At 71.4% G+C, this 56,596-nt stretch carries 53 protein-coding genes, 1 tRNA gene and 1 riboswitch (2 of these 55 only partly in view); of the genes, 24 read left to right on the top strand and 30 right to left on the bottom strand.

Annotation, left to right across the window (positions count from 1 at the left end):
* Positions 1–583, bottom strand: partial view of a hypothetical protein gene (locus tag ITJ50_RS05120; protein WP_017888097.1) — the 5' portion only. It extends 47 nt beyond the left edge of the window; 583 of the gene's 630 nt are visible here — the first part of the coding sequence; it begins with the start codon at positions 581–583; its stop codon lies beyond the left edge, outside the window.
* Positions 584–710: 127 nt separating this feature from the next.
* On the opposite strand from ITJ50_RS05120, the gene ITJ50_RS05115 reads away from it, so the two are divergent.
* The 4 genes from ITJ50_RS05115 (at position 711) to ITJ50_RS05100 (ending at position 2,372) form a co-directional block, all read left to right on the top strand.
* Positions 711–872 (top strand): hypothetical protein, encoded by a 162-nt coding sequence (locus ITJ50_RS05115; protein WP_017888098.1) that lies wholly within the window; start codon positions 711–713, stop codon positions 870–872.
* Positions 873–925: 53 nt separating this feature from the next.
* Positions 926–1,001: transfer RNA gene (locus ITJ50_RS05110), tRNA-Lys, on the top strand.
* A gap of 37 nt (positions 1,002–1,038) precedes the next feature.
* On the top strand, positions 1,039–1,875 hold the full coding sequence (locus ITJ50_RS05105; RefSeq protein ID WP_194590031.1) for an SGNH/GDSL hydrolase family protein: 837 nt from the start codon (positions 1,039–1,041) through the stop codon (positions 1,873–1,875).
* A 176-nt stretch (positions 1,876–2,051) separates the two neighbouring features.
* A complete protein-coding gene (locus tag ITJ50_RS05100; RefSeq protein ID WP_027466636.1) occupies positions 2,052–2,372 on the top strand; it encodes a hypothetical protein in 321 nt (106 codons plus the stop codon).
* A gap of 88 nt (positions 2,373–2,460) precedes the next feature.
* Here the strand turns inward: ITJ50_RS05100 and ITJ50_RS05095 are convergent, their stop codons facing one another.
* Both ITJ50_RS05095 and ITJ50_RS05090 read right to left on the bottom strand, forming a co-directional pair.
* Positions 2,461–3,393 (bottom strand): aldose 1-epimerase family protein, encoded by a 933-nt coding sequence (locus ITJ50_RS05095; protein WP_042539257.1) that lies wholly within the window; start codon positions 3,391–3,393, stop codon positions 2,461–2,463.
* Complete coding sequence (locus ITJ50_RS05090; RefSeq protein ID WP_017888102.1) at positions 3,390–4,244, bottom strand: DeoR/GlpR family DNA-binding transcription regulator; 855 nt, start codon at positions 4,242–4,244, stop codon at positions 3,390–3,392. Before ITJ50_RS05090 ends, ITJ50_RS05095 begins: the two co-directional genes overlap by 4 nt.
* 64 nt (positions 4,245–4,308) lie before the next feature.
* On the opposite strand from ITJ50_RS05090, the gene galT reads away from it, so the two are divergent.
* A complete protein-coding gene (gene galT / locus ITJ50_RS05085) occupies positions 4,309–5,406 on the top strand; it encodes a galactose-1-phosphate uridylyltransferase (protein WP_071250247.1) in 1,098 nt (365 codons plus the stop codon).
* On the top strand, positions 5,403–6,542 hold the full coding sequence (gene galK, locus ITJ50_RS05080; RefSeq protein WP_194590030.1) for a galactokinase: 1,140 nt from the start codon (positions 5,403–5,405) through the stop codon (positions 6,540–6,542). The genes galT and galK overlap by 4 nt, the downstream gene beginning before the upstream one ends.
* A 165-nt stretch (positions 6,543–6,707) precedes the next feature.
* On the opposite strand, the gene ITJ50_RS05075 is transcribed toward galK, so the two are convergent.
* From ITJ50_RS05075 to glyA, 3 genes are all read right to left on the bottom strand, one after another.
* The gene (locus tag ITJ50_RS05075; protein ID WP_194590029.1) at positions 6,708–7,157 is read right to left on the bottom strand and encodes a hypothetical protein; all 450 of its coding nucleotides are present in this window, start codon (positions 7,155–7,157) and stop codon (positions 6,708–6,710) included.
* Between the two features lie 120 nt (positions 7,158–7,277).
* Positions 7,278–8,201 (bottom strand): tetrahydrofolate dehydrogenase/cyclohydrolase catalytic domain-containing protein, encoded by a 924-nt coding sequence (locus ITJ50_RS05070; protein ID WP_194590028.1) that lies wholly within the window; start codon positions 8,199–8,201, stop codon positions 7,278–7,280.
* A complete protein-coding gene (gene glyA, locus ITJ50_RS05065; RefSeq protein WP_194590108.1) occupies positions 8,198–9,475 on the bottom strand; it encodes a serine hydroxymethyltransferase in 1,278 nt (425 codons plus the stop codon). Before glyA ends, ITJ50_RS05070 begins: the two co-directional genes overlap by 4 nt.
* A 96-nt stretch (positions 9,476–9,571) precedes the next feature.
* Positions 9,572–9,656, bottom strand: a riboswitch (ZMP/ZTP riboswitch).
* A gap of 38 nt (positions 9,657–9,694) precedes the next feature.
* Between glyA and clpS the strand changes: the two genes are divergently transcribed.
* Positions 9,695–10,000: an ATP-dependent Clp protease adapter ClpS gene (gene clpS, locus ITJ50_RS05060; RefSeq protein ID WP_042539252.1), complete on the top strand. Its 306-nt coding sequence runs from the start codon at positions 9,695–9,697 to the stop codon at positions 9,998–10,000.
* Complete coding sequence (locus tag ITJ50_RS05055; RefSeq protein ID WP_194590027.1) at positions 9,997–10,470, top strand: DUF2017 family protein; 474 nt, start codon at positions 9,997–9,999, stop codon at positions 10,468–10,470. Before clpS ends, ITJ50_RS05055 begins: the two co-directional genes overlap by 4 nt.
* Positions 10,471–10,513: 43 nt before the next feature.
* Here ITJ50_RS05055 and ITJ50_RS05050 read toward each other — a convergent pair whose 3' ends face one another.
* Entirely contained in the window at positions 10,514–11,386 is an 873-nt protein-coding gene (locus ITJ50_RS05050; RefSeq protein WP_052481810.1) for an NAD(P)H-binding protein, read from the bottom strand.
* Between the two features lie 75 nt (positions 11,387–11,461).
* On the opposite strand from ITJ50_RS05050, the gene ITJ50_RS05045 reads away from it, so the two are divergent.
* From ITJ50_RS05045 to nagA, 5 genes are all read left to right on the top strand, one after another.
* Entirely contained in the window at positions 11,462–11,917 is a 456-nt protein-coding gene (locus ITJ50_RS05045; RefSeq protein ID WP_111032312.1) for a MarR family winged helix-turn-helix transcriptional regulator, read from the top strand.
* A gap of 137 nt (positions 11,918–12,054) precedes the next feature.
* The gene (locus tag ITJ50_RS05040; protein ID WP_194590026.1) at positions 12,055–12,267 is read left to right on the top strand and encodes a hypothetical protein; all 213 of its coding nucleotides are present in this window, start codon (positions 12,055–12,057) and stop codon (positions 12,265–12,267) included.
* 91 nt (positions 12,268–12,358) lie between these two features.
* Positions 12,359–13,219, top strand: a complete 861-nt coding sequence (gene purU, locus ITJ50_RS05035) for a formyltetrahydrofolate deformylase (protein ID WP_031260247.1) — start codon at positions 12,359–12,361, stop codon at positions 13,217–13,219.
* An 8-nt stretch (positions 13,220–13,227) separates the two neighbouring features.
* Positions 13,228–13,635, top strand: a complete 408-nt coding sequence (locus ITJ50_RS05030) for a YrdB family protein (protein WP_052481808.1) — start codon at positions 13,228–13,230, stop codon at positions 13,633–13,635.
* Positions 13,632–14,798: an N-acetylglucosamine-6-phosphate deacetylase gene (gene nagA, locus ITJ50_RS05025; RefSeq protein WP_042539248.1), complete on the top strand. Its 1,167-nt coding sequence runs from the start codon at positions 13,632–13,634 to the stop codon at positions 14,796–14,798. Before ITJ50_RS05030 ends, nagA begins: the two co-directional genes overlap by 4 nt.
* A 34-nt stretch (positions 14,799–14,832) precedes the next feature.
* Here the strand turns inward: nagA and ITJ50_RS05020 are convergent, their stop codons facing one another.
* The 3 genes from ITJ50_RS05020 to ITJ50_RS05010 form a co-directional block, all read right to left on the bottom strand.
* Positions 14,833–15,396 carry a hypothetical protein gene (locus tag ITJ50_RS05020; protein WP_259494409.1) on the bottom strand — a complete coding sequence of 188 codons (564 nt, stop codon included), beginning with the start codon at positions 15,394–15,396 and terminating at the stop codon, positions 14,833–14,835.
* Positions 15,380–17,251, bottom strand: coding sequence for an alpha/beta hydrolase (locus ITJ50_RS17770; RefSeq protein ID WP_194590025.1), 1,872 nt, complete (start codon positions 17,249–17,251; stop codon positions 15,380–15,382). Before ITJ50_RS17770 ends, ITJ50_RS05020 begins: the two co-directional genes overlap by 17 nt.
* A 342-nt stretch (positions 17,252–17,593) precedes the next feature.
* Positions 17,594–20,041 (bottom strand): GH92 family glycosyl hydrolase, encoded by a 2,448-nt coding sequence (locus tag ITJ50_RS05010; protein ID WP_323749886.1) that lies wholly within the window; start codon positions 20,039–20,041, stop codon positions 17,594–17,596.
* A gap of 145 nt (positions 20,042–20,186) precedes the next feature.
* Here ITJ50_RS05010 and ITJ50_RS05005 point away from each other — a divergent pair, with 145 nt between their 5' ends.
* Positions 20,187–21,362, top strand: coding sequence for a MalY/PatB family protein (locus ITJ50_RS05005; RefSeq protein ID WP_194590024.1), 1,176 nt, complete (start codon positions 20,187–20,189; stop codon positions 21,360–21,362).
* A gap of 184 nt (positions 21,363–21,546) precedes the next feature.
* Here the strand turns inward: ITJ50_RS05005 and nagB are convergent, their stop codons facing one another.
* Positions 21,547–22,332, bottom strand: coding sequence for a glucosamine-6-phosphate deaminase (gene nagB, locus ITJ50_RS05000; protein WP_140448517.1), 786 nt, complete (start codon positions 22,330–22,332; stop codon positions 21,547–21,549).
* Positions 22,333–22,392: 60 nt separating this feature from the next.
* On the opposite strand from nagB, the gene ITJ50_RS04995 reads away from it, so the two are divergent.
* Positions 22,393–22,872: an NUDIX hydrolase gene (locus ITJ50_RS04995; protein ID WP_017888122.1), complete on the top strand. Its 480-nt coding sequence runs from the start codon at positions 22,393–22,395 to the stop codon at positions 22,870–22,872.
* Positions 22,873–23,037: 165 nt separating this feature from the next.
* On the opposite strand, the gene ITJ50_RS04990 is transcribed toward ITJ50_RS04995, so the two are convergent.
* From ITJ50_RS04990 to ITJ50_RS04940, 11 genes are all read right to left on the bottom strand, one after another.
* A complete protein-coding gene (locus tag ITJ50_RS04990; RefSeq protein ID WP_017888123.1) occupies positions 23,038–24,108 on the bottom strand; it encodes an ABC transporter ATP-binding protein in 1,071 nt (356 codons plus the stop codon).
* Positions 24,105–25,019: an ABC transporter permease gene (locus ITJ50_RS04985; RefSeq protein WP_082509733.1), complete on the bottom strand. Its 915-nt coding sequence runs from the start codon at positions 25,017–25,019 to the stop codon at positions 24,105–24,107. The genes ITJ50_RS04990 and ITJ50_RS04985 overlap by 4 nt, the downstream gene beginning before the upstream one ends.
* Positions 25,016–25,981, bottom strand: a complete 966-nt coding sequence (locus ITJ50_RS04980) for an ABC transporter permease (RefSeq protein ID WP_228500946.1) — start codon at positions 25,979–25,981, stop codon at positions 25,016–25,018. Before ITJ50_RS04980 ends, ITJ50_RS04985 begins: the two co-directional genes overlap by 4 nt.
* 5 nt (positions 25,982–25,986) lie before the next feature.
* Complete coding sequence (locus tag ITJ50_RS04975; RefSeq protein WP_017888126.1) at positions 25,987–27,129, bottom strand: ABC transporter substrate-binding protein; 1,143 nt, start codon at positions 27,127–27,129, stop codon at positions 25,987–25,989.
* Between the two features lie 228 nt (positions 27,130–27,357).
* On the bottom strand, positions 27,358–28,221 hold the full coding sequence (locus ITJ50_RS04970; protein ID WP_056071897.1) for an NAD(P)H-hydrate dehydratase: 864 nt from the start codon (positions 28,219–28,221) through the stop codon (positions 27,358–27,360).
* Complete coding sequence (locus tag ITJ50_RS04965; RefSeq protein ID WP_017888128.1) at positions 28,211–28,951, bottom strand: histidine phosphatase family protein; 741 nt, start codon at positions 28,949–28,951, stop codon at positions 28,211–28,213. The genes ITJ50_RS04970 and ITJ50_RS04965 overlap by 11 nt, the downstream gene beginning before the upstream one ends.
* A gap of 385 nt (positions 28,952–29,336) precedes the next feature.
* Entirely contained in the window at positions 29,337–32,372 is a 3,036-nt protein-coding gene (locus ITJ50_RS04960; RefSeq protein ID WP_194590022.1) for an alpha-mannosidase, read from the bottom strand.
* Positions 32,373–32,476: 104 nt separating this feature from the next.
* Positions 32,477–33,370 carry a carbohydrate ABC transporter permease gene (locus ITJ50_RS04955; protein ID WP_371830315.1) on the bottom strand — a complete coding sequence of 298 codons (894 nt, stop codon included), beginning with the start codon at positions 33,368–33,370 and terminating at the stop codon, positions 32,477–32,479.
* Between the two features lie 5 nt (positions 33,371–33,375).
* Positions 33,376–34,326 (bottom strand): carbohydrate ABC transporter permease, encoded by a 951-nt coding sequence (locus ITJ50_RS04950; RefSeq protein ID WP_194590021.1) that lies wholly within the window; start codon positions 34,324–34,326, stop codon positions 33,376–33,378.
* Between the two features lie 108 nt (positions 34,327–34,434).
* Entirely contained in the window at positions 34,435–35,793 is a 1,359-nt protein-coding gene (locus tag ITJ50_RS04945; RefSeq protein WP_017888132.1) for an extracellular solute-binding protein, read from the bottom strand.
* Between the two features lie 201 nt (positions 35,794–35,994).
* Entirely contained in the window at positions 35,995–36,837 is an 843-nt protein-coding gene (locus ITJ50_RS04940) for a PhzF family phenazine biosynthesis protein (protein ID WP_194590020.1), read from the bottom strand.
* Positions 36,838–36,981: 144 nt separating this feature from the next.
* Between ITJ50_RS04940 and ITJ50_RS04935 the strand changes: the two genes are divergently transcribed.
* Positions 36,982–37,494 (top strand): hypothetical protein, encoded by a 513-nt coding sequence (locus tag ITJ50_RS04935; RefSeq protein ID WP_056071909.1) that lies wholly within the window; start codon positions 36,982–36,984, stop codon positions 37,492–37,494.
* Positions 37,495–37,656: 162 nt separating this feature from the next.
* Here the strand turns inward: ITJ50_RS04935 and ITJ50_RS04930 are convergent, their stop codons facing one another.
* From ITJ50_RS04930 to ITJ50_RS04915, 4 genes are all read right to left on the bottom strand, one after another.
* Entirely contained in the window at positions 37,657–40,065 is a 2,409-nt protein-coding gene (locus ITJ50_RS04930; protein ID WP_194590019.1) for a lamin tail domain-containing protein, read from the bottom strand.
* 266 nt (positions 40,066–40,331) lie between these two features.
* Positions 40,332–41,291: a hypothetical protein gene (locus tag ITJ50_RS04925; RefSeq protein ID WP_194590018.1), complete on the bottom strand. Its 960-nt coding sequence runs from the start codon at positions 41,289–41,291 to the stop codon at positions 40,332–40,334.
* A gap of 87 nt (positions 41,292–41,378) precedes the next feature.
* Positions 41,379–42,692: an ROK family transcriptional regulator gene (locus ITJ50_RS04920; protein WP_017888136.1), complete on the bottom strand. Its 1,314-nt coding sequence runs from the start codon at positions 42,690–42,692 to the stop codon at positions 41,379–41,381.
* Between the two features lie 43 nt (positions 42,693–42,735).
* The gene (locus ITJ50_RS04915) at positions 42,736–43,788 is read right to left on the bottom strand and encodes a LacI family DNA-binding transcriptional regulator (RefSeq protein WP_017888137.1); all 1,053 of its coding nucleotides are present in this window, start codon (positions 43,786–43,788) and stop codon (positions 42,736–42,738) included.
* A gap of 195 nt (positions 43,789–43,983) precedes the next feature.
* On the opposite strand from ITJ50_RS04915, the gene ITJ50_RS04910 reads away from it, so the two are divergent.
* From ITJ50_RS04910 to ITJ50_RS17285, 8 genes are all read left to right on the top strand, one after another.
* Positions 43,984–44,886: a polysaccharide deacetylase family protein gene (locus tag ITJ50_RS04910; protein ID WP_017888138.1), complete on the top strand. Its 903-nt coding sequence runs from the start codon at positions 43,984–43,986 to the stop codon at positions 44,884–44,886.
* Positions 44,886–45,260, top strand: a complete 375-nt coding sequence (locus tag ITJ50_RS04905) for a hypothetical protein (protein ID WP_017888139.1) — start codon at positions 44,886–44,888, stop codon at positions 45,258–45,260. The genes ITJ50_RS04910 and ITJ50_RS04905 overlap by 1 nt, the downstream gene beginning before the upstream one ends.
* Positions 45,257–46,303, top strand: coding sequence for an asparaginase (locus ITJ50_RS04900; protein ID WP_017888140.1), 1,047 nt, complete (start codon positions 45,257–45,259; stop codon positions 46,301–46,303). Before ITJ50_RS04905 ends, ITJ50_RS04900 begins: the two co-directional genes overlap by 4 nt.
* A gap of 82 nt (positions 46,304–46,385) precedes the next feature.
* Complete coding sequence (locus ITJ50_RS04895) at positions 46,386–47,735, top strand: MFS transporter (protein ID WP_017888141.1); 1,350 nt, start codon at positions 46,386–46,388, stop codon at positions 47,733–47,735.
* Positions 47,732–48,529: an SDR family NAD(P)-dependent oxidoreductase gene (locus ITJ50_RS04890; protein WP_228500948.1), complete on the top strand. Its 798-nt coding sequence runs from the start codon at positions 47,732–47,734 to the stop codon at positions 48,527–48,529. Before ITJ50_RS04895 ends, ITJ50_RS04890 begins: the two co-directional genes overlap by 4 nt.
* The gene (locus ITJ50_RS04885; protein ID WP_194590017.1) at positions 48,529–49,278 is read left to right on the top strand and encodes an SDR family NAD(P)-dependent oxidoreductase; all 750 of its coding nucleotides are present in this window, start codon (positions 48,529–48,531) and stop codon (positions 49,276–49,278) included. The genes ITJ50_RS04890 and ITJ50_RS04885 overlap by 1 nt, the downstream gene beginning before the upstream one ends.
* Positions 49,279–49,382: 104 nt before the next feature.
* Positions 49,383–49,838, top strand: coding sequence for a GNAT family N-acetyltransferase (locus tag ITJ50_RS17290; RefSeq protein ID WP_017888144.1), 456 nt, complete (start codon positions 49,383–49,385; stop codon positions 49,836–49,838).
* Between the two features lie 14 nt (positions 49,839–49,852).
* Positions 49,853–50,191 (top strand): MGMT family protein, encoded by a 339-nt coding sequence (locus tag ITJ50_RS17285; protein WP_017888145.1) that lies wholly within the window; start codon positions 49,853–49,855, stop codon positions 50,189–50,191.
* Positions 50,192–50,213: 22 nt separating this feature from the next.
* On the opposite strand, the gene ITJ50_RS04875 is transcribed toward ITJ50_RS17285, so the two are convergent.
* From ITJ50_RS04875 to purH, 4 genes are all read right to left on the bottom strand, one after another.
* Entirely contained in the window at positions 50,214–50,642 is a 429-nt protein-coding gene (locus ITJ50_RS04875) for a DUF805 domain-containing protein (protein WP_017888146.1), read from the bottom strand.
* A 37-nt stretch (positions 50,643–50,679) separates the two neighbouring features.
* Positions 50,680–52,479 carry an ABC transporter ATP-binding protein gene (locus tag ITJ50_RS04870; RefSeq protein WP_031260262.1) on the bottom strand — a complete coding sequence of 600 codons (1,800 nt, stop codon included), beginning with the start codon at positions 52,477–52,479 and terminating at the stop codon, positions 50,680–50,682.
* Between the two features lie 119 nt (positions 52,480–52,598).
* Entirely contained in the window at positions 52,599–54,407 is a 1,809-nt protein-coding gene (locus ITJ50_RS04865) for an ABC transporter ATP-binding protein (protein WP_017888148.1), read from the bottom strand.
* Positions 54,408–54,981: 574 nt separating this feature from the next.
* Positions 54,982–56,596, bottom strand: partial view of a bifunctional phosphoribosylaminoimidazolecarboxamide formyltransferase/IMP cyclohydrolase gene (purH, locus tag ITJ50_RS04860; protein WP_194590016.1) — the 3' portion only. Its footprint extends 20 nt past the window's final position; only the last 1,615 of its 1,635 coding nucleotides appear in the window; its start codon lies off the right edge, out of view; the stop codon is at positions 54,982–54,984.

Genomic DNA, 56,596 nt, shown 5'->3' with positions numbered 1-56,596 from the left:
CGGCCGCCAGCTCCGTCAGGCGGAGCGCCCGCGTCGTCAGCTCGCCCGCCCGCTCGGACGCGACCAGGTCGGACTCGTCCGCCACGGCGGTCGCACCGGCGGCGGTCAGGCGGCAGAACGATGCCCCGCGGTCCAGCGCCACCGCGAGGTCGCCCGTGTACAGGCCGTGCAGGATGCGGTCGGCGAGCGTCAGGATCTCGGCCGGGCCGGTCGGTTCCTCGGCACCCGCGACCGCCTGGTCGATCGTGCCGATCTGCGCCGTGCCCCGTTCGAACAGGTACGCGATCTCCTCCGGGTTCTGCCGGATGACGATGCGCACCAGGTAGACCCGCCAGAGCGCCCCCGGCAGAGTGTGCGCCCCCACCCGCGCCCACAGCTCCGCGATGGCGTCGATGCCGTGCACGTCGGTGTAGGTGACGAGCCGCTCGACCACGGCGGGGTCCGGGTCCTCACGCACACGGTGCAGCAGGGCGTTCGCGGTCTCGTGCGCGACACGGTTCACCAGCGCCGGGTCCTCACCGCCCTGGATGGCGGCGAACTCGGCGTCGGTGAAGTGGACAGGACGGTGGTGATCGCGAGGCACCGCAGCAGTGTAGGCGCGGCCGGTGACACGCCCGCGGCCCGTTCGCCGAGAACGCAACGACTGCGCCGCGCGTACCGTGTTGCGGCAGGGAGGCGCTCCTCCCTGCACGTGAAGGAGAGGATCTTCCATGAACGCCCTGCTCATCATCCTGGCTGTGATCGCAGTCATCCTGCTGTTCGTCGGCGGGTTCGCCGCGAGCCTGAAGTTCCTGCTCTACGTCGGCATCGTGCTGCTGATCATCGCGGTCATCGCGTGGCTGCTGCGAACGCTCACCGGACGCCGGGGCTGACCCGCTCGCACGGTTCTGTCCCAGAGGCCCTCACCCGCTAGCCTTGCGGGTGAGGGCCTCTAGCTCAGTTGGTAGAGCACCGGACTTTTAATCCGAGGGTCGTGGGTTCGAGCCCCACGGGGCCCACCACCAGTCTTCCCTGTTGCCCTTGTCTACAATCGGTCCGATGGGCCGAGGATCGCAGCGCGAACGGCCGGGCACCTCCACCGACCCGGCGACGATGCCGCGACGCCGCCGCAGACTCGTCCCCGCACTCGCCCTCGGCGCCATGGCACTCGGGGTCTCCGGACTCCTGCTGATCCTGCCGAGCGTGTCGAGCGCCTGCCAGCCCGTCTCCTCGTCGACCTCGGCCTCGGCCGTCGCGGCCCCCGGGGTCTCGGCCGAGCGGATCGCGGCGGCGATCGAGCCCGGATCGCGTGTCCTGATCGTCGGCGACTCGTACACGTCCGGTCGTGGGTCGACCAGCGGGATCCACGGCTGGGCCCAGGACATCAGCGAGGACCGCGGGTGGAAGGCAAAGATCGACGACTACCCGGGCACCGGCTACGTCGACGTCGGCGCCTCCGGTTCGTCGCACTTCACGTTCGGTCCCCGGATCGAACGAGACGCCTCCTTCGACCCGGAACTGGTGATCGTGCAGGGCAGCCAGAACGACTGGCTCGTCGACGCCGACACCCTGCGCGCCGCCGTCGAGCGCACGCTCCGCACGGCGCAGCAGACCTGGCCGGACGCGGTCGTCGTCGCGTTCGGTCCGTCGGCACCCCTGCCGCACGCGAAGACCACGGTCGGTGTCGCCGCCTCGGTCTCGTCGGCTGCAGCCACAGTCGGGGTCCCCTACATCGATGCCCTCGCCGGCCGGTGGTTCACGACCACGAACAGTCCCGGGTACTCGGCGCCCGACGGCGGGCACCCGAACGACGCCGGCCACCAGTACCTGGCTGACCGCGTCAGCGAGGCGCTGGACGCCCTCGCCACCCCCGCCGACAGTGCCCGGTGCGCCTGACGGGTGCCGTCCGCTCCTGAACGGGGTACAACCCGTCCCCAGCGAGCTCATGGGAGATCCCCTGCACAGCACAGTCGGTCCCCAGCGGACTGTTGGGCTCCCGCCGATAGTGTCGTTCCCGGATCCGATCACCGGATCCTGCAGCACCGCACCACCACGAACGAACGGGGTACACCGTGATCGAGCCCATCGAAGCCACGCAGACCAGCACCACCGGTGACGCGCGCCGCATCGTCGAGCTCGCAGCAGCGACCAACACGACGATGAGCAACGAGCTCCTGCTCGACACGCTCCGCCGCAACGCCCAGGTCACGACCCGCCACATCCGCAAGGACTTCATCGAGGTCGCGACCGCCACCGCCGTGCTCGGTTACGTCTGCCGCCAGCGCAAGGACTTCATCGCGCTCCGCGGCGACGACCCAGCCTGGGCGCACGAGGTCGGCCGGTACGCCACCGAGTCCCTCGCGGTCGAGGCGCTCCGGATGCGCCGCGGCTGACGCCCGGCTTCCGACACGAACGCACAAGGCCCCGCCGGACACCCGGCGGGGCCTTCGTCGTGTCAGCGGTGCGAGCCGACCGGAGTCCTCAGGACCAGACGCGGCGGATCCCCCACGAACCGGTCCAGGTCTCGTCGGGCTCGAGCCAGCGCAGGCCCTCGCCGGAGTTCAGGGCGTTCGCGGGCGCCGTCATCGGTTCCACCGCGACGGCCAGGCCCTTCCCGTCGCCGCGCGGGTACTCGCGCGACGTGAAGACCTGCACGTACGGGAACGAGGCGTCCTGCCAGAGCTCCACCCCGTCGCCCTCGGGCCCGTGCATCGTCGTGCGGCGGATCCCCTCGGCGTCGGGGGTGACGTCCGTGTACGCGGTGTCGAGGTCCGAGTCCCCGGCCCGCCGGCCCTGACGGAGGTCGTACGGCGTGCCCTCGACCGGCACCGACCCGTTCGGCACCTTCTGCTCGTCGACGGTGAAGGCGGTCGCGGCGTCGAGCGTGACGACCAGGTCGTCGGCGGGGGTGTCACCGGCACGCAGGTACGGGTGCGCGCCGACGGCGAAGGGTGCGCGGACGCCCGAGCGGTTCGTGACCTCGTGCGTGACACGGATGCCGTCGTCGACGAGCTCGTGCAGCACGCGCGTCTCGAGGGTGAAGGGCCACCCGTGCTGCGGGTGGATCGTCGCTTCTTGCTGGATCGACGTCTCGGCCTGCGACACCACCCGGTACGGGGCGAAGCGGAGCAGCCCGTGCGAGGCGTTGCCGTACTTCGGCTCCGAGATGTCGAGCTGCTGCCGCTTGCCCTCGAGCTCCCACACACCACCGGCGACGCGGTTCGGCCAGGGCGCCAGGACGATGCCGTTCGCGCCCGGCGGCTGCTCGGTGACGGGGAACGGCTCGGTGATGTCGAAGCCGGCGACACGGAGTTCGCGGATGCCCGCGGCGACCTCGGTGACCACGGCTTCGACGACCCCGTCGGGTCCGGCGTGGTGGAGGCGGTACTGGCCACCAGTGGGTGCTGCGGTCATGGGGTGTTCTTCCTTCCGGCTGGTTCGGTGCGCTGCTCGCCGTCGGCGACGATCACCTGGGCCCCGGCCGCCCGGATCGTGGCGACCGCGTCGGCGTCGGCCTCGGCGGTGACGACGACGTCGATGTCCTCGAGCGCGCGGACGACCCCGATGTGGGCCCGGCCGAACTTCGACCCGTCCGCGACCACGACGGTACGCCGGGCCGTCGTGGCGAGCATCCGCTTGGCCTCGGTCTCGGGCAGGTTCACGTTCGTCAGGCCGTGGTCGACGTCGAGGCCGGTGCCGCCGAGGAACACGAGGTCGGCCGCGATCATCGGCAGGACGGCGCCGTTGAAGGGTGCGACGAGCGAGTGCTGCAGGGGCCGGAGGGTGCCGCCGGTGACGATCACGGTGAAGCGCGGGACCGCTCGCTCGAGCGCGAGCGCGGTGGTGAGAGAGTTCGTGACGACGGTGACTCCCGTGAGCTCGGTCCGGGCCACGAGCGCCTCGGCGACGGCGGCCGGCGTGGTGCCGACGTCGAGGACGACGCACTCCCCCGGCCGCACCAGCGCCGCGGCCGCACGGCCGATGGCTGCCTTGGCCACCTGGTGCTCGACGGCGGTCTCCTCGAAGGGGCGCTCGGTGGAGCCGGCCCCGAGGCGGACCGCGCCCCCGTGCACCCGGCGGATCCGGGCCTCCTGGTCGAGGACGGCGAGGTCCTGGCGGACCGTCACCTCGCTGGTGCCGAGGGACGCGGCCAACGCGGCCGTCCGGACCATGCCCGGGGCACCGTCGACGATCGCGACGATGCGGTCCTGCCGCAGGGGCGCGGGCAGCGCGCCGGCGAGGAAGGAGAGGTCGGCGTCCGTCATGTGGACAGTTTCGCTTGCTTCCGATGTCCTTCGCAACGCTTCGGATGGGCGCTAGGCTGTTCCGGTGATCACCAAGCGCGTGACGAAGCTCGCGGACGGCCGCGACCTCTTCTACTTCGACGACGCCGACTCGACGCTGCCCGCGGAACGCAGCATCGACGACCGCGTGCTCGACCCGCGGCCCGAGACGGCGCGGATGCGGCAGGACGTCCTGACGGGTGAGTGGGTGTCGATCGCTGCGTCCCGGCAGAACCGTGTGTTCCTGCCGCCGGCCGACCAGGACCCGCTCGCGCCCCAGAGCCCGGCCAACCCGTCCGAGATCCCGAGCCGCTACGACGTCGCGGTGTTCGAGAACCGCTCACCGTCGTTCGGCCCGCTGCTCGAAGCCGACGACGCCCCCGAGTCGCTCGACTCCCTGAGCGACGTCGGCCTGAACCGCCAGCTCCGTTCGGTCGGCCGGTGCGAGGTCGTGTGCTTCTCCCCCGAGACCTCGGGTTCCTTCGCCTCCATCTCCGAGTCGCGTGCCCGCACCGTCGTCGAAGCCTGGGCCGACCGCACCGCCGCGCTCTCCGCGATGCCGGGCATCCAGCAGGTGTTCCCCTTCGAGAACCGGGGCGAGGCGATCGGCGTCACGCTGCACCACCCGCACGGGCAGATCTACTCGTACCCGTACATCACGCCGCGCACCCAGCGCCTGCTCGCGAGCATCGAGCGGTTCGGGCCGGACCTGTTCGAGCAGCACCTCGCGAACGAGCGGGGTTCCGAGCGGGTCGTCCTCGCCGGCGAGCACTTCACCGCCTTCGTCCCGTTCGCCGCGCGCTGGCCCATCGAGATCCACATGCTGCCGCACCGCCACGTGCCCGACTTCGCCGGCCTGACCGACGCCGAGAAGGACGAGCTGGCGCACATGCACCTCCGGCTCACCCGTGGGCTCGACGCGCTCTACGGCGACCCGACACCGTACATCGCCGCGTGGCACCAGGCGCCGGTGCACACCGCCCGCGACACCGTGCGGCTGATGCTGCAGATCACCTCGCCGCGACGCGCGGCGGACAAGTTGAAGTTCCTGGCCGGCAGCGAAGCCGCCATGGGCGCCTGGATCGGGGACCTCGTGCCCGAGAAGGCGGCCGAATTCATCCGACAAGGAGTCGAGCGCGCATGACGTTCCAGCAGGTCTACAGGTACGAGCCGACGGTGCGGTACTCCGCACCGGGTCGCGTCAACCTGATCGGTGAGCACACCGACTACAACGACGGCTACGTGTTGCCCTTCGCGATCGACCGCCGCACCACCGCGTCCATCGCCCAGCGCGACGATCGGATGATCCGCGTCGCATCGGCCTTCGACGCCGCGAGCGAGCCTGTCGCACTGTCCCTCGACGACCTGTCGCCCGGGGCCATGGACGGCTGGTCGGCCTACGTCTTCGGGATCGCCTGGGCCCTGCGCGAGCAGGCGGGTGCCGATCTGAGCGACAAGACCGGGTTCGACGTCTTCATCGACTCCGAGGTCCCGGTCGGTGCCGGCCTGTCGTCCAGTGCCGCGATCGAGTGCGGTGTCGCCCTGGCGTTCAACGACCTGTGGGCACTCGGCCTCGACCGGAAGTCCCTGGCGCGCGTCGGGCAGTACTCGGAGAACCACGCTGTGGGCGCCCCCACCGGGATCATGGACCAGTCGGCCTCGCTGCTCGGCGAGCAGGACGCCGTCGTGTTCCTCGACTGCCGCACGCTCGACACCGCCGTCGTCGACCTGGCGCTCGAAGCGAACGGGCTCGAGGTCCTGGTGATCGACACCCGTGTCGAGCACGCCCACGCGACCGGTGGCTACGCGGCTCGTCGGGCCTCGTGCGAGAAGGGTGCCGAAGTGCTCGGCGTCGAGGCACTGCGTGACGTCAGCATCGAGGACCTGCCCCGTGCGCAGGAGCTCCTGGACGACGAGACCTTCCGTCGTGTGCGGCACATCGTGACCGAGGACCAGCGTGTCCTGGACACCGTCCGCACCCTGCGCGAACAGGGCCCTTGGGCGATCGGTCCACTGCTGGTCGCGTCGCACGAGTCGATGCGCGACGACTTCGAGATCTCCGTTCCGGAGCTCGACCTGGCCGTCGCCACGGCCGTCGAGCACGGCGCCGTCGGTGCCCGCATGACCGGCGGGGGGTTCGGCGGTGCGGCGATCGCGCTCGTCGACCAGGCGTCGCGTGACGCGATCGCCGCAGCAGTCACCGCCGCGTTCGCCGACGCCGGGTACCGCGAGCCGAACGTGTTCACGGTGCGCGCCGCGCAGGGCGCTCGGCGCGACTGACCGCTGCGGCGCAGGCCGTCACCCGCGCGCTCGGCCGCTCGGCGCTCGACGTTTCGCGCTCAGCGACAGGTCACGCGGCGATCAGCCCGTGAGCTGTCGTTCAGCACGAAAGCACGTCGAGGCCGGACGAGCCGTGGCCGCCGCGCGTTCGACGGCTCGGCCGACTCAGCCGAGGTAGTCCGCGTACCGGACGTGCTCCACGACGTTCCCGAGCACGAACGGGTGTGGCCGACCGTGCTCCACGGCCCACTCCACCCACGTGGACTGCGCCGGCATGAGCAGCCACACCAGCGCGGTGGTCCCGAGCACGGCAGCCAGGGTCAGGCCCATCACGGTGTGCTCGTCGAACCGGGCTGCCCCACGGCGGGCGATCGCGACGACGAACCCGACGACCGCGAACCCCACCGTCGCGAGCGTCCACCCGAACCAGGGACCCGACGTGAACGTGTACTCCTGGCCGGCGTGTACGAAGGTCGTCGCCCAGCTCGACCCCGGAGCCTGGAACAGCACGCAGATCGCCACGATGACGATCAGCCACCGGGCGTCCTTCGTCAGTTGCGACGGCTCGGTCCGGGGTCGCATCACCGGCGCCGACTGCAGTCGTTCGTCCCCCATGCCGCGACCGTAGCACCGGCGGGGTGCACCTCGTGAGCAGCAATGGTCGGGTGCGATGACGCCACCCGACCATTGCTGCTCACGATCGCGACCGCGCCGAGCCCCGCGCGACCGCGCGTGCTACGACAGCTGGCGCTCGGCGGCCTCGACCACGTTCTTCATCAGCATCGCGCGGGTCATCGGCCCGACACCACCGGGAGTCGGCGACAGGAAGCCCGCGACCGATGCGACCGCGGGGTCGACGTCGCCGTGCAGCTTCGCCTTGCCGGTCTCCTCGTTGACCACGCGGGTGATGCCCACGTCGATCACGGCGGCACCGGGCTGCACCCAGTCCGGCTTGACGAGCCCGGCGACCCCGGCAGCGGCGACGATGATGTCGGCGCGACGGCACTCCGCGGCGACGTCGGCGGTCAGCGAGTGCGTCAGGGTCGCGGTGGCCTCGAGTCGCGTGAGCAGCAGGCCGAGCGGCCGTCCGACGGTCAGCCCCTGGCCGATGATCGTCACGTGCGCACCACGGATCGGGATCTCGTACGCGTCGAGCATCGCGACGATGCCCCGCGGGGTGCACGGCAGCGGTGCGTCGATCGTGCCGGCACCACCCGGCACGGCGAGCACCAGCTCGCCGAGGTTCGTCGGGTGCAGGCCGTCGGCGTCCTTCGCCGGGTCCATCAGCTCGAGCATCGGCGTCGGGTCGATGCCCTGCGGCAGCGGGAGCTGCACGATGAAGGCGGTGACGCGGGGGTCGTCGTTCATCTGCAGGATCGCGGCCCGGATGTCCGCGGCGCTCGCGGACGACGGCAGGTCGATGCGGTGCGAGTCGAGGCCGATCGACCCCGAGTCGCGGTGCTTGCCCGCGACGTAGGACATCGAGCCGGGGTTCGCGCCGACCATGATCGTGCCGAGGCCCGGACGGATGCCGTGCTCGTGCAGGCGGTCGATCCGGCCCCGCAGTTCGTCGAGCGTCCGGGCGGCGAGGGCCGTGCCGTCGATGCGGACGGCACTGCCCTCTCCGGCCCAGAGCGTCCGAGGGATCGTGCCGCTCACGCGTACAGCGGGAACGCGTCGGTCAGGGCCTTCACCCGTGCCGAGAGCGCTGCGACGTCCGGGGTCGGCATGAGGGTCAGCGCGATGATGTCGGCCACCTCGGTGAACTCGGCGTCGCCGAAGCCGCGGGTCGCCAGCGCCGAGGTGCCGATGCGGACACCCGAGGTGACCATCGGCGGGCGCGGGTCGAACGGCACGGAGTTGCGGTTCACGGTGATGCCGACCTCGTGCAGCAGGTCTTCGGCCTGCTTGCCGTCGACCTCGGACGTGCGCAGGTCGACGAGCACCAGGTGCACGTCGGTGCCACCGGTGAGCACGTCGATGCCCGCGGCCTTGGCGTCGTCCGCGGTCAGGCGGGCGGCGAGGGCCTGGGCGCCGCGGATCGTGCGCTCCTGACGGTCCTTGAACTCGGGGGTGCCGGCGAGCAGGAACGCGGTGGCCTTGGCGGCGATCACGTGCATGAGCGGGCCGCCCTGCTGGCCCGGGAAGACCGCGGAGTTCAGCTTCTTGAACAGGGTCTCGTCGTTCGACAGGATGATGCCCGAGCGGGGGCCCCCCAGGGTCTTGTGGACCGTCGACGAGACGACGTGGGCGTGTGGGACCGGGGACGGGTGCAGCCCGGCGGCGACGAGGCCGGCGAAGTGCGCCATGTCGACCCAGAGCTTCGCGCCGACCTCGTCCGCGATCTCGCGGAACTTCGCGAAGTCGAGCTGGCGCGGGTAGGCGGACCAGCCGGCGATCAGGACCTTCGGCTGGTGCTCGATGGCCTTGGCGCGGATGTCGTCGTAGTCGACCTCGAACGTCTCCGGGTCGACGCCGTACGCCACGGCGTTGTAGATGCGGCCCGAGAAGTTCAGCTTCATGCCGTGGGTCAGGTGACCACCGTGGGCGAGCTCGAGGCCGAGGATGGTGTCGCCCGCCGAGGCGATGGCGTGCAGGACAGCGGCGTTGGCCGTCGCGCCGGAGTGCGGCTGGACGTTGGCGTACTCGGCACCGAACAGCGCCTTGGCACGGTCGATGGCGAGCTGCTCGGCGACGTCGACGTACTCGCAGCCGCCGTAGTAGCGCTTGCCCGGGTAGCCCTCGGCGTACTTGTTGGTGAGCACGGAGCCCTGCGACTCGAGCACGGCACGCGGCACGAAGTTCTCGGACGCGATCATCTCGAGGGTGTCGCGCTGGCGGCCGAGCTCCTGCTGCAGGACGGCGGCGATCTCGGGGTCGACCTCGGTGAGCGGGGCGTTGAACGCGGCGCGGGCGGCGGCCTGCTCGGCCACCTCGGCAGAGTCGGAGACGAACGGGGGCAGATCGGCAATGGACACGGGACTCCTACGGTGTGCGGACGACCAGCTGGTCGCACTCGGACGGTCGGTCGGTGCAGCCCAGGCGTACGGCCGCGCACCGTGTCTTTGTCGCTCCCTGATGGTGACCCATCCAACGCCAGTCGCGACGTGACGATCGTACCGAGCGACCCCGCCCTGTGTCACCCTGGATGCATGACGCTGCTCTCGCCCGACGTGGACGAACGGACCACCACGGACGAACGGACCAGTGCACGGGCGGACACCCCGTGGGTCACCGTGGTCTGGGACGACCCGGTCAACCTGATGTCCTACGTCACCTACGTCTTCCAGCAGCACTTCGGGTTCTCGCGCGCGCAGGCCGAGCGGCTCATGCACCAGGTGAACGACGACGGCCGCGCGATCGTGGCAACGGGCCCGCGCGAGTCGATGGAGGCCCACGTCCAGTCGATGCACGGCTACGGCCTGCAGGCGACCGTCGACAAGGCCCCCGAAGCGTGATCCCGTTCGTCCGCCGCGCCGACGGCGTCCACCTCGGCCTGTCCTCCGGCGAGCGCGAGCTGCTCGCCTCGCTCACCGAGCAGCTGCGGCAGGTGCTCGGCGGCGACCTGTCCACCGACCCGATCAGCGAGCGGATGTTCCCCGACGCCTACCCCGGTGACGACGAGGCGAGCGCGGAGTTCCGGAAGTACACGCAGTCCGACCTGCTCACGCAGAAGACGACGAACGCCTCGATCGTGCACGAGTGGCTGACGGGCACCCGCGACGGTTCGCTCGACGCCGAGGACGAGCAGGCGTGGCTCCGCACCCTCACCGACCTGCGGCTGACGATCGCCGACCGGCTGGGCATCGAGGACGCCGACGACGAGGAGCGCTCGGTCGAGGCCGACGCGGGCGTCGGCCTGCGCGACGTCTACGACTGGCTCGGCTTCGTACAGGAACACCTGGTCGTCACGCTCACGTCGCGCTGACGGCCCACGGCCTGGAGGCCCGGATCACCTCCGGCGCGACGGGTCACCCCAGCAGGTCGTCGCGGTGGGCTCGCGCCCAGTCGGCCAGGCTCCGCGGTGCGGTGCCGGTGATGCGCAGGACGTCGGCGCTCATCACGTCGACGCCGTCGAGGCCGCGGCGGACGACCCGGCCGAACTGCTGCCGGAGCCCCTCGGCCTGCCAGGCGGGCACCCCGCTCAGGCGCAGCACAGCGGCGTAGACCCGGCTCGGCAGGTGCAGGGGGCGCACGGGTCGGCCGAGCCCTTCGGCGAGCGCGGCGGCGACACCCCGCGCATCGAGCAGGTCCGGGCCGGTGAGCACCGGTTCGGTGCCGTCGTGGCTGTCCTCGGTCAGCACCCGCGCCGCCGTCCGGGCGATGTCCTCGGTGTCGATCCAGCCGATCACCCCGCGGCCCGTGGTGTGCGGGAACCACCCCCGTCGGATCGCCGGTGCCGAGGGCTGCACGTTCGTCATGAACGACGAGGGGTGCAGGATCGTCCACGCCAACCCGCTCTCGCGTACCAGCCGGTCGGTGTGCCAGGCGGCGCTCGCCCACGACATCGGGGAGTGCTCGGCGGCGTCTCCGCCCGACAGCTGCACGATCCGTCCGACCCCGGCCCGCTGTGCCGCTCGGACCCCGCTGGCGCCCTGCTCCCGCTGCCGCTGGCTGACCGGCGTCACGAGGAAGAAGCGGTCGGCCCCGTCGAGCGCCGCGGTGAGCGCGTCCTCGTCGTCCAGGTCGGCCAGGCGACCGTCGATGCCGCGTGCCCGGAGCGCGTCGACCTGCTCGGGGCGTCGGACCACTGCGCGGACCGTCACCCCTGCCGCCCGCAGCAGCTCCGCGGTCTTGCCCCCGACGTCCCCGGTCACGCCGGTGACCGCCACGATCTCGCCCATGTCTGCTCCTCGTCCCACTGACCCGTTCTGGTATCAGTTTCCTGATACCAGAACGTACGCCGGTACGATCGCCCCGTGCCCCAGGAACTCCCAGCCCCGCGCGACGACGTCGACGGCATCGTGGCGTGGACGGTCATCCGGGCCGCACGGACGCTCTCCCGCCGACTCGCGGCCGAGCTGGCGCCGCTCGGGTTGACGCCCGTCGAGTTCGGCGCGCTCATCCAGCTCGCAGCGGCCGGCGAGCTCAGCCAGGCCGACCTGGCGCGCGCGGTCGGCGTCCGACCGCAGAGCATGACGACGCTCGTCGGGGGGCTCTCGACGCGGGGACTCGTGGAGCGGGGCGCCGCACCGGGCCGGGGACGGGCCTCCCGGATGCGACTGACCGACCAGGGCGAGGCGCTGCTGGCACGCGCCCACCCGATCGTCCGGGCGAGCAACGCGTGGTTCGGCGACGGTGCGGAACCGATCTCGGCGACCCTGCTCCCGTTGCTCGAGCCGGACGCGGGCGACGACGGGTCCGCCGTTCCCTGACCGACATCGGAAGCCTCGCCCGACGCCGAGTGAGCAGAAGACGACGGCTCGCACCCCCGCACCCGACGTCTTCTGCTCACTCGACGACCGCCGGACGTCCTGGAGCCTCGCCGCCCGCGGACCGGTAGCGTCGGGGCATGGCGAAGGGCGGCGGGTTCAGCAGTGACACCACGGCAGGCGCGATCTGGAACGTGGTGATCTGCGGCATCCTCTGCATCGGCATCCCGATCGCGGCGATCGTCAACGCCGACCGGGGTTCCGCGTCCGTCGGCAGCGGCATCGCCGCGACGGTCCTGGCCCTGTGCATGGAGGTCTCCTTCGTCCGCCGCCTGCTCGCGCACCGGCGCTGACGCTTCTTGAGCACGAATGGTCGAGTCGCCGCGGCGCACTCGACCATTCGTGCTCACGAAGCACCTCCCCCGCGGCCGGTACCCTGATCCGGTGACCGACCCGACCCCCACGCACTGGACCCTGACGCTCGTCTGCGACGACCAGCCCGGGATCGTGCACGCCGTCTCCGGAGCGATCGTCGCCGCCCAGGGCAACATCACCGAGTCGCAGCAGTTCTCCAGCGCCGACACCAACACGTTCTTCATGCGCCTGCAGGTGATGGCGCCGGTCGACCGCGCCGCCTTCGAGGCAGCACTCGCGCCCGTCGCCACCCGCTACGACGCCCGCGTCCAGCTCGACGTCGTCGGTCGTCCGCTGCGCACCCTCGTGCTCGTGTCGAAGGCCGGTCACTGCCTCAACGACCTGCTCTACCGGCAGCGCGGCGGACAGCTGCCGATCGAGGTGCCCCTCGTGCTGTCGAACCACGCGGACCTGTCCGAGCTCGCCGCGTTCTACTCCGTGCCGTTCGAGCACCGCCCGGTCACCGACGCCGAGTCGAAGGAGCAGATGGAGCGGCGCGTGCTGCAGGCGGTGGAGGAGCACGACATCGAGCTCGTCGTCCTCGCCCGCTACATGCAGATCCTGTCGCCCGGACTCTGCGCCGCGCTCGAGGGCCGTGCCGTGAACATCCACCACTCGTTCCTGCCCGGCTTCAAGGGCGCGAACCCGTACCGGCAGGCGCACGCCCGCGGGGTGAAGCTCATCGGCGCGACCGCGCACTTCGTCACGAGCGACCTCGACGAGGGCCCGATCATCGAGCAGAACGTCGTCCGCGTCGACCACACCAAAGAACCGGCCGAGCTGGTGTCCATCGGGCAGGACGAGGAGTCCCGCACGCTCACCCAGGCGGTGCGCTGGATCGCCGAGGACCGCGTCCTGCTCGACGGCGCCCGCACCATCATCTTCAAGTAGGCAGCACCATGACCAACGCCCCGCAGTCCCCCGTCGACTGGGAATCGGTCCCCGACCCGGCAGCCGTCCGGCAGCCGCGACCGCGGTTCGAGGCCTGGAAGGTCCTGCGCATCGCCGTGATGGTGTTCGGGCTGTTGTCCCTGGCCTTCTGGGGCTACTGGTCGTGGCAGCTCCCACTCCCCGGCTACCTGTTCATGGTCGGCGCCCCGCTGTTCGCCGCGGTCGTCTGGTACTTCTTCCGCTCACCGCGCTCTCCGATCGAGACCGACATCGTCGGCAAGACCATCGTCGAGGTCGCCCTGGTCGTCGCCGCAGGCGCGACCTGGATCTCCATCGGCCATCCGGTCGTCGGGATCGTCTTCATCGTGATCGCCGCCCTGAGCGGCGTGATCGCGTTCCGCAAGGAGACCGCATGACCGCCACGGGCCTCCAGACCGGCCGGGAGGCCCAGCGCACGCTGGTCCGCGCGGCCCGCGTCGTCGACGCGGCCGGCACCACGGCCGACGGCTGGGTCCTGGTCGTCGGTGACACGATCCACGCGACCGGCTCCGGCCCCGAGGCCCCCGCGGCCGACCAGGTCGTCGACCTGGGCGACCGGGTCCTGACGCCCGGGTTCGTGGACCTGCACGGGCACGGTGGGGCGACCGAGGCGTACGAGGACGACTCGTTCGACGGCTCGCTCGCGATGCACCGCGCGCACGGCACGACCCGTTCCGTCCTGTCGCTCGTCGCGAACCCGGTCCCCGCGCTGGTGGCGTCGCTGACCCACGTCCGTGCCGTGATGGCGACCGACCCACTCGTGCTCGGCGTGCACCTGGAGGGGCCGTTCCTGTCCCCGCACAACAAGGGCGCCCACAACGAGTCGTTCCTGATCGACCCGACGCCCGCTGCGGTCGACGCGTTGCTCGAAGCGGGCGAGGGCGTCATCCGCCAGGTCACCATCGCGCCCGAGCTGCCGGGCGCGCTCGACGCCGTCCGTCGGTTCGTCGAAGCCGGTGTCACGGTCGCCGTCGGCCACACGGTCGGCACGTACGACCAGGCCCGGGCCGCCTTCGACGCCGGCGCGACGATCCTGACCCACGCGTGCAACGCGATGCCCGGCCTGCACCACCGCGCGCCGGGACCGATCGGCGCTGCCGTGGCGGACGACCGCGTGACGCTCGAACTCATCCTGGACGGCGTGCACGTGCACCCGGTCGTGGCGGACACGCTCTTCCGGGCGACGCCGGGTCGTGTCGCGCTGATCACCGATGCGATGGGTGCTGCCGGCGCCGCGGACGGCTCGTACCGACTCGGGTCGCTCGACGTCACGGTGACCGACGGCGTCGCACACGTCGCGGGGACCGAGACCATCGCGGGATCGACACTGACGCAGGACGTCGCGCTCCGCAACGCGGTCTCGCTCGCCGGGCGGACCCTGCCCGAGGCCGTGGCGGCGCTGACGAGCGTGCCGGCCGGCGCGCTGGGGCTCGGCGACCGCCTGGGCCGGCTGGCGCCGGGGTTCGCCGCGGACCTCGTGGCGCTGTCGTCGGCGCTCGAGGTCGAGCGCGTCTGGGGCGGCGGGCGCGAGCTGCGCTGAAGCGAACACGGCGTAGACGGCTCGCTCGGAGACGTCACGGCAGGTCGGTCGGGCGGGGGTTGAGGGGCTCACCGAACCTCGGGGCCCGGCCCGGGACGCAGTGCCCGTCGATGGACACGTCCGCGTACGAATCGAACGCCTGGAAGAAGATGGCGAACCCGTCTACTGCTGTCCCACCGAGGTACCCCTTCGGGTAGCTGATGACCGTCCGCTCCGGCGTGAGTTCCGTGTCGTGCTGAACACGCGCACCTTCGTACCCGATCGCTGCGAGGGCCCGGGTGACCCGCTCGGCGACCTGATCGGCTGTACCAGGAAGCGGGAGCCGCCGAGTGCTCGCGTAGGTGTACTGCGCAGCGTCCTCGCCATCACTTCCGCAGAGGTTCCACCCGGGGTCCTCGTCACCCCAACCGTCCTGCCCGACGACCGAGCGCACGGCGGCGAAGATGTCCAGGACGTCCTGGTGCGACTGTTCGACGTTCATCGACGTGTCCTTCTGGATCGGGGAGTCCGGGGCGGGGCCGGTGCACCCGGTCAGGAGTGCGGTGACCACCAGGGCTCCGGCGAGTGCGGCGCCCCGCGGTTCAGAGCGTGGGGTCACCGGTGCCCCCGGTCTGCCAGCCGTACATGAGCCAGTCGTCCTTGGTCTGCTGCCGCATCCGGTCGAAGGGGCCGCCCCGCTCGGGGATCTCGTCCCCGTGTCCCATCGCCGCTCGTGCAGCGTTGTGCTGGGCGGTGGTCCCGTTGTCGAAGTAGGAGTACCGGCCGTCGTCGTCATCGCCGTCGTACGGCCCGTGGCGGGTGACGCCGTGCAGGGTGTCCGACCCACGACCCTCGGTCTCGGAGCTGAACTCGTGCGCGTCCCACGTGGACTCGGTCGGGTCACGGCGACCGGACAGGTTCTGCCCGGTGACGGCCCAGCCGTCCTTCGCGCCCTGGGTGGCGAAGACCTGCCCCTCGGGCACGTGCAGCGCGGACGCGTTCGGTACGGCGTCCGTCACGCCGGCCGAGCCGAGCAGCACCACGTGGTCGGCGTGCGTCTTCGTCAGGGCGATCGTCGCCACGGTCGTGCCGTAGGAGTGCCCCATGACGGTCAGGTCGGCGTCCCGCCCGGCAGCCGCTCGCGCCGCGTGGAACCCGTCGAGGTCGGCGACGAGTCGCTCGGCGCCCGCTCGCGCTCGGTCGTCCGCCAGGACGGTCTGGAAGGACGGGTCGTCGGCCATCGGCGGATGGTAGCCGATCCAGGACACGACGGCGATGTCACTGCGGCGGATCCCAGCCACACGGGCCTCCTCACGACGCATCCCGCGGGCGATCGCGCTGTAGTCCTGCACCGTGCCGTCCTGGTACGTCGCGGTGTTCATGCCCGGCACGATGACGCTGACGTGCGTGGCACGGTCGAGGTCACCCGCGACGATCTGCGCGAGCGGTGGACGGTCGTCGACGAGTGCCACCAGTGAGACCGGCGTCGTCGCGAGGGTGTCCTGGATGTTCCGGTAGGCGTCACGCTGCCGTTCCCAGACGAGCAGCTGCTCGCGCGCCGCGGCCGCGTCGGCGGGGTTCCGGGCGGCGTCGTGCAGCTCGCGCCAGTGGCGCACCTGCCGCCGTGCGTGTGCGAGCCGGTCGGCCAAGACCGTCGTGTTCGCCCGTGCCCGCGCCCAGGAGGCGACACCGTTCAGGTTGCCGATGACCGCCGGCATCGCCGCGACGAACGCCCGCTGGGCCGCGGACGGCGCACCGTCGACGCCCGACATCGCCTGCCACCACCCGGCGACCTGCGCCGCGTCGATGCCGGCGAGCCGCTTCACGACCCGCGAGTCGCCACCGAGCGCAGCGATGCTCTCCGGATCGAGGGTGGCGAGCCACGTGAGGAACTGCCCGTCGCTCATCGCGGACACGACCGCGGCGGAGACCAGCTTGCCGAGCACCGAGCGGTCCTCGAGCGCAGCGGCCGCCGCTCGGTCAGCTGCGGCCCGGCGGGCGACGAGCTCGTCCCACTGCGCCGACAGCCGAGCGTCCAGCCCGGCCAGCCACTCGCCGCTGTGCTGCAGCTGCTGCAGGAGTGCCCGATCCGACTCGACCGCGTCCGGTCCGGATGCCACCGCGGTCGCGTCGCGGATCGCTCGGTCGTTGGCCGCGATGTCATCCGCGGTGTTCCGCCGCGTCGTCTGCAGGCTCGCGGCGTCGTCCTGGATCTCCCGCACCTGGCGCGCGTAGGTGGCGAGTGCAGCCGACGCCGCGTCCAGCCTCGCCGCGACGCGATGCGCACTCGCCGGCATCGCCGCTGCCGCCACGAGGAACTGTTGTTGTGCCCGCCCAGCCCAGCCCGAGGCGGCGTGCTCGGCAGCGACGAGCACGTGCCGGGCGCCGTCACGGACCGCGTCCGAGCGGTCTTCGTGCCTTCGGGCGATCCGCTGGATGCCGTCCGGATCGCCCGCGACGGGGTCCGCGCTCACCGGACCCGCCGGGCGAGGTCGGCGTCCGCCCGCAGGACTGCTTCGGCGGCGGTGGTCACGTACGCACGGAGTGTGTCCGCGTCGTCGCCGAGCGAACGGATCATCGCATCGTGGGCCGAGGACGATGCGATGAACGCGGATGCGACCGCCCCTGAGCCGAACGCACCGCCGTCCGAACCGGACAACGGTCGCTCGGGATGCAGGTCAGTGACCGCTCGCCCCGCCGCTCGCGCGACCGCTTGCATGGTCGGCAGATCGACCGTCAGATCCCCCATGGTTCCCCCTCGTGTTCCCCGAGGAGGTCAACATATCACCGCTGAAGTACGGTGTGTCAAGGGGTGTTCAGTGATCGATCGGGCGCCCCCGCTCGCCGCTTGCCCAGCCCGTGTCCGCCGAGTTGCCCACCCGCAGCGACAGCGTCCCGCCGCGCGTCACGAACGACGCCGGCACCCACGACCGCTCGTGCGTCCACCCGTTCAACCGCGCCCCCTGCACGTACGGCTCGGTCCCCGAGGACCGGATGACGAGCCGCTCTCCGCTGGAGCGTCGGATGTCGACCGTGCTGAACGTCGGGCTGCCGATGAGCATCTCCGCTCGCCCGGGCGTCTGCGGGAACAGCCCGATCGAGGCGAAGACGTACCAGGCGCTCATCGTGCCGAGGTCGTCGTTGCCCGGCAGCCCGCCGGGGCCGGTCGAGTAGGCGTCGTCCACGACCCGGCGCACGGTCTCCTGCGTCTTCCAGGGCGTGCCGAGTGCGTTGTACATCCAGGGTGTGTGGATGTCGGGTTCGTTCGTCGGGTCGAACTTCGTGGCGTCCCCGCCCGTGACGGCCCAGTTGCCCGAGGCGTCGTGGAAGAAGTCGTCGAGCCGTGCGACGGCGGCGTCGTCACCACCGAGCGCGCTCGACAGTCCCTGCACGTCCTGCGGCACGAGCCAGGTGTACTGCGCGCTGGTGCCCTGTGCGAACCCGGTGCCGGTCGAGGGCGACCAGCCCGGCGTCCACGATCCGTCGGCCTGCCGAGCGGCTTGGTGGCCGACCGCCGCGTTGAAGGTGTTCTTCCAGTACCCACCACGAGCGGCGAACATCCGGGCATCGGAGTGCAGTCCGAGTGCGCCTGCCCAGTACCCGAGCGCGCTGTCGGAGATCGAGTCCTCGAGGGTCTCGGCCGCACCGCCCCAGCAGGCGCAGTCGTCGTTCGCGGCGTACTGCCGATCCAGGTACTCGTCGAGCGCGGGCCGCTGCGACAGGCACTGTCCGGGGCACCCGACGTCGCTCTCGGCGTCCGCGTTCTCGACCGTCGCCTGGCGCTTGAGGGAGGCGTACGCGGCCCGGACGTCGAAGTTCCGGACGCCCATGGCGTACCAGGTGGCGAGCGTCGCGGCCGAGGGGTCGCCGGTCATCACGTGCGTCGGCGCTCCGAGGTGCAGCCACCGGTCCCACACCCCGCCGTTCTGCTCGGCGAACCGCAGCATCGACTGCGCCATGTCCCCGGCGACGTCCGGCCGCAGCAGGGCGAGCAGCTGGATCTGCGCCCGGTACTGGTCCCACCCGGAGTACGTGCCGTAGACGGCCCGGTGTCCGCGGTCCATCCGGTGCACCCGCAGGTCCGGCCCGAGGTAGCGCCCGTCGCGGTCGTTCAGCGTGTTCGGCTGCATGAGTGCGTGGTAGACGGACGTGTAGAGCTGGGTGGTGCGGTCCGCCGTGCCGCCACCGACGCGCAGGCGCGACAGTTCACGGTTCCAGGAGGCCCGTGTGCCGGCCGCGACGCTGGCGACGGTCGAGCGGCCGGTCACCTCGCCGTCACGGTTCGCGACCGCCCCGGCCGCGCTCACGTACGAGATGCCGATCTTCGCCTGCACCGTCGCTCCGCGACGCGCATCGAACCCGACCCACGCGCCGGAGCCGCGTCCGGCGCGGTCGGCGCCGGTCAGGTAGCCCTCCCCACCGGAGGAGGACGTGCCTCCAGGCTGGACCGTGCCGTCCTTCCAGGTGCCGGTGCTCGCGAACGCCGTGTCGAAGGTCGCGGTGAAGTAGAGGCGGTAGTAGCTGCGACGGTCCGGGTTGGTGGCGCCGCCGCCGTTCGCGCGGCGGCTGCAGAAGCCGCCGGTCAGGACGCTGCCGCTGACGGTGCGGGTGCGGGGGTCGACGCGGGTGACCGCGGCCTCGCTGCCGTTGATCGAGTTCGAGGTGCGGAACAGCAGGTTGGCGTCCTTGCCCGCCGGGAACGTGAACGCACCGACGCCGGCACGCGTGGTCACGGCGAGGTCGGTGCGGACGCCGTTGTCGAGCGTCACGCCGTAGCGGCCGGGGCTCGCCGACTCCTGGTCGTGCGAGTACCCGGCGGCGTAGACGGCGTCCTTCGAGTCGGCCGACGGCGAGGTCGTGACCGGGGTGGTGACCGGCATGATCGGCACGTCGCCGGCTGCACCCGGAGCGCACCCGGCACCGTTCAGGTGCGTCAGGCTGAAGCCACGCAGGCGGTTCACGTCGTACGAGTACCCGTTCGCGACCGAGGTCGACGTCTGGTCACCCGCGGTGCCCGTGGGACTCCACTGCATCATCCCGAACGGTGCCGTGGCACCCGGCCAGGTGTTGCCGTTGTTGCTCGTGCCGATGAAGGGGTCGACGTACCGCGCAGGATCGCTGACGGTCCGCCCGGCCTGTGCCGAGGGCGAGCCCACAGCGGGCGCGGCGACGATCCCCGTTCCCACCAGGGCGGCGATCGCGGCCACCGCGGCGAGCGGGAACGGACGGACGAGCGGGCGACGGTGCACGCGAGATCGGTTCACATCGGCGACGCTAGCCCCCTCGGACGGGGGACGCCGCCCGAGTCACCGATCGCTCTCCCGCTGTTCACGTCGGGTCCGGCCTCGGACGCGGCGCCGCCCAGGCCCGACCCTCGCGCCCCGCGGGGGTCGCTGTCAGGATGGGCGCATGAGCGTCATGGTGTCCGTCTTCGATGCGTACCGGTCCCGCACGAGCGAGAAGTACACGGCCTACCCGCCGGACGTGCTCCCCATGTTCGTCGCCGAGATGGACAGCATGCTCGCCGAACCGATCCGCGACGCCCTGGTCACGGCGGTGACGAACGGCGACACCGGGTACGTCGGGCACGGACGGGCCCTGCCCGAGGCGTTCGCCGACTTCGCCGAGAGCCGGTGGGCGTGGCGGGTCGACCCCGACCTGGTCCGCACCACCACGGACGTGTCGGTCGCTGCGGTCGAGGTGCTGCGCCGGGTCATCGAGCCGGGTGACCAGGTGGTCATCATGCCGCCCGTGTACCCGCCGTTCTGGGAGTACGCGTCCGAGGCCGGCGGCACCGTCACCGAGGTCCCGCTGCTCGCCCCCGCGGGCCCGGCCGACCCCTTCGACACCACGGCCGGCTGGCGGATGGACCTCGACGGCCTCGCGCAGGCGTTCGCCGACGGAGCCCGCACGGTGCTGCTCTGCAACCCGCACAACCCCCTCGGCCTGGTGCACGACCGCGAGTCGCTCGTCGCACTCGCGAAGCTGGCCGCCGAGTGGGACGCCGTCGTGGTGTCCGACGAGATCCACGCGCCGCTCGTGCACGCCGACGCGGTGTTCACGCCGTTCCTGGAGTCCTGCCCCGAGGCCGCGTCGCTCGGCGTCGCCCTGACGAGCGCGAGCAAGGCCTGGAACCTCGCCGGCACGAAGTGCGCGATGATGATCGGCGCCTCGGAGCGGGCCCGCGCGTGGTTCGACGGCCTGCCGACCGAGGTCGTCGAGCGCACCGGCATCCTCGGCTACACGGCGAGCGTCGCGGCCTTCAGCGAGGGCGGACCGTGGCTGGCGTCACTGCTCACCGAGCTCGCGGCGAACCGGCGCACCCTGGCCGAGCGGATCGGCGACGTGCTGCCCGGCGCCGAGTACCGGCAGCCGCAGGCGTCGTACCTGGCGTGGCTCGACCTGCGGGCGCTGCCGTGGGGCGACGATCCCGCAGCGGAGCTCGTCGACCGGGCGAAGGTGGCGCTCGGCTCCGGCCCGGCGTTCGGACGGCAGGGCCGGGGCTTCGCGCGACTGAACTTCGGCTGCTCGGCGGAGACCCTCGACGAGGGACTCAGCCGCCTGGCCGCAGCCGCCCGCGCCTGAACCCGAGCTGCGTCGACCGGCGTGTGGCTGCCGCGAGACGCCGGCGTGTGGCTGCCGCGAGACGCCGGCGTGTGCGTTCGACGCCCTGCAATCGTCGAGACGCCGCGGGATTCGGCGGCGTCTCGACGCTTCGGCGGCGCCGGGGCAAGACGCCGGCGTGTGAGTGGAGAGAAGGGCGCAGCGCCTACTCGAACCGCTGCCAGGCCGGCTTGTTCGCGTACGTGTAGCGGTAGTAGTCGGCGAGCTGCAGCCCGGCTGCGGCTTCCTCGTCGACGACGACGGTCGCGTGCTCGTGCAGCTGCAGGGCCGATCCGGGCACGAAGGAGCTGAGCGGCCCCTCGACCGCGGCGGCGACGGCCGCTGCCTTCGACGGCCCCTGGGCGACGAGGACGAGCTCGCGGGCCTCGAGGATGGTGCCGAGCCCCTGCGTCATGCAGTGCGTCGGGACCTGTTCGGGCGAGTCGAAGAAGCGCGCGTTGGCGTCACGGGTCGACGGCGCGAGGGTCTTGATGCGGGTGCGCGAGGCGAACGACGACGTCGGCTCGTTGAACCCGATGTGGCCGTTGGCCCCGATGCCGAGGATCTGCACGTCGATCCCACCGGCGGCACGGATCGCGGCGTCGTACTCCTTGGCCGCGAACTCCAGGTCGGCGGCACGGCCGTCCGGCACACGCACACGCGACGCGTCGAAGCCGAGCGGGGCCACGACGTCGCGGGCGATCACGGCCGCGTAGGACTCAGGGTGCTCGAGCGGGATGCCGACGTACTCGTCGAGGGCGAACCCACGCGCCTCGGCGAACGAGATCTCACCAGCCTGCACCCGGCGCCGCAGGTCGGCGTAGATGCCCTGCGGGCTGGATCCGGTGGCGAGACCGATGACGGCGGACGGCTTCTTGGCGACGACGGACGCGATCTTGGCCGCGGCGACGCGACCGACCTCGTCCGGCGTGGGCAGGATGATGATCTCCACACCACCAGCCTACTGGTCATGACCAGTCTACGACAGGGGTCGGGTGGGTAGCGTGGAGGCATGCCGACCCCCGACTTCGTCCTGTCCCTGCGCGAGAAGATCGGCACGGCGCCGCTCTGGCTGTCGGGCGTGAGCGCCATCGTGACCCGCGGCTCCGGCGCCGATCGCGAACTGCTCGTGGTTCGGCGGGCCGACACCGGCGCGTACACCCCGGTCACCGGGATCGTCGACCCGGGCGAGGAGCCCGCCGTCGCCGCCGAACGCGAGGTCCTGGAAGAAGCGGACGTCGTCGCCGTCGCCGAACGCCTGGCCTGGGTGCAGGTGCTGCCCGAGATGACCTACCCGAACGGCGACCGCTCGCAGTACCTCGACCTGGTCTTCGCCTGCCGGTACGTCTCCGGCACGCCGAACCCCGCCGACGGCGAGAACACCGAGGCGTTCTGGGCCCGGCTCGACGCACTGCCCGACATGTCCGAGAACATGCGCGCACGCGTCGAGGCCGGGCTTGCCGACGAGCGCGAGGCGCGCTTCCAGCGCTGACCTCACCGGCCTGGAGGCGCGGTGCCAGGCCGCCACGGGCCTCCCGTCCGCCCGTCGGTCGCGCCCACCCCGCCGAAGCGACAGTGTGCCGCGAACGTTCCGCAGCGAGCTGTCGCTTCCGCAAAGGGGACCTGGCAGGCCCGGCGGGAACTGTCGCCCTCGCGACTACGCGAGCGGCGCGACGGCGACGGGTGCGCCGAGCAGGCGCACGGCGACGGGGTCGCCGGTGGCCCGGCGGTCACCGACCTCGTGCTGGACGGTCACGACGGTGTCGTCGTCCAGGCGGACGGTGGTGCGGCGGATCGACCCGAGGAAGCTCGAGCTGACGACGGTGCCGGTGACGCCCTCGGCGGCGAAGGCGATGTCCTCCGGTCGGACGTAGGCGAGCACCGGTCCGTCCGCGATCGACGAGTCGAGCGCCGGCACGCGGAACCCGTAGACGAACACGTCCGCGCCGCGCAGGTCGCCCTGCAGCCGGTTCGACTGGCCGACGAAGTCCGCGGTGAAGGCCGACGACGGGGTCCGGTAGAGCTCCTCGGGCGTGCCGATCTGCTCGATGTCACCCGCCTGCATCACGGCGATCCGGTCGGAGACGGCGAGCGCTTCCTCTTGGTCGTGCGTGACGAACACGGTGGTGATGCCGAGGTCGCTCTGGATGCGGCGGATCTCGTCGCGCAGTGAGACCCGGACCTTCGCGTCGAGCGCCGACAGCGGCTCGTCGAGCAGGAGCACACGGGGCCGGGTGACGAGCGCTCGGGCCAGGGCGACACGCTGCTGCTGCCCACCCGAGAGCTGGTGCGGGTACCGCTCGGCGAACTCGCCGAGGCGGACCATGTCGAGGGCCTCGACGACGCGGGTCTTGCGCTCGGCGGCGGGGACCCGGCGCATCTCGAGGCCGAAGGCGACGTTCTGCCGGACCGTCATGTGCGGGAACAGCGAGTACTGCTGGAACACCATGCCGATGTCGCGCTTGTTGACCGGGGTGTCCGCGACGTCCTGGCCGTCGATGCGGATGGAGCCGGCGTCGATGGCCTCGAGGCCCGCGAGTGCTCGGAGCGCGGTCGTCTTGCCGCAGCCGGACGGACCGAGGAGCGAGACGAACTCCCCCGGCTCGACCCGGAGCGACAGTCCGGCGAGGGCCCGGTGCGGGCCGTAGTGCTTCTCGACGGCGTGCAGTTCGACGACGGCACCGGTGGTGGCGAGGGACGCCGGGGCTACCGGGGCGGTGACGGTCATGCGGACTCCTCGAGTCGGGGACGACGGGTGGTGCGGGTGCGGCGGACGCGGGTGGTGCGGCGGGTCCCGATCCGGCCGATGAGGACGAGCAGCACGAAGCCGAACAGGAGCGCGGCGACCGAGAAGATGGCGGCGACGTACGGGTCGGTCCCCTGCACGAGGACGAGCCCGGTCTGGAACGTGGAGCGGGAGAGGAACGAGGCGAGGGTGTACTCGCCGAGGACCACGGTGATCGTCAGGAAGCACGCGGCGGTGATGCCCCGGCGCAGGTTCGGCAGGAGCACGCGCCAGGTGACGGTCCACCACGAGGCGCCGAGCGACCTGGCCGCCTCGGACAAGACGATCAGGTCCGTCGCCGTGATGGCGGCCGCGATCGGGCGGAACGCGAACGGGAGCGTGATGATGCCGATCGCGAACGCCAGCGTCCACGAGCCGGACCCGAAGACCTGCGAGACGACCTGGTACACGGGGATGAACCCGACGACGAGCACCACGACCGGCACGGTGATCGGCACGATGCAGACGAACTCCAGGACGCTCCGGAGCCTGGGGTAGCGGAGCGCGGTGATGATCTGGGCGGGCAGCAGCACGAACAGCACGATCCCGACGGTGATCACGGCGATGAGCAACGACGCCCCGAGCCCGTCGAACACCGGCTGGTAGGTGAAGGCGTTGGCCGGGTCACCGATCGCCGCCCAGTGCGCGAGGGTGAGCCCACCGTCCGTGCCCTGCCGGAAGGTGAACTGCAGCAGCGCGACCAGCGGGACGGCGAACAGGAGCCCGATCACGGTGAGCACGATGGCTGCCGCACCACGGGACGGGGCGGTGCCGAACCGGCGGACGCGGGACGAGCCTCCAGACCGGACGGGACGTACCGGCCGCACCGGCCGCACCGGAGCCGCGGCGCTCATCGCTGCCACCTGGCGGCCCGGCGCTGCAGCAGCGAGTAGGCGCCCATCACGACCGCCATCACGACGACCATGCCGAAGGCGAGCACCCCGGCGACGTTCTGCAGGCCGACGATCGTCTCGCTGGTGAGCTGCGTGCGGATGGTGAGCGGCACGATGCCGCCCTGGGAGATGAGGGCCGCGGCGGTGGCGTACGACGAGAAGCCGTTCGCGAAGAGCAGCAGGAGCGACCCCCAGAACGCCGGCGCCAGCACGGGCAACGCGATGCGGCGCCAGTACGTCAGGCGCGAGGCGCCGAGCGTCGCCGCGGCCTCACCCCACTGCGCTTTGACGCCCTCGAGTGCGGGCATGAACGTGAGGACCATGAGCGGCACCTGGAAGTAGACGTAGGGGATCACGAGCCCGGGCACCGTGTACAGGAAGGCCCCGTCGGCGTTGAGGTCGACGTGGAAGACCGTGACCAGCCAGGTCGTGACGAGTCCCTGCACGCCGATCGTGGCGATGAACGCGAACGCGAGCATGACGCCGCCGAACTGGGCGAGGACGCTGGCCGCCGAGTCGATCATCGACCGGACCAGTCCGTCCGGCCGCAGCGCCGAGAGCGCCCAGCAGACGACCGCGCCGATGACCGCGCCGATGACCGCGGATGCGGCGGACAGGCCGAAGGACCCGGCGAACGCCTGCAGCACCGAGGGGTCGGCGAAGGCTGCGAGGTTCGCGAGCGTGAACGCGCCGGAGCCGTCGAAGAACCCGCTGCCGATCGCGATCACGGCGGGGACGGCGAGGAAGAGCAGGACGTAGGCGGCGAAGGGGGTCAGCCCCAGCCAGGCGAGGCCGACGCGGCGCCGGACACGGGGTCCGGCGCCGCGTCGGACGGCATCGGCGGGCGCCGCCGTGAACGCCGTGCGCGCAGTGCTCGGGGCGCTCGTCGCCGTCGCGGGCGCGTCTGCCGATGCGGTGGTCATGCTGCTCAGGACCCCATCGTCGAGGACCACTTGGCCTTGAGCACCTTCGCGGCGGCGGCGACCTGCGCGTCGGTCAGCTCGACGTAGTCCTTCGGCGCACCACCGGCAGCGTCGAGGGCGTCCTGGTCGACCTTGCCCGACTTCGTCAGCGCGGCGAGGGTGGACGGGAAGGCGCCGGCCTGCAGGTACAGGTTCTGGACCTCGGGGCTGGCGATGTACTCCTCCCACAGGCGGGCGGCCGCGGGGTGCGGGGCGTCCTTGTTGATGGCCTGCGAGTAGTACGAGCCGAGCGCCTGCCCCTTCGGGACGACGGTCTTCCAGTCCTTGTTGCCCGAGCCGCCGGCGGCGGGACCCCAGGCCAGGTTGTTGTACGACCACTGGACGACGACCGGGGTCTCACCCGAGGCGACGGTGGCCTGCGTCGGCAGCACGTTCTGGAAGTTGCCGGCCTGCTTGAGCTTGCCGAAGAAGTCGACGCCCTTGGTGATGTCGTCGGCCGAACCGCCGTTCTCCAGCGCCGCCAGGTACACCGCGGACGCGGCCTGGTTGGCCTGCGTCGGGTCGCCGCCGATCGAGACCTTGCCCTTGTACTCGGAACCGAGCAGGTCCGTCATGTCCTTCGGGGCGTCGGAGATCTTCGACGAGTCGTACCCGATCGACATCAGGCCGGTGTAGTCGCGCGTCCAGGCGCCGTCCTTGTCCTTCAGGTTGGTGGGGATGTCGTCCCAGTTCGCGACCTTGTAGTCGGCGAACAGGTCGAGGTTCTCCTGCAGCACGGCGTTGCCGAGGTCGAGCACGTCGGGGGCGGTGGACTGGCCCTTCTGCGACTTGACCGCTGCCACCTCGTCGGCGCTCGAGCCGTTCGGGTTCGCGGAGTTGATCTTGATGCCGTACTTCTTGGTGAAGCCGTCGATGATCTTGCCGTAGTTGGCCCACGTCGGCGGGAGCGTGATGACGTTGAGCTGGCCCTCGGCCTTGGCGGCCTTGACCAGGGCGTCCATGCCGCCGGCGGACTGGGCGCTGGTGGTGGTCTTCCAGTCGGCGTCGCCCTTGCTCGTGCTGGCGGAGCTCGTCGAGGAGCATCCGGCGAGGGTGACGACTGCGGCGGCGGCCAGGGCGATGCCGGCCAGGGTGCGCTTGTGCTGCACGGGTGGGCCTTTCGGGTGGGAGAGGGTGCTGCGCCAGACCGGGTGTCCGGGTTCTGGTCGATCGTGGACGCAGCCGGTTTCCGGCCCGTGCTCCGGTGGTGAACGACGGCGGAACAGCGGGTGCGGCTGTACGCATTGCTCGTTCTGGGCGCAGGGTCGCGCCCGCACCAGGCCTGGAGGCGCGGATGCGGTTCACGACGACGGTCCCGCGGGTCGTTCCGGGCGCGCTCAGGCTCCGAGTTCGACGAGGACCCGCGGGATCTCGGTCACGAGTTCGCTCGCCAGGTAGCCGAGTGGTCCGACCTGCACCGCGAGCCGGTCACCGGCGGCAGCGTGCACGTACGACGCCCACGCCACGGCCTGTGCCGGATCGGCACCGCGGGCGAGCAGCCCGGTGACCGCGCCGGACAGCACGTCCCCGCTCCCGCTGGTGCCGAGGCCACCCGAGCCGGTGCCCTTGAGCCACGCACGACCGTGCGGTGTCGCGATGGCGTCACCGAGGGCGACGACCGCACCGAACCGGTTCGCGATCGCGACGGCGTCGGCCACGTCGTCGTCGCTGCACTCCCGACCGAGCAGGCGTTCTGCCTCGCCGGAGTTCGGCGTCATCACGAGCCGTCCACGCAGCGGTTCGAGGCGGTCCCGTACGTCGGCGGCGACACCGAGGGCGAAGGCGTCGAGCACGACGGTGGTCCGCGGACCGACGACGTCGGCGAGTCCGGCCACGAGGTCACGGGAACCGTCCGGTTCGTCGAGTCCCGGGCCGACCAACACGGCATCGGCGCTCGAGGCGCTGTCCGCGATGCCCTCGATCGCGCCGACGGCGATGTGCCCGTCCTGGTCCTCGTCGAGGGGCTCGACCCCGGACTCGGGCACGGCGACCGCGACCTCGTTCGCGACGCTCCGGCCGACGGCCAGGGTGAGGCGACCGGCGCCGACGCGGAGCGCGGCGAGCGCCGAGAGCAGCGCGGCTCCCGGGGTGCGAGCCGCACCCCCGATGACGAGCACCTGCCCGCGGCCGTACTTGCCGGCACCGGGTTCGGGCAGCGGCCAGTCACGCAGGAAGTTCGGGGTGACGGGTTCAGTGGACATGTTCGTCGTCCTTCCGGCCGGTGTGCTGGGTGACCTCGTCGTCGTCCAGGTGTCCGACCGAGGAGAACTCCTCGAGGACCCACGGCGACCCGGCGCCGTCGCGTCGGAGTCGGGTGAGGGAGGCGTTGGCGACCGCGTGGGTGTGGGCGAACTCCATGAGTGCCGGCTCGTCGAGGTCGAGGCACACCGCGACGGCGAGCATCACCACGGCGTCGTGCGCGGCGATCACCAGGCGCTCGACACCGTCGACCCGCTCGAGGTCACCCAGGAGCGCCCGGAGCCGGAGCATCACGTCCGCCCACGACTCCCCGCCCGCGGGCCGGTGGTAGTACTTGCCGAGCCACTGCCGGCGGCGTTCCTCGTCCGGGTACCGGTTGCGGACGCCCTGCAGGGTCAACAGGTCGAGGACGCCGAGTTCGCGGTCTCGCAGTCGCTCGTCCACACGCTTGCGGGGTTCGGCGAGCCCGGCTGCCTCGAGCGCGATGGCGATGGTCTGCTGTGCCCGGAGGTACGGCGACACCCAGAGCGCGACGGGGACGTCGTCCATCCCGCGGTCGGCGAGCTCCTGCCCGAGAGCACGTGACTGGGCGGCGCCGAGCGGGCTGAGCGGGACGTCGGCGTCGCGGAACTCGACGTCGATGACGTCGTCCCCCGCTGCCTCGGCCCGAGCCGCTGCGACGTTCGCGACCGATTCGCCGTGACGGACGAGCCAGATCTCCTGCACTGCCATGCCGCCACGCTAGCCAGAGCGTGCTGTGCCGGTTCACCGGTGCGACGAGGTCACCCCACGCGAGGTCGCCGACGTCGAACCCACCTCGCAACGCCGCGTCCGCAATGCCGGACCGGCCACCCGCCCAGCGGGCCGATGTCGCGAACTGTGGACGGGCCTCCAGGCCTGGGCGGTTGTGGAGGGAAGACGTTCCTTCCCAGAACGGGCGCGATGCCAAGCGGGATCGGGCGTACCTGGCCGGAAGTTCCGACCAGGGACGCCCGATTCGGCCAGCCACGCCCGATTCCACCCGGCCAGCCCCGCGCACAACACGGCGCCGAACGGAACGCACCCGTGTCCCGTCCGGCGCCGTGGTCCCTCCCAGCAGTGCGCCGGGCCCGCTGCCTCAGGCCCGACGCACGCGCAGCGTCACGATCTCGAACGGACGCAAGGTCAACGCGACTGCCTGACCGGCCGACCACGAGCGCTCCAGCGGCCGCTCGAGCAGGTCGACCTGCGACACCGACTCGACGTCGAACCCGAAGGCCACCCCGACGTCCGTCGCCCGGCCCCCGAGCCCCTCGTACAGCCGCACGACGACGTCGCCGGAGCGGTCCTCGGCGAGCTTGACGGCCTCGACGAACACCTGCGGCGACGACACCGTGACGAGCGGCTCGATCGGGGTCGACCCGGGGACGCTCCGCACCGGCAGGTTCAGCCGGTACCCGGAGTCTGCGGCGTCGAGCACCGAGGCCCCGATCCGCAGCACCGTCCGGAACACGTGGTGCCCCTGGTCGGCGTTCGGGTCCGGGAACGTCGGTCCGCGCAGCAGCGACTCCCGTACGAGCGTGGTGGTCCCGCCGTCCGCCCGGGTCTCACGCGTGATGTCGTGGCCGTAGGTCGAGTCGTTGGCCACGGCCACCCCGAACCCCGGCTCCGCGACGTGCACCCAGCGGTGCGCCGAGGTCTCGAACCGGGCGTGGTCCCACGAGGTGTTCTGGTGCGTCGGCCGGTCGATGTGCCCGAACTGGATCTCGCTCGAGGCCGACGACGCGAGCACGTCGATCGGGAACGCGAGCTTCAGCAGCTTCTGGTGCTCGTGCCAGTCGACCTCGGTCTCGACGGTCAGCTCGGGTTCGCCCTGCACCGCCGAGTAGCGCGTGGTGAGCGTCGACGATCCGAAGGACCGCTCGACCACGAGCGCGTCGCCTGCGATCGCGACCGACGACGCCGACAGCACCGTGCCGTTGCGCTGGTACGCGCGGTCGATGTCCCAGGCCTCCCACTGGTTCGGGGTGTCGCGGAACACCGTGTACTCGGCCGCCCTGGCGCCTGGCGCGATCGCGTCGCGTCCGGTCGCGGAGTCGACGAACGACACGACGTGGCCGGCAGCGTCGATGGTCGCGGTGACGACGCCGGTGTCGAAGACGAAGCGGTCGCCTGCCCGGACGGGAGGCACGGGTCGCGGCGCGTGGACGACCGAACCTGCAAGGGCGGTCACCTCTCCCGCCGCGACCGGCGAGGCGTTGAAGCGCACGACCGACGCGGCGTCGTCGGCTGCGCCGGCAGCGGCACCGCTCCCGCCTGCGGCGAGCGCCGTCGTCGCGCTCCCGATCAGCCCCTCGAGCACCTCGGCGACCCGGGCGTACTGCTCCTCGGCGTTCTCGTACACCCACGCGATCGACGACCCCGGCAGGATGTCGTGGAACTGCTGCAGCAGGACGGTGTGCCAGGCGTCCTCGAGTTCGGCGTACGGGTACTCGCTGCCGAGCCGGACGGCCGCCGTCGCTGCCCAGAGCTCGGCTTCGCGCAGCAGGTGCTCGGAGCGGCGGTTGCCCTGCTTCGTGCGGATCTGCGACGTGTAGGTGCCGCGGTGGAACTCCAGGTACATCTCCCCCGACCAGACCCCGGGCGTCGGCAGCTCGGCTTCGAGCTGCTCGAACACCTGCGCCGGCGTGCCGAGGGTCACGTGCGGCGACCCGTCGAGGTCGTGCTGGCGGTGTGCGGCACCGACCATCTCGCGGGTGGGACCGCCACCACCGTCGCCGAAGCCGTACAGCAGCATCGACGTGTTGGCGGTGCCGCGCTCCTTGTTGTTCCGTTCGCCGCGGCGCAGGTCGGCAGGTGAGACGTCGGAGTTGTAGGTGTCGGCCGGGGGCAGGTGCGTCAGGACGCGTGAGCCGTCGATGCCCTCCCAGTGGAACGAGGTGTGCGGGATGACGTTCGTCTCGTTCCACGACGGCTTCTGGGTGACGAACCACTTCGAGCCGGCGGCGCGGACGATCTGGGGCAGGGCGCCCGAGTAGCCGAACGAGTCGGGGAGCCAGGCCTCGGGGGTGTCGATGCCGAACTCCTCGAGGAAGAAGCGCTTGCCGGCGACGAACTGGCGGGCCAGGGCCTCACCGCCGGGCAGGTTGGTGTCCGACTCGACCCACATGCCGCCGACGGGGATCCACCGGCCCTCGGCGACGCGCTGCTTGATGCGCGCGAAGACCTCGGGGTACTCGTCGCGGATCCACGCGTACTGCTGGGCGGACGAGCAGGCGAAGGTGAAGTCGGGGTCGCGGTCCATCAGGTCGAGCACGTTCGAGAACGTCCTGGCGCACTTGCGCTTCGTCTCGCGCACGGGCCACAGCCAGGCGGAGTCGATGTGGGCGTGCCCGACGGCGATGGCACGGTGGGCGGCGGGGCTGGCGGGGACGGCGAGCACGGGCGCCAGGACCTGCCGGGCGTCCGCGGCGGTACCGGCGACGTCGTCCGGGTCCAGGGCGTCGGCGGCCCGTTCGAGCGCGCGCAGGATGTCGGCGCCGCGGGTGCCGTCGGTGGGGAGCTCGGCCATCAGCCCGCGCAGCACCCAGAGGTCCTGCTGCAGTTCCCACACGGTGTCGTCCCGCTCGACGACCTCCAGGGCCTTCAGGCGGTAGATGGGGTCGTCGCCGGCGGTGGAGCGCGAGCCGAGCGGCGTCGCCCCCTGGAACGAGTCGCCGCCGATGTCGGGGTTCGCCCCGGCCTCGATCCAGAGCTCGAAGGACTCCCCCGGGCCGACCTCGAGCGGCACGGTGTCGTTCCGCGGCTCGATCGCCTTGATCGTGGAGCCGTCGGCGCGGAACGCGAGTCCCTCGGCCTGGAACCCGGGCTGCCGCTTGGTGAACCCCAGGTCGACGAGGAGCTCGGCTGTGGTCCCCTGCGCGGTGCCGAAGTCCGCCGGCACGGTGCCGGTCACCCGGAACCACGTCGTGCCCCACGGCCGTCCGCCCCAGTGCGACCCCACCGTGAACGGTGTGTACGTCTCGCCCACGGCGGCGTCGAACGGCACCGGTTCGCCCGGCACCTCCCACGCCTCGATCGTCACCGGCGCCGAGCGACGGAGGACGGCGGGGTCGACACGGTCGCGCACGAGGCGGGCGATCCGGGCCTCGACGAGCGGTTCGTCCTGGTGCATGTGCTTCCTTTCTGGTTCGCGGAACACCGGTGTTCGCGGATCGAACCGCGGTTCGCGGGTGTTCGACGCGCGAACACCGGTGTCTTGCGGGGGTGGGGCCGGCGTCAGCCCTTGATGCCACCGGCGAGGGCGTTGCCGCCGCCGAGGCCTCGGGACACGATCACGTAGAGGGCGATGACGGGCACGGAGTAGACGATCGAGAACGCGGCGAGCTGGCCGTACGCCACCGCCCCGTTCTGCCCGAAGAAGTTGAAGATGCTCACCGCGGCGGGCACCTTCTCGGGCGAGAGCAGCAGGACGAACGGGACGAAGAAGTTCCCCCACGCCTGGATGAACACGAAGATGAACACGACCGCGATGCCCGGACGCATGAGCGGGATCACGATGCGGGTCAGGGTGGTGAGCATCGAGGCGCCGTCGGTCCACGCCGCCTCTTCGAGCGAGATCGGCACCGAGTCCATGAAGTTCTTCGCCATCCAGATCGCCATCGGCAAGCTGGTGGCGGCGAGGAAGAAGATGCAGCCCCACACGTTGTCGATCAGGTTGAGCGACACGAACAGCGCGTAGACGGGCACCATCATCGCGGTGATCGGCAGGCCGGTGCCGAACAGGATGCTGTACAGGAACGGCTTGTTGACGCGCATCTTGTACCGGGACAGCGGGTACGCGGCCAGCAGGGCGAACACCACGGTGACGACCGCGGTGCCGCCGGAGAGCAGCAGGCTGTTCGCGAGCGGGATGAACGACAGCTCGGGGGTGAGCACCTTGGCGAAGTTGTCGAGCGTGAACTGCGACGGCAGCTTCACCGACAGCGACGCCTGGGTGTCGAACGAGGCGAGCACGAGCCAGAGCAGCGGCACCGCGAAGCACACCGCGATGACGAGCAGCACGACGTTCGACACCCACCGCATGGTGCGGCCGCGCGGCGAGGTCATGTGCATCGACCCCGGTGCGGTCACCGATCGGGTCGTGGTCTGGTCGAGGGACGGGGCTGTCATGGCCATCAGTCCACCTCCGGCTTGAGGGCTCGGATGTAGATGATCGAGAAGACCGCCCCCACCACGAGCAGGATGGTCGCGATCGCGGTCCCGAAGCCGAGCTGCGAGAACTTGAACGCCTCCTGGTACGCCAGGATCGGCAGGGTCGACGAGTTCGTGCCCGGGCCGCCGCCGGTCATCACGAAGATCAGCGTGAAGACCGACAGGGTCTGCAGCGTCGTGAGCATGAGGTTCGTCGAGATGCTCCGGCGGATCACCGGGAGCGTGATGTAGACGAGCCGCTGCCAGCCGGTGGCGCCGTCGACCTCGGCGGACTCGGTGATCTCCTCGGGGACCTCCTGCACGGCGGCCGAGTAGACGAGCATCGAGAACGCGGTGCCGCGCCAGACGTTCGCCAGGATCACGGCGAGCATCGGGTACGTGTAGAGCCAGTTCGCGCCGGTGATCCCGATGGACGCGAGGAACGTGTTGAGCGTCCCCTCGTCGTTGAAGAACGCGTACGCCGCGAACGACGCCACGATCTCGGGCAGGACCCACGCCGCCACCACGAAGGTGCCGACGATCGCCCGCACGGCCTTGTTCGCCGAGCGCATCAGCAGCGCCAGGCCGAGCCCGAGCACGTTCTGCCCCACCACGGCCGAGGCCAGCAGGAAGACGATGGTCAGGATCACGGACTTCGGGAAGTCCGGGTCCTGGAACAGCTCGACGTAGTTCTGGAACCCGACGAACTGCTGGTCGGCCGCGCTGGCGCCGGTCAGGGCCGAGTTGGTGAACGACCCGTAGAACGACGAGATGACGGGGCCGAGCAGGAAGATGACGAGCAGGACCAGGGCGGGCAGGAGCGGGACGGCTCGTCCGACGTTCCGCAGTGGTCGCCGCTTGCGCGGCACGGGTGGATCGGTGCGCTTCGGCGCACCGGGCGCCGACAGCGTCGGCGCGAGGGGGGTGCTGGACACGATGGGTGCCTTCCGGGTGCGGAGGGGTTCCGAAGGTGGGGAAGGACGGATGGGAGGCGCGGTGCGGGACCGCCCCGCGCCTCCAGTCCGTCAGTGGGTGACGGACCGTCAACCAGCGGAGACGGTGTTCTCCTTGCCGACCACCTGCGTGACGGCCTTGTCGTAGGCGGCAGCCGCGTCCTTCGGCGACTGCTGACCGGTCATGACCGCTTCCATCGCGACCTGGATCGCGTTGGACACCTGCGAGTAGTCACTCGTCGCCGGGCGGAAGTTGGTGTTCTCCACCAGCCCCGAGAAGAACTTGAACGTCGGGTTCGCCGCCGTGTACTCCGGGTCGTCCGCGACGTCCTTCCGGACGGCGATCTGGCTGTTCTCGGTGTCGTACTTGAGCGAACCGTCCTTGTCGAGGAAGCTCGTGATGAAGTCGAACGCCGCCTGCGGGTTCTTCGACTTCGCGCCGACCGCCAGGGTCCAGCCGCCGGACATCGAGTTGTAGCCGGGAGCCTGCCCGTTCTGGGTCGGCATGGGTGCCTGGCCCATCACGTCGTTCCACTCGGGCCACGGCGCCGTGCCGGACTTCAGCCACGTGCCGGACTGCCACGAACCGTCCAGGTCGATCGCGAGCTTGCCCTTCGGCAGCCACGTCTGGGCGATGGTCGTGCCGACGTTCGTGTCGAGCGCCTGCTGCGGTGTCGGGCCGAGGCCGCCCTGGTAGACGTCCTTCACGAACTTGAGCGAGTCCTCGAACTGCTTCGAGCCGGTGACCCACTTCTTGTCCTTGTACAGGGTGTTGCCGGAGCCGTCGGCGCCGTACAGGAGCATCTCGAAGCCCTGCATGGTCGAGGCCTCGCCCTGCGCCTTGCCCGAGTAGATGTTGAACGGGATGACGTCGGGCTGCTTCTCCTTGATGGTCTTCGCCGCCGCGAGCACGTCGTCCCACGTCTTCGGCTTCCACGGGACGTCGAGCCCGGCCTTCTTGAAGATGTCCTTGTTGTACCAGAGGGCTCGGGTGTCGGTGCCCATGGGGACGCCGTAGATCTTGCCGTCGTCACCCTGCCCGGCCTGCTTGGCGTTGTCGAAGAACTGGTCCCACTCGTCCCACTTGTCCGTGTACTTGTCGAGTGGCAGCAGGTAGCCCGCCTCGGCATCGGCCTTGACGAGGAACGTGTCCTCGTACATGACGTCCGGGGCGGTGGCCGGCGCCTTGTTCATGAGCGCGAGCTTGGTGTAGTAGTCGTTGCCCTGCGCCTGGATGGGCACGAGGGTGACCTTCTTGCCGGGGTTGTCCTTCTCGTACTGCTTCTTGACGACCTTCATCTGGGCGTCGAGCTGCTGGAAGGCGCCGAACTTCTGGTACGCGATCTTGATCGTGTCGCTCGAGGCAGACCCCGAGCTCGAGCAGCCAGCCAGACCGACTGCGGCCACGGCCACAGCTGCGAGTCCGGCGATGATGCGGGTGCGTTTCATCGGTGCTCCTTTGCACGGGTGATGTCCGCGGGCACCATCGCCCGCGCGCAGGATTAGTCCACCGTATTGACTTAACCGTGTCAAGTGGTTGCCTGGCGGATTCGGGCGTGCCGGGTCGAATCGGGCGTACCGGGTCGGAAGTTTCGACCAGGTACGCCCGATTCCGCTTCCCATCGCGTGCGTCCTGGGAAGGAACGTCCGTCAGGAGATCGGGGTCGCGCTCCCCGTCACCGTGATCCCGCCGGCCTCGGGCACGTCCACGAGCAGCAGACTCGGACGCCCGACGTGTCGCCCCTGCCGGATCGTGACGCGGTCGCCCGGATGCGCTGCACCGATCTGCCGCAGGTACGCCCCGGTCGACGCTGCTGCCGATCCCGTCGCCGGGTCCTCGGTGATGCGTCCGGCGGGGAACAGGTTGCGCGCCTCGTACTCCCGCTCGCCGGTGCGGTGCAGCACCGTGACGGTCCCCGCCCAGCCGGCCTCGCGCTTGAGCTCGGCCAGGGGCCCCGGCGCGAACCGGAACTGGTGGAACAGCTCGTAGTCGTGCAGCACGAGCACCGGGTGCCAGTTGCCGGCGAAGGACTCCAGCACCGGGAACCCCGGAGCGACGTCCGCGGCCGAGAGCCCGAGCAGGTCGAACAGCCGCACCAGCAGAACCGGGTCGATGTCCCGTGTCGCCGGCTCGACGCTCGTCATCGCGACCAGCACCGAGCCGTCCGCACCGACGGTGGCATCGAGCGTGACCTCGCCGGCCAGGGTCGTGAACACCCGGCGGCCCGGCCCCTCGCGCTCGGCCAGCGCGACGGCCAGCGCGACGGTGGCGTGCCCGCAGAACGGCACCTCGGCGCTCGGCGAGAAGTAGCGGACCCGCGGCCCGGTCGCCGTCGCACCCACGACGAATGCGGTCTCGGGGTACCCGACCTGCCGGGCGACCGCGAGCATCTGGTCGTCGGACAGTCCGGCCGCGTCGAGCACGAGCCCTGCGGGGTTGCCGCCGCCCGGCTCGGCGGCGAACGCGGTGTACCGGAGGATCTCCTGCTGCATGCCCCGACGATACTGCGGCGTCACGACGGGGTGCGCGGGCCGATCACCGACGGGTGGCCCGGCGTGGCGGGTGGGGGTAACCCCCGACCACATCCGGGTGCGCACGTGATGTTTCAGCGACGCGTCCGTCGTGAGACTGGATCCATGAGCACCGACACGCGCCCCACCACCGCTCGCCGCACCCTCCGGATCGCCCTCGCCACCACGGCTGCGGTGTCCGCCCTGCTGCTGACCGCCGGCTGCAGCGCGATCCAGGACATGGTGCCGAACAAGACGCCGCAGAAGCACTTCGACACGTACTCCGACGCCCCGCACTCCGGGGAGTCCGAGGACCTGGCCTTCTTCATGCCGAAGTGGGTGCCGAAGGACGCGAAGGACATCGACGTCCGCCTCCACGTCTCGCAGCCCGGGTACGTCATCGGGTTCGCCTCGAAGGACGGCGTGGACGTGGACGCCTGCACCCCGCTCGATACGTCCTACGGCGGCACGGCGATGACCGCCGACTTCCTGCCGGAGCGTCTTCCGACCAAGGGCCTCGTCACCTGCGGCGACGGTCGCGCGGTCACCGAGATCGACGGCCGCTGGTACGGCTGGACCACGAAGGACGCCATCCCCGGTCAGGACGACACCCAGACCATGCACGGCACCGAGCACTGAACGCAGCCACCCACCGACCTGGAGGCGCGGGGCGGCCCCGCACCGCGCCTCCCGTCCGCCGCGCGGTCGCGCCCACCGCGCACGGTGAGCAGAAGACGTCGGGTCCGCACCGCGAACCCGACGTCTTCTGCACACTCATCGCCCCGACGTGGGGCGTGGGGACTACTCCGCAGCCGCAGCCCGACGGCGGCGACGCACGACCAGCACACCCGCACCCGCCGCGAGCAACAGGAACGCGACCAGCGCACCGGCACCCATCCCTGCGGCGCCCGTGAACGCGAGCTGCCCGTCCGCGGTGATCGTGATCGAGGTCCACCCGATCAGCGTGCCGTCCGCAGCCGTCACCGCCAACCGGTGCGCACCAGCCACCGTGTCGGCAGGGATCGTCACCCGGACCGTCCCGTCAGCAGCGACCACAGCCGTGCCGATCAACCTCGGCTCCGAGAACAGCCACACGTTCACCGTGTCACCGGCAGACGCAGTACCCACCGTCACCGTGATGGTCTCCCCCGCACGAGCCGACGACGGCGCCGAGACCCCACCACGGTTCGCCTCCGTCAACACCGACTCCGACGGCGCCACCGGGGCGACCGGCGCAGCCGACGGACCAGGGGTCGGGACCGCGGTGGGCGTCCCACCCGGAGTCGGGGTCGGGGTCGTGCCGCCGTCGCCCGGCGACGGGATCGGCGTCGGCGTCGGCGTCGGCTCCGTGCCCGGATCGGTGTCGCCGCCCTCGCACGGGTACGTCCCCGTCCGGAGCGAGAACCCGTCCGTGTCGTTGTCGTCGGCGGAGAAGGTCGCGCGCTCCCCGTCGGTGCAGATGCCCGAGATCGCGAAGCCCTCGTTGGCGAGCGTGCGGTCGGCGGCCGAGGGTGCCTCGTACAGCGTCGAGGCGCTGAAGGCCCCGTCGGTCACCTCGTACAGCGCGGTCCGGCCGGAGCACACCTCGTCGCAGACCACCCAGAGCGCGTCGAGCGTCGGGTCGAACTGCACGTCGGCGACGACGGCGAGCGAGGTCGCGATCGTGGCGATGCGCGCCGAGGACCCGTCGTCCATCAGGGCGTAGGCGTACACGCTCGCGGTGCCCTCGACCCCGACGAAGAACAGCCCCTCGCCGTGTCCGGCGTAGCGCGACGGTGCGTAGGCGGCGCCGGTGCGCTCGTCGGTGAAGCCGTGCGCGGTGAGCCAGGTGTCCGGGATCCAGGTGACGCCCTCGAGCCCGGCGTTCGCGCCGAGCCCGGGGAAGTCCGCGGCGAGGTTCCACTCGTCGGTGGCCCGCAGGGTGGCCTCGGAGCCGTCGGTCGTGGCGTAGCGCAGGACCGACGGGCGGCTCGTGCTCGACACGTCGTTGTTGCGCTCGGTCGACACGTAGACGGCGCCGGGGTCGTCGCTCGTGACGGTCACACCCTCGGCGTCCGGGGTGCCCGTGCCGTCGGCGTAGCGCAGGTCGGTGCCCGCGGCGTTCGACAGCGCCCAGCCGCCCGCGCCGTCCGAGGTCAGGTGGTAGAGCAGGCCGTCGCCGTTCTGCACGGCCCAGAGCTGCCCGTCCCGCGAGGTCGTCGAGGTCGTCCAGTCGAGGCCGCTCAGGTCACCGGTGAAGGTGTCCTCGTCGTCGAGCACGGTCTCGTCCGGGCCGCCGGGCCAGGCCTCGGCGGTGACGACGCCGGCGAACCGGTTCGCCGCGCCCTTCGTGGGTGCTGCCGTCTCGGCGAAGTCCCCGGTGCCGTCGGGGTTGCGGCCGTACGTCGTGGTCGCGTGCGCCGTCCACGAGGTCGAGTCGACGACCGCGCCGCGGGCGTCGAACAGCCGCGCGGAGTCCGCCTTGCCGAGTCCGAAGCCGAACGCCGCCTCGTCGAGGACGGTGAAGCCCCCGGCCGCGACGGTCGTGCCCGCGGGGATCGTGTACGCGTGGTCGTCGTCGTTGTCGCGCAGGACGTACCCGCCCAGGTCGACGGTGGTGCTGCCGGTGTTGGTCAGCTCCACCCAGTCGCCGGGAGTGCCGTCCTGCGACTCGACCTCGTTGATCCGCACGGGTGAGGAGCAGTCGTTCGCAGCCCCCTTGGTCGAGGCCGTGGTGTCCACGAGCGGCCCGACGCCGTCGGCGCAACGGCCGTAGGTGACACCCGCGTGGGTCGTCCAGGCGTACCGGAGCACCAGGTCGCCGGCAGGGTCGTAGAGGCGCGCGGTGTCGGCACCACCGAGCCCGAAGTCGAAGCCGGGGGCGGTCGCGGACAGCTGGTCGACGACGAAGTACCCGCCGGCGGCGATCGTCGAGCCGCTGGGGAGCACGTACGCGTCGTGCGAGTTGTCGGAGTCGAGGAACGTGTACCCGGTCAGGTCGATCGCGGTGCCCGAGGTGTTCTCGAGCTCCACCCAATCGGTGTCGTCGGCGTTCGACTCGACCTCGTTGACGACGAGGCCGTTCGCGGCGACGGCACCGACGGACGGGTCGTCGTCACCGACGGCGGCGAGGGCCGGGCTGGCGGTGACGACACCGGCGGCGACGACCAGGGCAGTCGCGACGGCCGCGCCGATGCGGAGGGTGGGTGGGCGCAGGGCAGGAGCGCGCATGCAGGGTCCTTCTCGGGGCGATCGGGCTGAAGACCTGCACGACTGTTCAGCATCCACGCGACCGGCCGGTGGCCGCCCGGTGAACGGGCGGTGTCCCGGGTCGCGCCCGGCGCGCTGGACGCGCGACGTGTCGGCCTGGAGGCTCGGGGCGGGCCCGCACCGCGCCTCCCGTCCGCCGTGGGCACAGCCCACCGCACCCGGTGCGCAGAAGACGCCGGGTCCGCACGGCGAACCCGACGTCTTCTGCACACTCGTTGCCCGGGGTGTCAGCGCTCGGTGACCTCCGAGAAGTCGGGCGTCCCGTCGGGCAGCGCGGGCAGGGGCGTGCCGTCGACGTAGCGGGGCCAGGCCAGCGCGCGGGAGGCCGTCGGACGGGCCGCGTAGCGCCGTCCGTCGGACGCGACGACCGTAGCGGGCTCGGGCGTCGGTGCCGGTGCCGGGGTGGGCTCAGGGTGCAGCGCGGGAGCGGGCGGCGCGGGCACGGCAGCCTCTGGCTCCGGAGCGGCGGGCGTCGGCGTCGCACCCCAAGCCGGCTGCTGGTCTGGCACCGGCCACGTCGCCGATGGCCGAGGCGCTCGGGGCCGGAACAGCGCGTTGCTGAGGGGCACCACGACGGTGCCGAGCAGGTCGAGGATCACCACCACCCAGACGAGCCGCCAGTAGCCCCGCGCGTAGTCGACGTCCGGCGCGAGCAGCGGGATCGAGAGCAGCAGCGCGAGCAGGGCGATGACGCCGACGGTGGTCTTCGCGACGACCTGCAGGACGGGCGTCGGGTAGCGGCGGTGGATCACGAGCAGCAGGTGGACGTGCAGGAGCGCCACCCGGGCGACGCCGACGAGCCAGATCCAGTGCCAGAAGTGCTCCAGGACGTACCAGATGCCGTCACCGTCCGGCCCCGTCGGCACGATCCACACCTTGTACAGGCCGGCGACGAGCAGGTACATCGACGTGGCGATGCTCGCGAACGCGAAGATCCCCGACCGCCGGGACGACACGTCGGCGTCGTACCAGGACAGCAACGCGAAGACGACCACCACGACGATCGTCAGGAGCAGCTGGACCGCGACCATGCCGAAGTCGCCGAGGAGCACCGCGGCGATCCCGACGAGCCCGGCGGCGACGACCGCGCCGATGATCGTGCGGAAGACGAGCGGGCGCACCCTCGCCCACCGCGGGTCCATCGTGCCGTCGGTGCTGTCCGTACTGTCCGTGCCGCTGTCCGTCATGTGTCCCCCGTCGTCCCCGCACCCACGGCGGGTGCGTCGGACCGCAGCGTAGCGGGCCGGGGCGGGCCCGTCTCGTAGCCGGGGTCGTCAGCGCCGGATCAGCAGGGTGCTGGCCCGCGGCGAGAGCGCGGCGTCGAGCACCAGGCAGGCGGCACCCACAGCGGCGACGTCGGCACCGCGGTCACTCTCGACCACCTGCACCGGGTGCTTCGGCACGAGCAGCGGCGACCCGACGATGGCTGCACGCGCCGCGGGCAGCGCCGCACTCGCGATGCGCGACCAGAACGGGCCGCCGAACACCACGCGGTCGATGTCGAGCAGGTTGACGATGAGGACGACGGCGTTGCCCATGACGGTGCCGGCATCGGCCGCGAGCGTGACGGCGGTGTCGTCCCCGCCAGCGATCGCCGTTGCGAGTTCGTCCCACGCGGCGTCCACGGCGTCGACGTCGGTGGCGCCGCTGTCCGTGGCGTCGGTGGCGCCGGCCTCGGTGCCGTCGGCATCGTCGGCCTCGGCGCTCACGCCGCCGCCGGACAACGCCAGGCCCCGCGACCGCGCGACCCGCACCAGCCGGTCGGGCGCGACGGCAGCGCCGACCTCGCCACGCGTGCCCGAGCCGTCCGGGGTGCCCGCGAGCGCCCCCTGGTCGACCATGATGTGTCCGGCGTCGCCCGCGTTCGACCCCACCCCGCGCACGGGTTCGTGGTCGACGACGAGCCCGACGCCGAACCCGGTGCCGAAGTACACGAACGCGAAGTTGCGGGCCGAGGACTCCCCCGCCAGGAACATCTCACCGACCGCGGCGGCCGTGACGTCCTTCTCGAGCAGCACCGGGTAGCCCGTGGCCTCGGCGAGCGCGTCGCGCAGGGGCACGTCCCGCCACCGCGGCAGGAACGGCGGGTCGACCACGATGCCCGCCTCGACGTCGATGGGTCCGGGGCTCGCGATCCCGACGCCGAGCACGCTGTCGACGGCCACCCCGGCGTCGGCGACGAGCCCGTCGACGGCCGAGGCGATGGTGCGCACCACCTGGGACGGGTCGTCGGCGGTGGGGGTCGAGGTCGTGGACGCAGCGACGACCGTGCCGGCGAGGTCGAGCAGCACGTAGGTGACGACGGCCGGGTCGACGTGCACGCCGACCGCGTACCGGCTGCCGGGCTCGAGCCGCAGGATGGTGCGGGGCTTGCCGCGGCCCGAGACGACGGTGCCGGACTCGACGATCATCCCGGCATCGATCAGGAACCGGGTGACGTTCGACACGGTCTGCGCACTCAGGCCGGTGCGGGCGGCGAGTTCGACGCGGCTCAGGCCGTCGGGCGAGCGGCGGACGGCGTCGAGGACCACGGTGCGGTTGAACCCGCCGATCGACGGGAGGTTCGCTCCGCGTCGATGCTCTGCCATGCCGCGACGATACCGCGACCCCGCCCGGGTGCCCTGTGCCGGGTCAGCCCGCCGGATGCCCCGTCGACGACCGCACGACGAGCGAGACCGGGAGCGTCGCACCCTGCAGTGTCCCGTCGCCGATCGCCGCGAGCAGTCGCTCCACGGCCACGGTGCCCATCAGGGCGGTCGGTGAGTGCACGGTCGTCATGGGTGTGGGCAGCTGCGCCACGACGGAGATGTCGTTGTAGCCGACGATCGACAGGTCGTCGGGCACGCGGAGGCCGCGTTGCCGTGCAGCGCCCATCACGCCGATCGCCGCGGTGTCGTTGACGGCGAAGATCGCGGTCGGCGGGTCCGACAGCGAGAGCAGCGTGTGCGCGCCGACGACGCCTCCCTCGACCTCGAAGTCGCTGTGGACGACGAGCGCGTCGTCGACGACGACGTCCCGTCGCTCGTGTGCCAGACGGAACCCGGCCACCCGCTCCACGGCGGTGCTGGCGTGGCGCGGACCGGCGATGACGCCGATGCGGCGGTGCCCCAACGCGAGCAGGTGTTCCGTGGCCATCCGGCCGCCCTCGACGTCGTCACCGACCACCGCGGGCATCCAGTCCCCGGGGTGGCGGTTCGTCGCGATGACCGGCACGGGGAGGTCCGTCAGCCGCGGGTTCGGGGACGACAGGTGGAGCGAACTGACGATGAGGCCGTCGACCTGTCGGGAGAGCAGGAAGTCGACCGCGTCCAGCTGCGCGCCCATGTCGTCCGGGGGCGTCGTGAGCAGGAGCTGGTACCCGGCGGAGCGGGCAGCCGACTCGACGGACTGGCAGATCGTCGCGATGACCGTGTCGGCGAGCCGCGGCATCACGACGCCGATGGTGTTCGACCGCCGGGTCCGGAGCGACGCTGCGATCCGGTTGGGGCGGTACCCGAGCTCGGCCGCCGCCGCGATCACCCGCTGCGCCGAGTCGCTCCACCCCTTGGTCGGCTCCGCCTGTCGGAGCACGCGCGACGCCGTCGAGACGTGCACGCCGGCGAGCGCGGCGATGGCCTGGAGGTTCACGTCACCACGACGATCCTGCTGACCGTGTCCGGCCGGGTCGTCGCCTGCACTGCCCATCCGTCGAGTCTAGGTGACGGATCGTCGTGACACCGTGCGGCGCGAACGTTTGCGAGCACCTCGACCGACGACGGCCCGGAGGATCCGAAACACACTGGTTACACGGCTGGACGTCGGTCGAAACAGTCGGGTGTCAGGATTCCGGGCAATGCAAACGATTGCACGAATTGCAGCAACGATGAGAGACGGTGTCCCATGGTGAAAGAGATCTTCGTGTCCTTCGGCGTCGACATCGACGCGGTCGCGGGCTGGCTCGGCTCCTACGGCGGGGCGGATTCCCCCTCGGACATCCAGCGCGGGATCTTCGCGGGGCGCACCGGTGTGCCGCGTCTGCAGAAGGTGTTCGACCGCGCCGACATCGCAGCGACCTGGTTCATCCCCGGCCACTCGCTCGAGACCTTCCCGGACGAGTGCAAGGCCCTGTTCGACGCCGGCCACGAGATCGGTGCGCACGGGTACAGCCACGAGAACCCGGTGGCGATGACCGAGGCGCAGGAGGACGCGGTGATGGAGCGCTCGGTCGAGCTGATCACCCGGCTCACGGGTCGGCAGCCGACGGGCTACGTCGCTCCGTGGTGGGAACTGAGCAGCTACACGCCCACACTCCTGGAGAAGTTCGGGTTCAGCTACGACCACAGTCAGCAGCACAAGGACTTCGTCCCCTACTACTCGATCGTCGGCGACCAGTGGACACCGATCGACTACTCGCAGGACCCGCACACGTGGATGACGCCGCTCGTCCACGGGAGCGAAATCGACCTCGTCGAGATCGCGGCGAACTGGTACGTCGACGACCTGCCCCCGATGATGTTCATCAAGTCGAGCCCGAACAGCCACGGCTTCGTCAACCCGCGCGACGTCGAGCAGATGTGGAAGGACCAGTTCGACTGGGTGTACCGCGAACTCGACTACGCCGTCTTCCCGATCACGATCCACCCCGACGTCTCCGGGCGCCCGCAGGTCCTGCTCATGATCGAGCGGCTCATCGAGTACATCAGGGGCCACGAGGGCGTCCGGTTCGTCACGATGAACGAGATCGCCGACGACTTCCGCGTCCGCTTCCCGTTCGCGCAGCCCGAGCGTCCACGCGAGTCCTGATGTGCGGCGGATGTGGCGGCAACGGCGGGAACCGTGACTGGTACGCCGCCGGTGTCGAGGACTCCCCGGCCGCGCGCAAGCGGGCGCAGCTCCGGCTGGCCGCCTGGGCGACCCGGCTCTTCGCGGACGACCGGATCCGTGTCCACGAGGTCCCGGGCACCGTCCGGCTCGTGATCGTCGGGCCGACCGGCAAGCGCGTCGTGGCGCAGGGCGTCGACGGCGTCCTGGACGCGGTCGAACAGGTCGGAGCCGGGCGCACCGACTGGTCGGCCGTCGCGACCCGCGTCCGCAGGGCCGACCCGCGGGACGACACCGACTGGGAACACCGCAGCCTCGCCCGCGCGGTCGATCGACGAAGGGACACCCGGCCGTGACGGACCCCACGCTCCCGCGGATCGTGTACCTCGCCCTCGGTGGGACCATCGCGAGCGTCACCTCGGGCGATCCGCGCGGTTCCGGCGATCCGCGCGGCTCCGGCGCCGTCCCGCGGATCGCAGCCCGTGACCTCCTCGCCGGTGTGCCGGCCATCGCGCAGGTCGCACGGGTCGAGGCCCGCCAGCTCGGCATGGTGCCCTCTCCCTCGCTCGACTTCGACGACGTGCAGCGCGCGCTCGACGCCGCGCGGGACGCCGTCGGCTCCGGAGCCTCGGGCGTCGTGCTGTCGCAGGGCACGGACACCATCGAGGAGACCGCGTACCTGCTCGACCTCGCGTGGGACCGCCCCGAGCCCCTCGTCGTCACCGGAGCGATGCGCCACGCCTCCTCGCCCGGTGCGGACGGTCCGGCGAACCTGCTGGCGGCCGTGAACGTGGCCGCGGCACCGGCAGCAGCGGGACGCGGTGTCCTCGTCGTGCTCGACGACGAGGTGCACGCCGCCAGGGCGGTCCGCAAGACGCACACCTCGTCGACCGGCGCCTTCACCTCTCCGGGTTCCGGTCCGCTCGGACGGGTCACCGAGGGCTCGCCCGTCTTCCACGCTCCGGCGGCCCGAGTGCCCGCGCTCACCACACGCGTCGCCCCGCTGCCCCCGGTGGCCCTGCAGCGGGTCACCCTCGCTGACGACGGCCGGGTCCTGTCGACCCTGGACGGACTCGGGTACCGCGGCGCGGTCATCGAGGGCTTCGGCGGCGGGCACGTCGCCGAGCGCACGGTCGATGCCGTCCGCGCACTCGCCGCGCAGATGCCGGTCGTGCTGGCGTCGCGGACCGGCGCCGGCGCGACGCTCACGACGACGTACGGCTTCGCGGGCGGCGAGATCGACCTGCTCGGCGCCGGACTCGTCCCCGCCGGCACCCTCGACGGCCTCAAGGCGCGCCTCCTGCTGGCCGCGCTGCTCGCCCTCGACGCCCCGGACGACCGCATCCACGCGGCGTTCGACGCCCATGGCCGGGGCTCATCCCCGACCGGACACCCCTGACCGCACCGACGCTCCGCCTCCGCCCGTCAGCCCGCGCCGCGACACCGTCGCAGCGCCGCACCGCCGTACCGAGAGGAAGACCATGTCCACCACGACCATCCACGAGCCCGAGGACCTCGAGCTCGCCACCGGGACGTTCCCGACGATCGGGCCGAAGGAGACCAAGCGCGGCGCGACGCTGGCGTTCTTCGCCTGGACCCTCGCCGTCTACGACTTCATCATGTTCGGCACGCTCCTCCCCCGCATCGCCGAGGACTTCGGGTGGAACGAGCAGACCGCCCTGCTGGCGAACACCCTCGTGAGCGTCGGGGTCTTCGTCGTCGTCGTCCTCGTCGGTCTGTTCGTGGACCGACTCGGTCGGCGCCGGGGCATGATGATCACGATCGGCGGCGCGGCCCTGTCCTCGCTGCTGACGGCGGCGTCGACGGGGGTCGCCTCGCTCGTCGGTTTCCGGGCCCTGAGCGGCTTCGGGATGGCCGAGCAGTCGGTCAACTCCACCTACCTCAACGAGGTCTTCGCGCTCACCGAGCTCGAGGGCGTCAAGAAGCGTCGCGGCTTCTTCTACAGCCTCGTCCAGACCGGGTGGCCGATCGGCGCGCTCCTCGCGGCCGCGTTCATCGCCGGCATCAACGGGCTGTTCGGACAGGAGTCCTGGCGGCTCGCGTTCCTCATCGCCACCGTCCCGGCGCTCTTCGTGCTGTTCCTGCGCAAGGGCATCAAGGAGACGCCGCAGCACCGTCTGAACACCTACCTGCGGCAGCTGCGGAAGTCCGGTCGCACCGAGGAGGCCGCCGAGGTCGCCGCCCGCTTCGGCATCGTCGACGAGGGTCCGAACCCGCTGCGGGCGATCTTCGGCCGACGGTACGCACGCAACACCGTCGTGCTCTCGATCGCCTGGATCGTGAACTACTTCGGCATCACCACCACGAGCGTGCTCGGGACGACGATGCTCGAGGGCGTCAAGGGTGTCGACCCGAGCATGTCGCTGCTCATCATCGTGCTGTCCAACGTGGTAGGCGCCGCGGGCTACCTGTTCCACGGCTGGCTCGGCGACATCATCGGCCGCAAGACCACGATCGTCGTGGGCTGGGTGCTCGCCGGTGTGTGCTGGACCCTCTTCGTGCTCGGGCCGGACGACTTCGGCTACGTCCTCGTCACGTACATGCTGACGCTGTTCTTCCTGCTCGGACCGTACGCGTCGCTGCTCTTCCTGCAGGCGGAGTGCTTCGACTCGAGCTGCCGCGCGACCGGGTCCGCGTTCGTCACCGCGATGGGACAGCCCGGCACCATCATCGGCTCGGCTGTGCTGACGGCCCTCGTCGCCGGGAGCATCGGGCTCGGCCCGGCAGCCCTCATCGTCGGTGCGGGCGGCATGGTCCTCTCCGGTCTGATCATGCTCGCGACGAAGCGCGTGGCGGTGATCGAGCATTGAGCGTCACGACACCGGCAGGCGTGTACTCCGAGTTCGCGGGGAGCGTGGTCGTCATCACCGGCGCCGCGAGCGGGATCGGCGCGGCCCTCGCCGTGCAGCTCGCCGAGTACGGCGCGAACATCGTCATCCCCGTCTTCGCGGGTGACCCGCACGATCCCGCACCCGTCGTCGACGCCGTCGAGGCGGCCGGTGGCAGTGCGCTGACGGTCGCCGCGGACGTCCGCAGCACCGAGGACGTCGACGCCGTGTTCCAGGCGGCCGTCGACCGCTGGGGGCGCGTCGACCACGTCGTGGCGGGAGCGGGGGTGCTCCGCCGGCAGCCGCTCGACACCATGACCGACGCGGCGTGGGACGACATCCTGCAGGTGGACCTGCACGGTGTGATGCGCACGCTCCGGGCCGGCGCCCGACACCTCGACCGGGGCGGGTCGATGGTGGCCGTCTCGTCGATCGCGGGCGGGGTGTACGGCTGGGTCGCGCACAGCCACTACGCCGCGTGCAAGGCGGCGGTGATCGGCCTCGCCCGGAGTGCGGCAGCCGAACTCGCACCGCGTGGGATCCGGGTAAACACCATCATCCCGGGGCTCATCGAGACGCCGCAGTCCTCGGACGCCCAGAACTCGCTCGGTCCGGCGGGCCTCGCCGCCGCGGGTGCTCGGATCCCGTGGGGTCGGGTCGGCCACGCCGAGGAGGCCGCCGCGGCCATCCGGTTCCTGCTCAGCCACGAGGCGCGCTACGTCACCGGGCAGGAACTCGTCGTCGACGGCGGCCTGACGATCCTGATGGCCGACTGATGCCGGACCGGACGGCGTTCGACCTCACCGGGACGACCGCGCTCGTGACGGGCGGTGCGAGCGGCATCGGGCTCGCGATCGTGGAGACCTTCGTCGCCGCAGGAGCGCGGGTCGTCGCCGCCGACCTCGACGCCGACGGCCTGGCGGACCTCGCCGAGCGGCTGGGCGTCCGGACCATCGTGCTCGACGTCACCGACGAGGACCGGGTCGAGGCCGCCGTGGCGTCGGTCGACGAGGAGTCCGGCGGGATCCAGGTCCTGGTGAACGCCGCCGGCGTGCTCTCGCAGGCGCCGCTCGAGGAACTCACCACGGAGGACTGGGCGCGTGTCATCGCGATCGACCTGACCGGGGTCTTCCTGGTGATGCGAGCAGTCGGTCGGCGGATGCTCCGCGACGGGCACGGGCGCATCATCAACCTCGCCTCGCAGCTGGCGATCAAGGGCGGTTCCGAGGTCGCGCACTACGCGGCAGCGAAGGCCGGCGTCATCGCGCTGACGAAGAGCGCCGCGATCGAGTGGAGCGGGCGGGGTGTGCTCGTCAACGCGATCGCACCCGGCCCGATCGTCTCCCCGATGACGGACCGGATGACCCAGCAGTGGCGGACCGACAAGGCCGCCGAGCTGCCGATCGGACGCTTCGGCATCCCGGCCGAGGTCGCGCCGACCGCCCTGCTCCTCGCGTCGTCCCCTGCGGGTGACCTGTACACCGGGCAGACGCTCGGCCCGAACTCGGGTGACGTCATGCCGTGAGCAGCACCCGCCGGTCGGCCGCCCGGTTCCGCCGCGACAACGGTGCGGTCTCGGTCTGCCGTCGCCACTGGCTTCCGCAGGGTCAGCACCGTTACCCTGGCCGCATGTCCGACCTGCGCCTGGAAGAACTCTCCGCGAAGACCGCTGCCGCGGCCAACTCCCTGACGCTCAAGCCGGGCCAGGAACAGTTCGTGCAGCCGACCACCTACGGGGTCGCCGAGACCGACGTCAAGCCGAGCTCCGCGTGGACCCGTGTCGTCCTCGACGACGACGAGGTCCTCGGCCTGATCATCGGTTCGTTCGACGCCGACAACGCGCAGGAAGAACTGCGCAGCTGCATCTGGCGCGTCAACGTGGCAGCCAGCGCGCAGGGCCGTGGCGTCGGTCGCTTCGCCGTGCACGGTCTGGCGGACGAAGCGCGCAGCCGCGGGTTCGAGCGACTGACGGTCGTGTACGAGCCCGGCGGCGACGACAGCCCCGAGGCGTTCTTCCGCGCCGTGGGCTTCGAGGTCGTGCGCGAGACCCAGTACGGCGACCACTTCGCGGTCCTGACGCTCTAGCACGCTCCGACGACGTGCCCACCGACGACGCATCGGTCGACTTCGGCGCCGCCGTCGCCGAGGTGGTGCGGATGATCCCGCCCGGTCACGTCATGACGTACGGCGACGTCGCCGCAGTCCTCGGATCGCGGGCCTCTCGTGCCGTCGGCAAGGTGATGGCGCACGAGGGCGCCGACCTGCCGTGGTGGCGTGTGGTGCGCGCGGGTGGGCACCCGCCGCTCCGCCACGAGGCCCGGGCGCTCGAGCACTACCGGGCCGAGGGGACCCCGCTCGTGCAGGGGACGACGACCTGGAGGCTCGACATGCGTCGTGCGCGCTGGTCACCGGCAACGGACGCGGACGACCCGTTCTGACCCCGCGCCGCGCGGGTCGACCTCAGCGGTCGAAGCGCGCACCCTTCGGGTTCGCGGGCAGCAGGCACAGCACGTAGACGATCAGCGAGCCGAGGCCCGGCAGCACGTGCAGGAACTGCCAGAAGCCGGACAGGTTCGCGTCGTGCAGTCGTCGGGCGCCGAGGCCGAGGGAGCCGACGAGCGTCGCGAGCACCCACAGCATGAACAGGTACGACCCGACGGGGTTCTCGAGCACCGGGGTGTCCGGCGTGAACACCTGCGGCACGAGCTGCAGCACGAGCCCGATCGCGAGCGACGTCAGCCACCACCACCAGAACTCGGCGCGCGATGCCCGTCCGGTGAACACGGTGTACTTCCGCCAGAACCGGCGAACGGCCTCGGTGAAGGGGGCACCGTAGAAGGGGTCGTGCAGGGCGACGCCGCCGGGCTGCACCACGCTGTCGTTGCTCATGGAGCAAGCCAACCACGTGGTGCAGCCCGACCGGGGCCTAGACGAGCGAGTCGCGCCAGGCTGCGTGCAGCTGGGCGAAGCGCCCGGTGCCGGCGATGAGGTCGGCGGGGGTACCGTCCTCGACGATCCGGCCGTGCTCCATCACGAGCACCCGGTGGGCGATCGCGACGGTGGACAGCCGGTGCGCGATGATCACCGCGGTGCGGTCGGCGAGCAGGGTCTCCAGGCCCTCCTGCACGAGTCGCTCCGAGGGGATGTCGAGCGACGCCGTGGCCTCGTCGAGGATGAGCACCTTCGGGTCCGCGATGAACGCCCGCGCGAACGAGAGCAGCTGCCGCTGGCCCGCCGAGACACGGCCACCGCGCTTGTTCACGTCGGTGTCGTACCCGTCGGGCAGCGCCATGATGAACTCGTGCGCGCCGACCGCCTTGGCCGACGCCTCGATCTCCTGGCGGGACGCCCCGGGCTTGCCGAGCGCGATGTTGTCCGCGACGGTTCCGGAGAACAGGTAGGCCTCTTGCGTGACCATGACGATCGCGCGGCGCATGTCCTTCGTGTCGAGGTCACGCAGGTCCACACCGTCGAGCTTGACGGAGCCCTGACTCGGGTCGTAGAAGCGCGCCATGAGCTTGGCGAGCGTCGACTTGCCGGCGCCGGTGGAACCGACGAGGGCGATGGTCTGCCCCGACGGGATGTGCAGGTCGAACTCCGGCAGCACGACCTTGCCCTTGTTGTAGGCGAACACGACGTCGTCGAAGTCCATCTTCCCGGTGGCGTCCGCCAGACGGGTGGGCTTCACGGGGTCCGGCACGCTCGGCCGTTCCTCGAGGACGCCGGAGATCTTCTCCATCGCCGCTGAGGCGGACTGGTACCCGTTGTAGAACATCGCGAGTTCCTGCGCCGGGTCGAAGAAGCGCTTGGCGTACAGCGCGACCGCGAGCAGCGCACCGACCTCGAGCGTCCCGCCGACGATCCGGAAGCCGCCGACGATGACGACCGCGGCGAGCGTGGCGTTGCCGATGAGCACGAGCACCGGGTCGAAGGTCCCGAACAGGTTGAACACCTTCGTGTTCGCCACCCGGTAGTCCTCGACGTAGCCGCCGTACTCGTCACGGTTGCGGGACTCCTTGCGGAACGCCTGCACCGCGCGGATGCCCGTCATCGTCTCGACGAAGTGCACGATCACGCGCGCCGAGGTGACACGGGTGGAGCGGAACAGCGTCTGCGAGTTCGTCTGGAACCAGCGGATCAGGAACCAGAGCGGCACGAGCGACACCGCGAGCACGAGCCCGGACGTCGGGTCGAGCAGCACCAGGGCCACGGCGGTGAACGCCATGTACAGCACGCCCTGGATGAGCTGGTTCAGCCCCGAGTCGAGCAGCTCGCGGATCGAGTCGAGGTCACTCGTCTGGCGCGAGATGATCCGGCCCGACGTGTAGGTCTCGTGGAACTCGAGCGAGAGCCGCTGCGTGTGCAGGAACACCCGCTTGCGCAGGTCGAACAGGATCGCCTGGCTGATCCGAGCCGCGAGCACCGTGTACCAGGCGGTGAGCACCGCACCGAGGACGGCCACGACGATGTACGTCGAGACGACGCCGAACGCCGGCACCCAGTCGTTCTGGTCCATCACCGCGGGCAGGGCGTTGTCGATGCCCCACGCGATGAGCGCCGGACCCGCGACGGTGCCGGCGGTCGAGACCACGACCACGATGCCGAGCAGCACCAGCCGGAGCTTCAGCGGTGCGGCGAGGGACCCGAGCAGGGCGAGGGACCGGCGCCGCAGGCGCTTGCTCTCGGCCTTCGTGAAGTCCTCACGCTCCTCGCCGCGCACGCCCATGGTGGTGATCGAGGCGGTGACGGGGGCGGCAGCCTGCGCGTCGGCGATGTCGTCGACGACGGGATCCGCGCCTCCCGGCCCGGCCGACGTGTCGAGCGGCAGGTTCTTCTCTTGCTGGCTCATGCCATCGCCTCCTGTCGTGCGGTCGCGTCGTCGTCGTCGAGCGACGAGATGACGTAGCGGTAGTGCTCGTTGGTGGCCATCAGGTCGTGGTGGGTCCCGACGGCCGTGACGACGCCGTTCTCCATCAGGGCGACCCGGTCGGCCAGCGTCACCGTCGACGGACGGTGCGCCACGATGAGCGACGTGGTGTCGGCGAGCACGCGTCGCAGGCCCGCTTCGACCCGAGCCTCGGTGTCGACGTCGAGCGCCGACAGCGGGTCGTCGAGCACCAGGACCGACGGCCGCGCCGCGATCGCACGGGCGAGTGCCAGGCGCTGGCGCTGCCCACCGGACAGCGACAGCCCCTCTTCACCGACCCGGGTGTCGACGCCGTCGGGCAGGTCGTCCACGAAGGACGCCTGCGCGATGTCGAGCGCCTCACGCATGAGCGCCTCGGCCTCGGCACCCTGCACGTCCGGTCGACCGAGCAGCACGTTCTCACGCACGGTCGACGAGAACAGGGTGGCGTCCTCGAAGGCGACGCCGACGTGCCGGCGGAGCTCTTCGCGGGTGAGGTCGCGGATGTCGACCCCGTCGATCGTCACCGAACCACCGGTCACGTCGTACAGACGCGGCACGAGCGAGAGCAGCGTGGTCTTGCCGCAGCCGGTCAGCCCGACGAGCGCCATGGTCTCGCCCGGCTGCAGCTGCAGTTCGACGCCGTTGATCAGGTCCGGGTACTGCGGTGCGGAGTCCTGGTACCGGAAGTGCACGCCGTTGAACGACAGCGCACCGTGCGGCTCGGGGATCGTCTTCGGGTGTTCCGGGTCCGTGATGGTGTTCTCGGAGTCCATGACCTCGAAGAAGCGGTCGACCGCCGTGCGGGTGTCGAACGTCATCGAGAGCAGGAAGCCGATCGACTCGATCGGGAACCGCAGCACCGTCGCCGTCGCGAAGAACGCGAACAGCTGGCCGACGGTGAGCTGCCCCTGCGAGGCCAGCCAGATGCCGGCGAGCAGGCACAGCGCGAACGCGACGTCCGGCACGAGCAGCAGCCACAGCCAGATGCCGGCGATGGCCTTCGCCTTCTTGATCTCGGTGCCGCGCAGGGCTTCGGCCTGCTCGCTGAACTCCTCGAGCTTCGCGCCGCCGCGACCGAACGCCTTGAGCACGCGGATGCCGTGCACCGACTGCTCGACGCTCGTGGCGAGGTCGCCCACCTGGTCCTGGCTGCGGCGTGCGACGGCGGAGTACCGGCGCTCGAACAGCAGGCCGTTGATCCACAGCGGGATCGACGCGATCAGGAAGATCAGCCCGAGGATCCACCCGAAGGTGAACAGCACGACGAAGCCGACGACGATCGTCACGATGTTGACGACGAGCAGGACGACCCCGAAGGCCAGCCAGCGCCGGATCAGCGACAGGTCGGACACGGAACGGGACAGCAGCTGCCCGGACTCCCAGCGGTCGTGGAACGCGACCGGCAGGTCCTGCAGCTTCGCGTAGAGCGAGTTGCGCATGCTCGTCTCGATGCGGGTCGAGGGACGCATCACCAGCCGGCGGCGCGAGGCGATGAAGAACGCCTCGAGCACACCGAGGGCGAGCACCCCGAGCCCGGCGGGCCAGATCTGTGCCGAGTCGCGCGACGACAGCGGACCGTCGACGAGCCACTGCAGCACGTAGGGGATTGCGAGCGCCACCAGGGAGGCTCCCATCGCTGCGGCCATGCCGCCGATGAGGCGCCCCTGGTAGGGCTTCACGTAGGGGTAGATCCGCGCGATCGCGCGGAAGGTGGACGGGCGCGCCGTGGTGGGCGACTTGGACATGGTTGCGTCCTCATGCGTCTGCCGGGTCCCCGGGTCGCGCTGCGCGGTGCGTGCTTGCTTGCTGCTTGCTTGCTTGCTTGCTTGCTCGCGTCGCGCGGCTTCGGCCTGGAGGCTCGGTGTGGCGTTGCGTGGTGATCATCGGCCGGGCGCGTGGTCGCGTCTCCGCCGTCACTCGCGTGACGTCGGTCGGGCCGGAGGCACCGGGGGAGCGTCGTCCCCCGGGTTCAGGCGGGTGGTTCGCGGACGCCGGTGGTGCTGCGTCGCGGGGCCGTGGGAACGGCCCGACTAGACGGCGGCCGCGACGCGGGGTCGCGGTGCGATCGGGGATCGCCGTGCGGGAGTGGTCCCCACGACGGACACGAGACCTGCGCGGGCGGCCGTCGCCACGGTTCCGGTCATGTTGTCCATCGTCACTCCAGTCGTCGTCTTCGTCACCGTTGTGTCCGCGGTGCCGCCGGTCCCGAGGGATCGTCGGCTGCCTGCCGCGGAGCCTTACAGACTATTCACAGTGACTGTCGCCGCGCAATGGTCTGCCACCGATTGTTCACATCGGTGGACGAAGTGGCAGTGCACATCAGTGGAAGAAGTGGCGCTCGCTCGTGAAGTACATCGTCACGCCAGCAGCCTTCGCCGCAGCGATGACCTCGTCGTCACGGACGCTGCCACCGGGCTGCGCCACCGCACGGACACCGGCGTCGAGCAGCACCTGCAGGCCGTCGGCGAACGGGAAGAACGCATCCGACGCCGCGACGCTGCCGGCAGCCCGGTCACCCGCACGGTTCACGGCGAGGTGGCACGAGTCGACCCGGTTGACCTGGCCCATGCCGACACCGACGCTCGCGCCCTGGTTCGCGAGCAGGATGGCGTTGGACTTCACCGAACGGCTGGCACGCCACGCGAAGGCCAGGTCGGTCAGGGTCTGCGCATCGGCGGGCTCGCCGGCGACGAGGGTCCAGGTGGACTGGTCGAAGCCCGTGAAGCGGTCGGCGTCCTGCACCAGGAACCCGCCGGAGACCTGCTTGACCTCGCGGTCGGCGAGCGCGAAGTCGGCCGGCAGCGTGAGCAGGCGGATGTTCTTCTTGCGCGACAGGACCTCGAGCGCCTCGGGGTCGAACCCGGGGGCGACGACGACCTCGGTGAAGATGTCCTTGACGGTCTCGGCCATGGCCAGGGTGACCGGGCGGTTCGCGGCGATGACCCCGCCGAACGCCGACAGCGGGTCGCAGGCGTGCGCGGCGGCGTGGGCCGAGGCGATCGGGTCGGCGGCGTCGGCCGGGGCGATCGCGATGCCGCACGGGTTGGCGTGCTTGATGATCGCGACGGCGGGCTCGTCGAAGTCGAAGGCCGCGCGGACCGCCGCGTCGGCGTCGACGTAGTTGTTGTACGACATCTCCTTGCCGTGCAGCTGCGTCGCCTGTGCGATACCGGTGCCGTCCGGCGTCGTGTAGAGCGCCGCGGCCTGGTGGGCGTTCTCGCCGTAACGCAGGGTCGCGGACAGCTCGGCACCGACCGACAGGTGCTCGTCGAACGCGCCAGGGGTCCGGATGTCGCCGGAGGTCGTCGGGGCTGCGGCGGCGGAGACGACGTCGCTCGCGAAGTAGGACGCCACCGCGGTGTCGTACGCGGCGGTGTGCGCGAAGGCCTGAGCGGCGAGGCGCTTGCGGAGCTCGAGCGTGGTGCCGCCGGCACGCACGGCCTCGACGACCTCGGGGTAGGACGCCGGGGACACGACGATCGCCACGTTCGGGTGGTTCTTCGCCGAGGCACGGACCATCGCGGGGCCGCCGATGTCGACGTTCTCGACCACGGTCGCGGTGTCGGCGCCGGACGCCACGGTCTCGACGAACGGGTAGAGGTTCACCACGACGAGTTCGAACGGCGCGATGTCGAGGTCGGCGAGCTGCTGCTCGTGCGACTCGAGCCGCAGGTCGGCGAGCAGGCCGGCGTGCACCGACGGGTGCAGCGTCTTCACGCGACCGTCGAGCGACTCGGGGAACCCGGTGACGCTCGCGACGTCGGTGACGGCGTAGCCCGCGTCACGGATGGTCTGCGCGGTGGAACCGGTCGACACGATCTCCACCCCGGAGTCGGCCAGGGCGCCGGCGAGCTCGAGCAGGCCGGACTTGTCGCTCACCGAGATCAGTGCACGGCGGACCGGCACCACGTCCCGGTCGCGGTAGAGGCTGGGG

This window comes from Curtobacterium sp. VKM Ac-2889 (assembly GCF_015350855.1).
Taxonomy (GTDB): domain Bacteria; phylum Actinomycetota; class Actinomycetes; order Actinomycetales; family Microbacteriaceae; genus Curtobacterium; species Curtobacterium poinsettiae.
The sequence above is the reverse complement of the archived record's forward strand: the minus strand, read 5'-3'. Positions and strand labels throughout refer to the sequence as shown.

Bases quoted from the DNA above. Each gene is read 5' to 3' on its own strand.
- ITJ50_RS05090 (WP_017888102.1), bottom strand. From the start codon at position 4,244: ATGACGGACGCCGACCTCTCCTTCCTCGCCGGCGCGCTGCCCGCGCCC.
- ITJ50_RS04980 (WP_228500946.1), bottom strand. From the start codon at position 25,981: ATGACCACCGCATCGGCAGACGCGCCCGCGACGGCGACGAGCGCCCCG.
- ITJ50_RS05115 (WP_017888098.1), top strand. From the start codon at position 711: ATGAACGCCCTGCTCATCATCCTGGCTGTGATCGCAGTCATCCTGCTG.
- ITJ50_RS04905 (WP_017888139.1), top strand. From the start codon at position 44,886: ATGTGCGGCGGATGTGGCGGCAACGGCGGGAACCGTGACTGGTACGCC.
- ITJ50_RS04930 (WP_194590019.1), bottom strand. From the start codon at position 40,065: ATGCGCGCTCCTGCCCTGCGCCCACCCACCCTCCGCATCGGCGCGGCC.
- ITJ50_RS04910 (WP_017888138.1), top strand. From the start codon at position 43,984: ATGGTGAAAGAGATCTTCGTGTCCTTCGGCGTCGACATCGACGCGGTC.
- ITJ50_RS05095 (WP_042539257.1), bottom strand. From the start codon at position 3,393: ATGACCGCAGCACCCACTGGTGGCCAGTACCGCCTCCACCACGCCGGA.
- ITJ50_RS05040 (WP_194590026.1), top strand. From the start codon at position 12,055: ATGGCGAAGGGCGGCGGGTTCAGCAGTGACACCACGGCAGGCGCGATC.
- ITJ50_RS04970 (WP_056071897.1), bottom strand. From the start codon at position 28,221: ATGTCCACTGAACCCGTCACCCCGAACTTCCTGCGTGACTGGCCGCTG.
- ITJ50_RS04945 (WP_017888132.1), bottom strand. From the start codon at position 35,793: ATGAAACGCACCCGCATCATCGCCGGACTCGCAGCTGTGGCCGTGGCC.
- ITJ50_RS04940 (WP_194590020.1), bottom strand. From the start codon at position 36,837: ATGCAGCAGGAGATCCTCCGGTACACCGCGTTCGCCGCCGAGCCGGGC.
- ITJ50_RS04920 (WP_017888136.1), bottom strand. From the start codon at position 42,692: ATGGCAGAGCATCGACGCGGAGCGAACCTCCCGTCGATCGGCGGGTTC.
- ITJ50_RS04995 (WP_017888122.1), top strand. From the start codon at position 22,393: ATGCCGACCCCCGACTTCGTCCTGTCCCTGCGCGAGAAGATCGGCACG.
- ITJ50_RS17290 (WP_017888144.1), top strand. From the start codon at position 49,383: ATGTCCGACCTGCGCCTGGAAGAACTCTCCGCGAAGACCGCTGCCGCG.
- ITJ50_RS04985 (WP_082509733.1), bottom strand. From the start codon at position 25,019: ATGAGCGCCGCGGCTCCGGTGCGGCCGGTGCGGCCGGTACGTCCCGTC.
- ITJ50_RS04865 (WP_017888148.1), bottom strand. From the start codon at position 54,407: ATGTCCAAGTCGCCCACCACGGCGCGCCCGTCCACCTTCCGCGCGATC.
- galK (WP_194590030.1), top strand. From the start codon at position 5,403: ATGACGTTCCAGCAGGTCTACAGGTACGAGCCGACGGTGCGGTACTCC.
- ITJ50_RS04875 (WP_017888146.1), bottom strand. From the start codon at position 50,642: ATGAGCAACGACAGCGTGGTGCAGCCCGGCGGCGTCGCCCTGCACGAC.
- clpS (WP_042539252.1), top strand. From the start codon at position 9,695: ATGACGCTGCTCTCGCCCGACGTGGACGAACGGACCACCACGGACGAA.
- ITJ50_RS05075 (WP_194590029.1), bottom strand. From the start codon at position 7,157: ATGGGGGACGAACGACTGCAGTCGGCGCCGGTGATGCGACCCCGGACC.
- ITJ50_RS05105 (WP_194590031.1), top strand. From the start codon at position 1,039: ATGGGCCGAGGATCGCAGCGCGAACGGCCGGGCACCTCCACCGACCCG.
- ITJ50_RS04915 (WP_017888137.1), bottom strand. From the start codon at position 43,788: ATGGGCAGTGCAGGCGACGACCCGGCCGGACACGGTCAGCAGGATCGT.
- ITJ50_RS04960 (WP_194590022.1), bottom strand. From the start codon at position 32,372: ATGCACCAGGACGAACCGCTCGTCGAGGCCCGGATCGCCCGCCTCGTG.
- ITJ50_RS05030 (WP_052481808.1), top strand. From the start codon at position 13,228: ATGACCAACGCCCCGCAGTCCCCCGTCGACTGGGAATCGGTCCCCGAC.
- ITJ50_RS04990 (WP_017888123.1), bottom strand. From the start codon at position 24,108: ATGACCGTCACCGCCCCGGTAGCCCCGGCGTCCCTCGCCACCACCGGT.
- ITJ50_RS04935 (WP_056071909.1), top strand. From the start codon at position 36,982: ATGAGCACCGACACGCGCCCCACCACCGCTCGCCGCACCCTCCGGATC.
- ITJ50_RS05050 (WP_052481810.1), bottom strand. From the start codon at position 11,386: ATGGGCGAGATCGTGGCGGTCACCGGCGTGACCGGGGACGTCGGGGGC.
- ITJ50_RS04955 (WP_371830315.1), bottom strand. From the start codon at position 33,370: ATGACAGCCCCGTCCCTCGACCAGACCACGACCCGATCGGTGACCGCA.
- nagA (WP_042539248.1), top strand. From the start codon at position 13,632: ATGACCGCCACGGGCCTCCAGACCGGCCGGGAGGCCCAGCGCACGCTG.
- ITJ50_RS04925 (WP_194590018.1), bottom strand. From the start codon at position 41,291: ATGACGGACAGCGGCACGGACAGTACGGACAGCACCGACGGCACGATG.
- ITJ50_RS05005 (WP_194590024.1), top strand. From the start codon at position 20,187: ATGAGCGTCATGGTGTCCGTCTTCGATGCGTACCGGTCCCGCACGAGC.
- ITJ50_RS04885 (WP_194590017.1), top strand. From the start codon at position 48,529: ATGCCGGACCGGACGGCGTTCGACCTCACCGGGACGACCGCGCTCGTG.
- ITJ50_RS04965 (WP_017888128.1), bottom strand. From the start codon at position 28,951: ATGGCAGTGCAGGAGATCTGGCTCGTCCGTCACGGCGAATCGGTCGCG.
- ITJ50_RS04870 (WP_031260262.1), bottom strand. From the start codon at position 52,479: ATGGGCGTGCGCGGCGAGGAGCGTGAGGACTTCACGAAGGCCGAGAGC.
- ITJ50_RS04895 (WP_017888141.1), top strand. From the start codon at position 46,386: ATGTCCACCACGACCATCCACGAGCCCGAGGACCTCGAGCTCGCCACC.